52 protein-coding genes, 1 tRNA gene and 1 riboswitch (2 of these 54 running past the window's edge) are annotated in these 56621 nt (G+C 65.5%); of the genes, 29 read left to right on the top strand and 24 right to left on the bottom strand.

The features are described from left to right. The 3 genes from F7R11_RS02450 to gatC all read right to left on the bottom strand — a co-directional run. Positions 1 to 36: the start of a hypothetical protein gene (locus F7R11_RS02450; protein WP_064806004.1), read on the bottom strand. Its footprint begins 456 nt before the window's first position; the window shows 36 of its 492 coding nt (coding positions 1–36); it begins with the start codon at positions 34 to 36; the stop codon falls past the left edge of the window. 142 nt (positions 37 to 178) lie between these two features. Then, the gene (gene gatA / locus F7R11_RS02445) at positions 179 to 1678 is read right to left on the bottom strand and encodes an Asp-tRNA(Asn)/Glu-tRNA(Gln) amidotransferase subunit GatA (RefSeq protein ID WP_064806003.1); all 1500 of its coding nucleotides are present in this window, start codon (positions 1676 to 1678) and stop codon (positions 179 to 181) included. Between the two features lie 79 nt (positions 1679 to 1757). Then, on the bottom strand, positions 1758 to 2057 hold the full coding sequence (gatC, locus tag F7R11_RS02440) for an Asp-tRNA(Asn)/Glu-tRNA(Gln) amidotransferase subunit GatC (protein ID WP_064806002.1): 300 nt from the start codon (positions 2055 to 2057) through the stop codon (positions 1758 to 1760). Positions 2058 to 2574: 517 nt separating this feature from the next. On the opposite strand from gatC, the gene F7R11_RS02435 reads away from it, so the two are divergent. The 5 genes from F7R11_RS02435 (at position 2575) to rodA (ending at position 9009) form a co-directional block, all read left to right on the top strand. Then, positions 2575 to 3618 (top strand): rod shape-determining protein, encoded by a 1044-nt coding sequence (locus F7R11_RS02435; protein ID WP_004628293.1) that lies wholly within the window; start codon positions 2575 to 2577, stop codon positions 3616 to 3618. A 221-nt stretch (positions 3619 to 3839) separates the two neighbouring features. Next, a complete protein-coding gene (mreC, locus tag F7R11_RS02430) occupies positions 3840 to 4889 on the top strand; it encodes a rod shape-determining protein MreC (protein ID WP_064806001.1) in 1050 nt (349 codons plus the stop codon). 13 nt (positions 4890 to 4902) lie between these two features. Further along, positions 4903 to 5415: a rod shape-determining protein MreD gene (gene mreD, locus F7R11_RS02425; protein ID WP_021196956.1), complete on the top strand. Its 513-nt coding sequence runs from the start codon at positions 4903 to 4905 to the stop codon at positions 5413 to 5415. A gap of 22 nt (positions 5416 to 5437) precedes the next feature. Then, the gene (gene mrdA, locus F7R11_RS02420) at positions 5438 to 7834 is read left to right on the top strand and encodes a penicillin-binding protein 2 (protein ID WP_064806000.1); all 2397 of its coding nucleotides are present in this window, start codon (positions 5438 to 5440) and stop codon (positions 7832 to 7834) included. A gap of 23 nt (positions 7835 to 7857) precedes the next feature. Then, positions 7858 to 9009, top strand: a complete 1152-nt coding sequence (gene rodA / locus F7R11_RS02415) for a rod shape-determining protein RodA (RefSeq protein WP_021196958.1) — start codon at positions 7858 to 7860, stop codon at positions 9007 to 9009. Between the two features lie 49 nt (positions 9010 to 9058). Here the strand turns inward: rodA and F7R11_RS02410 are convergent, their stop codons facing one another. Then, positions 9059 to 10747 carry an AMP-binding protein gene (locus tag F7R11_RS02410; protein WP_064805999.1) on the bottom strand — a complete coding sequence of 563 codons (1689 nt, stop codon included), beginning with the start codon at positions 10745 to 10747 and terminating at the stop codon, positions 9059 to 9061. 450 nt (positions 10748 to 11197) lie between these two features. On the opposite strand from F7R11_RS02410, the gene F7R11_RS02405 reads away from it, so the two are divergent. Continuing rightward, positions 11198 to 12136 (top strand): LysR family transcriptional regulator, encoded by a 939-nt coding sequence (locus F7R11_RS02405; RefSeq protein ID WP_021196960.1) that lies wholly within the window; start codon positions 11198 to 11200, stop codon positions 12134 to 12136. Positions 12137 to 12222: 86 nt separating this feature from the next. Here the strand turns inward: F7R11_RS02405 and F7R11_RS02400 are convergent, their stop codons facing one another. The 4 genes from F7R11_RS02400 to F7R11_RS02385 form a co-directional block, all read right to left on the bottom strand. Continuing rightward, on the bottom strand, positions 12223 to 14865 hold the full coding sequence (locus F7R11_RS02400; protein ID WP_021196961.1) for a DNA topoisomerase III: 2643 nt from the start codon (positions 14863 to 14865) through the stop codon (positions 12223 to 12225). 242 nt (positions 14866 to 15107) lie between these two features. Next, positions 15108 to 15497, bottom strand: a complete 390-nt coding sequence (locus F7R11_RS02395; protein WP_049285958.1) for a thioredoxin family protein — start codon at positions 15495 to 15497, stop codon at positions 15108 to 15110. 50 nt (positions 15498 to 15547) lie between these two features. Continuing rightward, positions 15548 to 16756: a DNA-processing protein DprA gene (gene dprA / locus F7R11_RS02390; protein ID WP_064805998.1), complete on the bottom strand. Its 1209-nt coding sequence runs from the start codon at positions 16754 to 16756 to the stop codon at positions 15548 to 15550. 22 nt (positions 16757 to 16778) lie between these two features. Continuing rightward, positions 16779 to 17963: a LysM peptidoglycan-binding domain-containing protein gene (locus F7R11_RS02385; RefSeq protein WP_064805997.1), complete on the bottom strand. Its 1185-nt coding sequence runs from the start codon at positions 17961 to 17963 to the stop codon at positions 16779 to 16781. 263 nt (positions 17964 to 18226) lie between these two features. Here F7R11_RS02385 and def point away from each other — a divergent pair, with 263 nt between their 5' ends. The 15 genes from def (at position 18227) to F7R11_RS02310 (ending at position 33971) form a co-directional block, all read left to right on the top strand. Beyond that, entirely contained in the window at positions 18227 to 18742 is a 516-nt protein-coding gene (gene def / locus F7R11_RS02380; RefSeq protein ID WP_021196965.1) for a peptide deformylase, read from the top strand. A 10-nt stretch (positions 18743 to 18752) separates the two neighbouring features. Then, positions 18753 to 20774, top strand: a complete 2022-nt coding sequence (locus F7R11_RS02375; protein WP_064805996.1) for an ArnT family glycosyltransferase — start codon at positions 18753 to 18755, stop codon at positions 20772 to 20774. Positions 20775 to 20829: 55 nt separating this feature from the next. Further along, the gene (fmt, locus tag F7R11_RS02370; protein ID WP_064805995.1) at positions 20830 to 21816 is read left to right on the top strand and encodes a methionyl-tRNA formyltransferase; all 987 of its coding nucleotides are present in this window, start codon (positions 20830 to 20832) and stop codon (positions 21814 to 21816) included. Between the two features lie 42 nt (positions 21817 to 21858). Beyond that, entirely contained in the window at positions 21859 to 22518 is a 660-nt protein-coding gene (locus F7R11_RS02365; RefSeq protein WP_064805994.1) for a LysE family translocator, read from the top strand. A gap of 133 nt (positions 22519 to 22651) precedes the next feature. Then, positions 22652 to 23512 carry a zinc metalloprotease HtpX gene (gene htpX / locus F7R11_RS02360; RefSeq protein WP_021196969.1) on the top strand — a complete coding sequence of 287 codons (861 nt, stop codon included), beginning with the start codon at positions 22652 to 22654 and terminating at the stop codon, positions 23510 to 23512. 104 nt (positions 23513 to 23616) lie between these two features. After that, positions 23617 to 24960 carry a 16S rRNA (cytosine(967)-C(5))-methyltransferase RsmB gene (gene rsmB / locus F7R11_RS02355; protein WP_064805993.1) on the top strand — a complete coding sequence of 448 codons (1344 nt, stop codon included), beginning with the start codon at positions 23617 to 23619 and terminating at the stop codon, positions 24958 to 24960. Positions 24961 to 24973: 13 nt separating this feature from the next. Next, positions 24974 to 25744, top strand: a complete 771-nt coding sequence (locus tag F7R11_RS02350) for a DUF4390 domain-containing protein (protein ID WP_064805992.1) — start codon at positions 24974 to 24976, stop codon at positions 25742 to 25744. After that, a complete protein-coding gene (locus F7R11_RS02345) occupies positions 25741 to 28188 on the top strand; it encodes a sensor histidine kinase (protein ID WP_064805991.1) in 2448 nt (815 codons plus the stop codon). The genes F7R11_RS02350 and F7R11_RS02345 overlap by 4 nt, the downstream gene beginning before the upstream one ends. A 36-nt stretch (positions 28189 to 28224) precedes the next feature. Beyond that, positions 28225 to 28935 carry a response regulator gene (locus F7R11_RS02340; protein WP_021196973.1) on the top strand — a complete coding sequence of 237 codons (711 nt, stop codon included), beginning with the start codon at positions 28225 to 28227 and terminating at the stop codon, positions 28933 to 28935. Between the two features lie 67 nt (positions 28936 to 29002). Continuing rightward, a tRNA-Phe gene (locus tag F7R11_RS02335) sits at positions 29003 to 29078 on the top strand. A gap of 286 nt (positions 29079 to 29364) precedes the next feature. Next, positions 29365 to 29670, top strand: a complete 306-nt coding sequence (locus F7R11_RS02330) for a hypothetical protein (protein ID WP_048935201.1) — start codon at positions 29365 to 29367, stop codon at positions 29668 to 29670. Positions 29671 to 29852: 182 nt separating this feature from the next. Continuing rightward, positions 29853 to 30773: a MurR/RpiR family transcriptional regulator gene (locus F7R11_RS02325; RefSeq protein ID WP_064805990.1), complete on the top strand. Its 921-nt coding sequence runs from the start codon at positions 29853 to 29855 to the stop codon at positions 30771 to 30773. 16 nt (positions 30774 to 30789) lie between these two features. Then, the gene (locus F7R11_RS02320) at positions 30790 to 32145 is read left to right on the top strand and encodes an aspartate aminotransferase family protein (RefSeq protein ID WP_064805989.1); all 1356 of its coding nucleotides are present in this window, start codon (positions 30790 to 30792) and stop codon (positions 32143 to 32145) included. After that, positions 32142 to 32984: a beta-keto acid cleavage family enzyme gene (locus F7R11_RS02315; RefSeq protein WP_064806509.1), complete on the top strand. Its 843-nt coding sequence runs from the start codon at positions 32142 to 32144 to the stop codon at positions 32982 to 32984. Before F7R11_RS02320 ends, F7R11_RS02315 begins: the two co-directional genes overlap by 4 nt. Positions 32985 to 33065: 81 nt before the next feature. Beyond that, positions 33066 to 33971: a glutamate/aspartate ABC transporter substrate-binding protein gene (locus tag F7R11_RS02310; RefSeq protein WP_064805988.1), complete on the top strand. Its 906-nt coding sequence runs from the start codon at positions 33066 to 33068 to the stop codon at positions 33969 to 33971. 25 nt (positions 33972 to 33996) lie between these two features. Here F7R11_RS02310 and F7R11_RS02305 read toward each other — a convergent pair whose 3' ends face one another. Continuing rightward, entirely contained in the window at positions 33997 to 35334 is a 1338-nt protein-coding gene (locus tag F7R11_RS02305; RefSeq protein WP_064805987.1) for a protoporphyrinogen/coproporphyrinogen oxidase, read from the bottom strand. An 89-nt stretch (positions 35335 to 35423) separates the two neighbouring features. On the opposite strand from F7R11_RS02305, the gene F7R11_RS02300 reads away from it, so the two are divergent. Next, a complete protein-coding gene (locus F7R11_RS02300; RefSeq protein WP_064805986.1) occupies positions 35424 to 35981 on the top strand; it encodes a TetR/AcrR family transcriptional regulator in 558 nt (185 codons plus the stop codon). An 11-nt stretch (positions 35982 to 35992) separates the two neighbouring features. On the opposite strand, the gene F7R11_RS02295 is transcribed toward F7R11_RS02300, so the two are convergent. The 4 genes from F7R11_RS02295 to F7R11_RS02280 all read right to left on the bottom strand — a co-directional run bounded on the left by F7R11_RS02295 (position 35993) and on the right by F7R11_RS02280 (position 41352). Then, entirely contained in the window at positions 35993 to 37225 is a 1233-nt protein-coding gene (locus tag F7R11_RS02295) for a multifunctional CCA addition/repair protein (protein ID WP_418324523.1), read from the bottom strand. Between the two features lie 59 nt (positions 37226 to 37284). Beyond that, positions 37285 to 37974, bottom strand: coding sequence for a glutathione S-transferase family protein (locus F7R11_RS02290; RefSeq protein WP_064805984.1), 690 nt, complete (start codon positions 37972 to 37974; stop codon positions 37285 to 37287). 217 nt (positions 37975 to 38191) lie between these two features. Then, the gene (locus F7R11_RS02285; protein ID WP_064805983.1) at positions 38192 to 39196 is read right to left on the bottom strand and encodes a complex I NDUFA9 subunit family protein; all 1005 of its coding nucleotides are present in this window, start codon (positions 39194 to 39196) and stop codon (positions 38192 to 38194) included. 194 nt (positions 39197 to 39390) lie between these two features. After that, positions 39391 to 41352, bottom strand: a complete 1962-nt coding sequence (locus F7R11_RS02280) for a lytic transglycosylase domain-containing protein (RefSeq protein ID WP_064805982.1) — start codon at positions 41350 to 41352, stop codon at positions 39391 to 39393. A 42-nt stretch (positions 41353 to 41394) separates the two neighbouring features. Between F7R11_RS02280 and F7R11_RS02275 the strand changes: the two genes are divergently transcribed. Together F7R11_RS02275 and F7R11_RS02270 are read left to right on the top strand one after the other, a co-directional pair. Next, complete coding sequence (locus tag F7R11_RS02275; RefSeq protein ID WP_064805981.1) at positions 41395 to 42009, top strand: 5-formyltetrahydrofolate cyclo-ligase; 615 nt, start codon at positions 41395 to 41397, stop codon at positions 42007 to 42009. Positions 42010 to 42028: 19 nt separating this feature from the next. Then, on the top strand, positions 42029 to 42643 hold the full coding sequence (locus F7R11_RS02270) for a pyridoxamine 5'-phosphate oxidase family protein (RefSeq protein ID WP_064805980.1): 615 nt from the start codon (positions 42029 to 42031) through the stop codon (positions 42641 to 42643). A 6-nt stretch (positions 42644 to 42649) separates the two neighbouring features. On the opposite strand, the gene F7R11_RS02265 is transcribed toward F7R11_RS02270, so the two are convergent. The 6 genes from F7R11_RS02265 to F7R11_RS02240 all read right to left on the bottom strand — a co-directional run bounded on the left by F7R11_RS02265 (position 42650) and on the right by F7R11_RS02240 (position 47836). After that, positions 42650 to 43111 (bottom strand): TfoX/Sxy family protein, encoded by a 462-nt coding sequence (locus tag F7R11_RS02265; RefSeq protein ID WP_064805979.1) that lies wholly within the window; start codon positions 43109 to 43111, stop codon positions 42650 to 42652. A gap of 36 nt (positions 43112 to 43147) precedes the next feature. Beyond that, entirely contained in the window at positions 43148 to 43978 is an 831-nt protein-coding gene (metF, locus tag F7R11_RS02260; protein WP_064805978.1) for a methylenetetrahydrofolate reductase [NAD(P)H], read from the bottom strand. 10 nt (positions 43979 to 43988) lie between these two features. Next, on the bottom strand, positions 43989 to 44336 hold the full coding sequence (locus F7R11_RS02255) for a phage holin family protein (protein WP_021196989.1): 348 nt from the start codon (positions 44334 to 44336) through the stop codon (positions 43989 to 43991). Positions 44337 to 44388: 52 nt separating this feature from the next. Beyond that, positions 44389 to 45813, bottom strand: a complete 1425-nt coding sequence (gene ahcY / locus F7R11_RS02250) for an adenosylhomocysteinase (protein WP_064805977.1) — start codon at positions 45811 to 45813, stop codon at positions 44389 to 44391. Between the two features lie 112 nt (positions 45814 to 45925). Then, a riboswitch (S-adenosyl-L-homocysteine riboswitch) is annotated at positions 45926 to 46010 on the bottom strand. 177 nt (positions 46011 to 46187) lie between these two features. Continuing rightward, on the bottom strand, positions 46188 to 46979 hold the full coding sequence (locus tag F7R11_RS02245) for a hypothetical protein (protein ID WP_151180498.1): 792 nt from the start codon (positions 46977 to 46979) through the stop codon (positions 46188 to 46190). A 107-nt stretch (positions 46980 to 47086) separates the two neighbouring features. Next, complete coding sequence (locus F7R11_RS02240) at positions 47087 to 47836, bottom strand: AAA family ATPase (RefSeq protein WP_064806507.1); 750 nt, start codon at positions 47834 to 47836, stop codon at positions 47087 to 47089. 213 nt (positions 47837 to 48049) lie between these two features. Here F7R11_RS02240 and F7R11_RS02235 point away from each other — a divergent pair, with 213 nt between their 5' ends. From F7R11_RS02235 to F7R11_RS02215, 5 genes are all read left to right on the top strand, one after another. Then, a complete protein-coding gene (locus tag F7R11_RS02235; RefSeq protein WP_064805975.1) occupies positions 48050 to 49516 on the top strand; it encodes an alkaline phosphatase in 1467 nt (488 codons plus the stop codon). A 17-nt stretch (positions 49517 to 49533) separates the two neighbouring features. Continuing rightward, positions 49534 to 50928, top strand: coding sequence for an alkaline phosphatase (locus tag F7R11_RS02230; RefSeq protein WP_021196994.1), 1395 nt, complete (start codon positions 49534 to 49536; stop codon positions 50926 to 50928). 81 nt (positions 50929 to 51009) lie between these two features. Beyond that, positions 51010 to 51714: a hypothetical protein gene (locus tag F7R11_RS02225; RefSeq protein ID WP_021196995.1), complete on the top strand. Its 705-nt coding sequence runs from the start codon at positions 51010 to 51012 to the stop codon at positions 51712 to 51714. Positions 51715 to 52106: 392 nt separating this feature from the next. Further along, entirely contained in the window at positions 52107 to 53018 is a 912-nt protein-coding gene (gene thiD / locus F7R11_RS02220) for a bifunctional hydroxymethylpyrimidine kinase/phosphomethylpyrimidine kinase (protein WP_064805974.1), read from the top strand. Between the two features lie 15 nt (positions 53019 to 53033). Next, a complete protein-coding gene (locus F7R11_RS02215) occupies positions 53034 to 53387 on the top strand; it encodes a DUF4369 domain-containing protein (protein WP_064805973.1) in 354 nt (117 codons plus the stop codon). A gap of 66 nt (positions 53388 to 53453) precedes the next feature. On the opposite strand, the gene F7R11_RS02210 is transcribed toward F7R11_RS02215, so the two are convergent. The 5 genes from F7R11_RS02210 to F7R11_RS02190 all read right to left on the bottom strand — a co-directional run. Further along, positions 53454 to 53933: a VOC family protein gene (locus tag F7R11_RS02210; protein WP_064805972.1), complete on the bottom strand. Its 480-nt coding sequence runs from the start codon at positions 53931 to 53933 to the stop codon at positions 53454 to 53456. Positions 53934 to 54057: 124 nt separating this feature from the next. Beyond that, positions 54058 to 55212: a thiamine phosphate synthase gene (locus F7R11_RS02205; RefSeq protein WP_064805971.1), complete on the bottom strand. Its 1155-nt coding sequence runs from the start codon at positions 55210 to 55212 to the stop codon at positions 54058 to 54060. Next, positions 55209 to 56045, bottom strand: coding sequence for a thiazole synthase (locus F7R11_RS02200; protein WP_064805970.1), 837 nt, complete (start codon positions 56043 to 56045; stop codon positions 55209 to 55211). Before F7R11_RS02200 ends, F7R11_RS02205 begins: the two co-directional genes overlap by 4 nt. Before the next feature lie 9 nt (positions 56046 to 56054). Continuing rightward, complete coding sequence (thiS, locus tag F7R11_RS02195) at positions 56055 to 56270, bottom strand: sulfur carrier protein ThiS (RefSeq protein ID WP_021197001.1); 216 nt, start codon at positions 56268 to 56270, stop codon at positions 56055 to 56057. Further along, positions 56267 to 56621: the 3' end of an FAD-dependent oxidoreductase gene (locus F7R11_RS02190; RefSeq protein WP_064805969.1), read on the bottom strand. 782 nt of this gene lie beyond the right edge of the window; the window shows 355 of its 1137 coding nt (coding positions 783–1137); its start codon lies off the right edge, out of view; its stop codon occupies positions 56267 to 56269. Before F7R11_RS02190 ends, thiS begins: the two co-directional genes overlap by 4 nt.

Raw genomic sequence — 56621 nt, 5'->3', positions numbered from 1 at the left:
CGCCAGCCCGAGTGCGTTGCGGATGCGGGGGTTCATTGCGATCGCCTCCGAGCGGATTGCGTTCATTTTGCCTTCGTGGTGTCGGCGACAGCCTGCATTCACGGACGTGCGCCTCGCCGCTGCGCGGGTCATGGGGCCCCCTGCGGTGCAGCGGTGGTCCGGGCGCTTGTGATCGTCGTCAGGCTGCCGGTTGGCGTGCGTGCCAATCGGTCGCCTGCTGGAACGCATGCGCGATCTGCAGCATGCGTGCCTCTTCAAAATAGTTGCCAATGATCTGCAAGCCAACCGGGAGACCGTTTGCGCCAAAACCGGCGGGCACACTCATGCCCGGCAGACCTGCCAGGCTGGTCGACAGCGTGAAGATGTCCTCCAGGTACATCTGCACCGGATCGTCGCTCTTCTCACCCAATTTCCACGCAACGGTCGGCGCCACGGGGCCCATGATCACGTCGCATTGCTGGAAGGCGTTCTGGAAATCCTGCGCGATGATGCGGCGGATCTTCTGCGCCTGCAGGTAGTACGCGTCGTAGTAGCCGTGCGACAGCACATAGGCGCCGACCAGGATGCGGCGCTTGACCTCCCAGCCGAAACCTTCGGCGCGGGACTTGCGGTACATGTCGGCCAGATCGCGATACTCAGCCGCACGGTGGCCGTAGCGCACGCCATCAAAGCGCGACAGGTTGGACGACGCCTCGGCCGGGGCGATCACGTAGTACGTCGGGATCGACAGCTCGGTCTTGGGCAGACTGATGTCGACCAGCGTGGCACCGAGCTTTTCCAGCTCGGCCAGCGCGGCACGCACGGTGGCGCGCACGTCGTCGGCCAGGCCTTCGCCAAAGTATTCCTTGGGCAGGCCGATGCGCAGGCCGGCCAGCGGGCGGGCCGCATTGGCACCACCCGCGGCGCCTTGCAGCGGCTGGCCCAGCAGGCGGGTGAAGTCTTCCACGTCACCGCCACGGCCGGGTTCCAGGCTGGTGGAATCACGCGGGTCAAAGCCGGCCATGGCGGACAGCAGCAGCGCGCAATCTTCGGCCGTACGCGCCATCGGGCCACCCTGGTCCAGCGACGAGGCGAAGGCGATCATGCCGTAGCGCGACACGCGCCCATACGTCGGCTTGATGCCGGTGATGCCCGAGAACGATGCCGGCTGGCGGATCGAGCCGCCGGTGTCTGTGCCGGTTGCCGCCGGCGCCAGATCGGCCGCCACGGCCGCCGCCGAGCCACCCGACGAGCCGCCCGGCACGTAGTCGACGTTCCACGGGTTCTTGACCGCGCCAAAGGCCGAGTTTTCGTTGGACGAGCCCATCGCAAACTCGTCCATGTTGGTCTTGCCCAGCGTCACCATGCCGGCGGCGCCCAGGCGCTCCACCACGGTAGCGTCAAACGGGCTGACGTAGTCGCCCAGCATCTTGGAGCCGGCCGTGGCGCGCCAGCCGCGCGTGACGAACACGTCCTTGTGCGCGATCGGCACGCCAGTCAGCGGCGCCGCATTGCCGGCAGCGATGCGTGCGTCGGCGGCCTGCGCCTGCGCGAGCGTGGCCTCGGCATCGACATGGGTGAAGGCGTTGAGGTGTGCCCCGGCGTCAATGCGCGCGAGGTAATGGCGCGCCAGTTCCACCGCCGAAACCTCCTTGGCGGCGAGTTGGGCAGACAGGGCTTTGATCGTGGATGCGGTCATCGAATACGTTCGGATGGGCTGCCGGCTGCAGCCGGCGTCGTCGAATGGAGTGGGGTCAAGCACAGCGCCGTAGCGCCGTTTACTCGATCACCTTGGGCACGAGGTACAGGCCGGCCTCGGTGGCCGGGGCGCATTGCTGGTAGTCGGCGCGGCGGTTGGCTTCGGTGACGGCATCTTCGCGCAGGCGCTGGGCCGGGGCCTGGATCAGCTCGATCGGGTGGGCCATCGGCTCGATGCCGGTGGTATCCACGGCCTGCATCTGCTCGACCAGGGTGAAGAACTGGTTGAGCTGGGTCAGGGTCTGCGCCGCCTCGCCATCGGAGACTTCAATGCGGGCGAGGTTGGCGATACGTTTGACGTCGGAGAGTTCGAGTGCCATCGGAGTGGATCAGTGAGTGCGGCAATCAGTAAAGGCGGGCGGGCAATGTGCGCAAGTGGCAGCCAAGCGACGGCTACTGCGCGCCAGGCTCGCTCAGGTTACGCCCGAGTTGTGCCGATTTGCCGCAAAATTGGAGGCAAACGCCCGCCGAATACCCGCAGAATGCCCGAATTATAAGGTATGATTGCCGACTAAATTTCTAAGTCAGCAGGCGACTTCGTGCAGCCACGGACCCTCTGATTAAGTGGCCGGGAACCTCCCGGCAACGCCGCCGTCAGCATCTGGCGACACTTAATCAAAGGTTCCTTGGGACCGCCCCCTCCGGGCGGCTCAGCCTCGGCAGGATGGCCAGTGCCACGGCACCCCACCGCCGACCACCACGGAGCCCGCGACATTCCCGGGAGCGCAGTAGCAGGATCGGACCGTATGGTAGCCATGCGACGTCCGCGTATCGGTGTAGCCATTGGCCGAGATTCTGCTGCTGAGCCGCCCATGACTCGAAAACAGGATTCATTCGATGTTCGGCTTTTTGCGCAGCTATTTCTCCAACGATCTCGCGATCGACCTCGGCACCGCCAACACCCTGATCTACGTCCGCGACAAGGGCATCGTCCTCGACGAGCCGTCGGTGGTGGCCATTCGCCAGGAAGGCGGCCCGAACGCCAAGAAGACCATCCAGGCAGTCGGCAAGGAAGCCAAGCAGATGCTGGGCAAGGTGCCGGGCAATATTGAAGCGATCCGCCCGATGAAAGACGGTGTGATCGCCGACTTCACCGTCACCGAGCAGATGCTCAAGCAGTTCATCAAGATGGTGCACGACACCAAGCTGCTGCGTCCGAGCCCGCGCATCATCATCTGCGTGCCGTGCGGTTCGACCCAGGTCGAGCGCCGCGCCATCCGTGAATCGGCGCTGGGCGCCGGTGCTTCCCAGGTCTATCTGATTGAAGAGCCGATGGCCGCTGCGATTGGCGCCGGCCTGCCGGTGTCGGAGCCGTCGGGCTCGATGGTGGTGGACATTGGCGGCGGCACCACCGAGGTGGGCATCATCTCGCTGGGCGGCATGGTCTACAAGGGCAGCGTGCGCGTGGGCGGTGACAAGTTCGACGAGGCCATCGTCAACTACATCCGCCGCAACTACGGCATGCTGATCGGCGAACAGACCGCCGAAGCCATCAAGAAGGAAATCGGCTCGGCCTTCCCGGGCTCCGAAGTGCGCGAGATGGAAGTGAAAGGCCGCAACCTGTCGGAAGGGATTCCGCGCGCCTTCACGGTGTCGTCCAACGAAATCCTGGAAGCGCTGACGGACCCGCTGAACCAGATCGTGTCGTCGGTGAAGATCGCGCTGGAACAAACCCCGCCGGAACTGGGCGCCGACATCGCCGAGCGCGGCATGATGCTCACGGGTGGCGGCGCGCTGCTGCGCGACCTGGACCGCCTGCTGGCCGAAGAAACCGGCCTGCCGGTGCTGGTGGCCGAAGACCCGCTGACCTGCGTGGTGCGCGGCTCGGGCATGGCGCTGGAGCGCATGGACAAGCTCGGCAGCATCTTCTCGTACGAATAACGGGATCATGCACCGCTCGCATCCGGCGCATTTCGCCATGCCTGTCTTCCTGGCCGCACCAGCGGCCGTGGCGGGCCGCTGAGATGCGTCCCGCGCCGGTGCGCCGTGCTCCGCCCACCCCGGGCCCAGGCACCGCACCGACGCCACACCTAATCCGTTACCGGCAGGCCGCTGACGTTATTCGTTACGCGCCTGCCGTGTGCATCTGAAGCGTCCGGGTCATGGATTACTCCCCGCCGCCCCTCTTCAAGCAGGGCCCGTCCGCCACCGCGCGGCTGGTTGCCTTGCTCGCGCTCGCGCTTGCGCTGCTGGTGATCGATGCCCGCATGTCGGTGCTGGGCGTGGTCCGGCAGGTTGTGTCGGTCGTGCTGTATCCCGTCGAGCGCCTGGTGCTGATTCCGCGCGACACGGTGCGTGCCGCGCTGGATTACACACAGTCGTCCACCAAGCTCGCCACCGATAACCGCAACCTGCGTGAATCGGCCGTCGCCCAGGCCCAGCAATCGCTGCGTGCCTCACAGCTCGAAGCCGAGAACCGCAACCTGCGCACGCTGCTCAACCTGAAACAGCACGCCGCCATCCCCACCATTGGGGCGGAAGTCCTCTACGAAGCGCGTGACCCCTACACCCAGCGTATCGTCATTGACCGTGGCTCGAAGGACGGCGTGCGCGCCGGCTACCCGGTCATTGATGATCGCGGCGTGGTCGGCCAGGTGACGCGGGTGTCGCTGTTCGAATCGCAGGTGACGCTGTTGACCGACAAGGATCAGGCGATCCCCGTGGAAGTCGTGCGCAACGGCCTGCGCAGCGTGGCGTTTGGCGGTGCCCGCCCGGGTGCGCTGGACTTGCGCTTCATGGCTGCCTCGGCCGATCTGCAGCAGGGCGACCTGCTGGTGACCTCCGGGCTGGACGGCGTGTATCCGGCGGGCCTGCCAGTGGCGCGCATCGCGCAGATCGAGCGCAAGGCGGACACCGCGTTCTCGCGCGTGATCTGCGAGCCAGTGGCTGGCATCCGCAGCAACCGGCACCTGTTGATTGTGAAGTACGAGTCGGGCTTCCCGCCGCCGATCGATGTGGCGCCCGCACCGGCCGCCAAGGGCAAGAACGCTGCCCGCGACGCCCGCGAAGAGAAGGACCGGGCCGCGCGCGCTGCCGCCGAAGCCAACGTACCTGCGCCCGCACCTGCCGCCGAAGACAACACCCCGCCGCCGCGCCCGACCGACGCTGACGGCAATCCGCTGGACACGGCTGATCCAGCGGCCAAACGCTAAGCGAGGCATCCACATGAACTCGCCCCAATACCTGCTGCGCCCGGTCAACCCCGGTTTCATCGCCTTCAGCTTCGTGCTGGCATTCCTGTTCAACCTGATGCCGTGGGGCCACATGCAGTGGATTCCCGATCTGGTGGCACTGGTGCTGGTGTTCTGGAACATCCACCAGCCGCGCCGCGTGGGCATGGTGGTGGCCTTCCTGCTGGGCCTCTTGATGGACGTGCACGAAGCGCGCCTGCTGGGCGAGCACGCGATGGCCTACACGATGCTGTCTTACTTCGCGATCACCATCCACCGGCGCGTGCTGTGGTTCTCGGTGCTGTCGCAGGCGCTGCATGTGCTGCCGCTGCTGGTGCTGGCGCACGCCGTGCCGATCGTCATCCGCCTGCTGATGGGCGCGCACCTGCCGGACTGGCAGGTCATTCTGCCGCCACTGATCGAAGCGGCGCTCTGGCCGTTCGCGAATGCCATCCTGCTGGCGCCACAGCGCCGGCCGGAGAGCGTCGACGAGACGCGGCCAATCTGATGTACCTAGCTGTTAGTCCGGCATGACCGAAATCCGCAACGTCGAACAGGAGCTGTCGCGCTTCCGCCTGCGGCTGGCGGCGGCCGCCCTGTTCGTGGTGATCTGCTTCGGGCTGCTGCTGGCGCGCTTCTTCTGGCTGCAAGAGGTCAAGCACGAGCAGTACTCGGCCAAGGCGGAAGACAACCGCATCTCGGTCGCGCCCATCGAGCCCAACCGCGGCATCATCATGGACCGAAACGGTGTGGTGCTGGCGCGCAACTATTCGGCGTACACGCTGGAGATCACGCCGTCCAAGCTGCAGGACACGCTGGACAACACCATCGACCAGCTCGCCTTGGTCATCGACATCCAGCCGCGCGACCGCCGCCGCTTCAAGCGCCTGATGGAAGACGCGCGCAGCTTCGAGAGCCTACCGATCCGCAGCCAGCTCACCGATCAGGAAGTCGCGCGCTTCTCGGCACAGCGCTTCCGCTTTCCGGGTGTGGATGTGCATGCGCGCTTGTTCCGCCAGTACCCGCTGGGCGATTCAGCGTCACACGTGATCGGCTACATCGGGCGGATCTCCGAGCGTGACCTGGACCGCATCGACAACATGAGCGATGCCAACAGCCAGCCCGGCGTGGCGTACGACCCGCGCAAGGACTCCAACAACTACAGCGGCACGGAATACATCGGCAAGGTCGGCATCGAGCAAAGCTACGAGACCGAGCTGCACGGCCTGACCGGCTACGAAGAGGTGGAAGTCAGTGCGGGCGGGCGGCCAATCCGGACGCTGTCGACCTCGCAGGCGACGCCGGGCAACAACCTGATCCTGTCGCTCGACATCAACCTGCAGCGCCTGGCCGAGCAACTCTTCGGCAACCGCCGTGGCGCGCTGGTGGCGATCGAGCCGGAGACGGGCGACATCCTCGCCTTCGTCTCCAAGCCGACGTTCGACCCGAACATGTTCGTCGAAGGCATCGACAGCACCTCCTGGAACGAGCTGAACAACTCGCCCGACAAGCCGCTGCTGAACCGTCCGCTGCGCGGCACGTATCCGCCGGGCTCGACCTACAAGCCGTTCATGGCGCTGGGCGCGCTGGAACTCGGCAAGCGCACGCCGCAGTGGGGCATGGCCGACCCGGGCTCGTTCACGCTGGGCAACCACACCTTCCGCGATGACGTACCGGGCGGGCACGGCTGGGTCGACATGTACCGCTCGATCGTGGCGTCGTGCGACACGTACTACTACCGGCTCGCCAACGACATGGGCGTGAATGCCATCCACGACTTCATGAAGCCGTTCGGCTTCGGGCAGGTCACGGGCATCGACATCGAGGGCGAGCGCACCGGCATCCTGCCGTCCACCGACTGGAAGCGCAAAGCCTACAAGCGCCCCGAGCAGCAGAAGTGGTATGACGGTGAAACCATCTCGCTGGGCATCGGCCAGGGCTACAACAACTTCACCATCCTGCAGTTGGCGCACGCGGTGTCGACGCTGGCCAACAACGGCGTGGTGATGAAGCCTCACCTGGTGAAGGCCGTCGAAGATTCGCTGTCCAAATCGCGCACGCTGACCGTGCCGACCGAGAGCTACCGGATTCCGCTCAAGCAGGCCAACATCGACGTGATCAAGCGCGCGATGGTGGGCGTGAACCAGGCAGGTACGGCAGCCAAGGCGTTCATCGGTGCGCAGTATGTGTCGGCAGGCAAGACGGGGACGGCGCAGGTGTACTCGCTGGGCAAGAACGAGAAGTACAGCCACCACGCGCTGCCCGAGAACAAGCGCGACCACGCGCTGTTCGAGGCGTTTGCCCCGGCTGACCACCCGAAGATCGCGCTGGCCCTGATCGTGGAAAACGCCGGCTTTGGTGCCGCGTCGGCCGCGCCGATCGCACGCGCCGTCATGGACTATTACCTGACGGGCAAGTGGCCGACCGAACTGCTCGCCAGCGCGCCGAAGCCTCAACCGCAACCGCCAGTGGACACGCCGAGCGTGTTCTCGACCGGTAAGACGGCCACCATCGCCAGCGCCACGGCCACGCCGCAGGCAGCCGCAGAGGCAGTCGCGCAAGCGGCTTCGGGGGTCGCAGCCGCTTCGGCCGTGGTGGCGCCCACCGCCAGTGGAGTGGCTGCGGCTTCGTCGGTGGCCGCCGGCGCCACGCGTGCCACGCCGCCGATGTCGCCGGACTTGGTGGCCCCCGCCCTGCGCGAGGCCGGCACCAGCGCCGAAGCCATCGCCCCGGCCACGCTGGACGCCCAGGTGCTGCAGGCACTGTCGCATGCGCAGCCCGCGCCTGAATTGCCACCGCGCGGACGCGGCAATGCCGCCGCCCCAGCCTCGGCGCCGGCCACGAGCCCCAAGGGCGGGAAAGAGGTGAAGCCTGGCAACAAGCCGGCACCGAAGCCGACGCCCAAACCCGCGCAGGCCGCGCCCTGACATTCGCGCTTGAGGATCACGCCATGGACAAACTGGACAAGCGCCGCATATTCAACGTCATCAAGTCGCTCTTCACCGGCTTTGACGTACCGCTGGCACTGATCGTGTTTCTGCTGCTGGGCACCGGATTGGTCGCACTGTATTCGGCCGCCATCGACATGCCGGGCCGGGTGGAAGATCAGGTCCGCAACATCCTGCTGTCATTCGTGCTGATGTGGATCATCGCCAACCTGCCGCAGCAGACGTTGATGCGCTTTGCGGTGCCGCTGTACACCGTTGGCGTGGCGCTATTGATTGGCGTGGCGGCATTCGGGTTGATCCGCAAGGGCGCGCGGCGGTGGCTGAACATCGGCGTGGTGGTGCAGCCTTCCGAGATCATGAAGATCGCCATGCCGCTCATGCTGGCGTGGTACTTCCAGAAGCGCGAGGGCGTGGTCCACTGGTACGACTACCTGGCCGCGGCCGTACTGCTGCTGATTCCGGTGGGCCTGATCGCCAAGCAGCCCGACTTGGGCACGGCGCTGCTGGTGCTGGCGGCCGGCATCTACGTGATCTACTTTGCCGGACTGTCGTGGCGGCTGATCGTGCCGGTGCTGGTGATTGCGGTGACGGCGATCACGCTGGTGGTGTCGTTCGAGTCGCGCATCTGCGCGCCGGGTGTGAACTGGCCGATCCTGCACGACTACCAGCAGCACCGCGTGTGCACGCTGCTGGACCCGACCACCGATCCGCTGGGCAAGGGCTTCCACACCATCCAGTCGATCATCGCCATCGGCTCGGGCGGGGTGAGCGGCAAGGGGTGGCTCAAGGGCACGCAAACCCACCTGGAGTTCATTCCCGAGAAGCACACCGACTTCATCTTCGCGGTCTATTCGGAAGAGTTCGGGCTGGTGGGCAACGGCTTCCTGCTGTTCCTGTACCTGCTGCTGATCATTCGCGGGCTGTTTATCGCGGCGAATGCGGGCACACTCTTCGGGCGATTGCTGGCGGGGTCGATCACGCTGATCTTCTTCACCTACGCCTTCGTCAACATGGGCATGGTGAGCGGCATCCTGCCCGTGGTGGGCGTGCCGCTGCCGCTCATCAGTTATGGAGGGACCGCACTCGTCACACTGGGCATGGGCATCGGTATCCTGATGAGCATCGCCCGACAGAAGCGCTTCGTGCAGACCTAGCAAAAACGGCCGCCAGAATAGGCGGCCGTTGTGCTTTCTGGCCAGCGACTCAGGCGGCGAGCGCCTCTTCGCGCAGCAAGCGCCGCAGTACCTTGCCGGTGGATGTGGCGGGTAGCGCATCGTGGAACTTCACGCGGCGCGGCACCTTGTACGGCGCCATGTTGTCGCGCGACCAGGCAATCAGCTCCGCCTCGGTGAGCGTGACCCCATGCATCGGCACCACATGCGCGCAAACAACCTCGCCTTTGTCCGGATCGGGGATGGGGGTGACGGCCACCTGGCGGATGCCCGGGTGGCGCGAAAGCAGTGACTCCACCTCCTCCGGGAACACGCTGTAGCCGGACACCTTGATCATCTCCTTGATACGGCCCTGCCATTGCAGATAGCCGTCAGGCGAGAGCTGACCGATGTCCCCGGTGCGCAGAAAGCCGTTGTGCATCACGGCGCGCGTGGCCTCGTCGCGCTGCCAGTAGCCGCGGAACACCCCGGGGCTGCGGATGGTGATCTCGCCGGCCTGGCCGGGCGGCAACTCGGCGCCGGTGTGCGGATCGACGATGCGTACCTCGGTCTGCGGGACGATCTTGCCGTGCCAGCCCCAGCGTGGCGCGTCGGGCGGCGTGATGGCATCGCAGGTGTGGGTTTCCGACAAGCCGTAGGCGGCCTCGTAGATGCTGCACTGTCGGCCGGCAAAGGCACGCCACTGCTCGGCAATCGCCTCGGTCAGCGTCACGCCAAAGCTCGTGCACGGATTGGCCACCAGCGATTCCATGCGGTACTGCCCAGCATCCGGATGCGCCATCACCGCCAGGTTCATCGGCGTCATGCTGTACCAGCGCGTGACGCGGTAGCGGTCGATGGCCTGCAGCACAGCCAGCGGGTCGAAGCGGTAGAGCAGGATGGTGGTCGCACCGGAATACAGCATCACATTCATGCCCATCAGCATGCCGGCGATGTGCGACAGCGGCGCCACCGCCAGCAGCACATCGGATGCGTGGATGCCGCTCACCTGCGCCGTCACAGCGGTCTTGTACAGCGCATTGCGGTGCGTGAGCATTGCGCCCTTCGGGCGGCCGGTGGTGCCCGAGGTGTAGATCATCAGCGCCACCTCATCCAGATCGACCTGGATGGCGGTCACGGCGTTGCGTTCGGCCACGTCCACTGGCTCGGCCAGCAACTGCATCAGGTCGAGCTGAGATGCGCCGGGCTTGTTCTTGATCGGCGGCGCGGACAAGGCATCGGCCGCGATCAGTTCGGGCGGCACCGCCAGCGCCTTGCGGCACGCGGGCTGCGAGGGCTGCAGATCGGCATAGCGCGTGGTGATGACAGTGGAAACCAAGGTGCCCGGCCGCGCGGCCTCGACAATCGGCATCAGGTCCGCCGCAGCCACCAGGATCTTTGCGCCGGAATCGGCCAGTTGGTCGCGCAACTCATGCTGACGCGACAGCGGGCCGCACGGCACGACGATACCGCCCAGCTTGGCCGTGGCCAGATGCGCCAGGATGGCCTGCGGACAGTTCTGCAGGAACAGCGCCACGCGGTCGCCGCGCGCCACGCCCAGCCGTTGCAACTGCACCGCCAGCCGTGTCGAGAGCTGATCCAGCTCGCGCCAGCAGATTGTGCGGCCGTACCAGAGCAGGGCAATGCGCTCCGGCGTCTGTTGTGCATGGTGGGTGCAATACCGGTGCAGCGGCATTTCGCCCGCCAGATAGTCGACCGGTTCGCGGTTCTGGATCGTCATGTGGTGTCTCCTCGACGGTCGGCATCGCTAGGCAATGCCTTGGCCGTGATGGCTGCCCTCGTACCGGGGCGCTCATGCGGGGCAGGTTTCTTGGCATCCATCGTTCGAGTATGACGAGCCCGCCCTGCGGTTGCCGTATCGATTTGCGCAAGACGGTGTTCCACCCGCAACTGCAGCGAATGTGATCTCACGCAAGACAGATTCCAAAAAAATCTACCATTCGGTATAGAGTCTCGACGCAAATCCGCCGTGACGTCAATCAGGGAGAAGGCGGATACTCAGCCTCGGCAACGATGCCCGCAAAGTGTAAATGGCGCGCCCGCCTTAGGATGAGCGTGTACTTACATTCAATGATTCGACCTGAGCAGTAAATTGCGCAGACAACATCAAAAATTTGCCGCCAAGACAGATTTGTTCTATTTTTGACAACAAATCATGTGAGAGGCTGGAATGGATCGTTTGCAGTCGATGCGGGTGTTTTCCAAGGTGGTGGAGCTTGGCAGCTTCGCCCGGGCGGCCCAGCATCTGTCGATGAGCAATGCTGTGGTCACGCGCTACGTGGCCGATCTGGAGGCGCACCTTGGCACGCGCCTGCTCAATCGCACCACGCGCAGCCTGTCGCTGACGGACGTGGGCGAAACCTACCTGCAGCGCTGTCAGCAGATCCTGCTCGACATCGACGAGGCAGAATCGCTCGCCACCTCGCGCAGCCAGGCGCTGGTGGGCGGCCTACGCATCGTCGCGCCGGTGATGTTCGGGCTACACGTTTTACCGATACTGCTGGCGCGCTTCCAGCAGCTCTACCCCGAGGTGACGTTTGACGTGGCGCTGTCCGATCGCCCGATCGACATCGTTGAAGACGGCCGCGACGTCGGCATCATGGTGTCGGAGCTCGGCCTGGGCTCGCACCTGGTGGCGCGCCGCATGATTTCCGCCGAGATGGTGATGGCGGCCACGCCCGCCTACCTGCGCCAGCACTCCACGCCGCAGCGCGCGGAAGACATTGCCGAGCACCGCGTGATCGCCATGTGGCACCCGCAACTGCGTCACGAGTGGGAGATGAGCACGCCCGACGGCCAGTCGATTTCGGTGCCGGTGCAGCCGTCGCTGGTGACGAGCAATGCCGAGCTGATGCACCGCGCGGTGCTGGCCGACATGGGCATCGCGATCTTGTCGTCGTATATGGCGCGACCGGATCTGGAGTCGGGCAAGCTGGTGCGCGTGCTGCCGCAGTACAAGCTGCCGGCCCGGTCGCTGTCGCTGGTGTACCCGAGTCGCAAGTTCCTGCCGACCAAGGTACGCACCTTCATCGACTACATGCTGGCCCAGGCAATGGAGGTCAAGCACAGCGAGGCGCGGGCCGGCCGAGGTTTGAGCGAAGCCGCCTGATCGGCAAACTGCGCGCAAACCGCATTGCCAAAACAAAACGGGAGGACAGTGTCCTCCCGTTTGCTTTGGTGCCGATGAAACCGTGATCAGGTTTCGCTGGTGCTTTCCTCGTCGGTCTCGGCTTCGGCGGCTTTCTTGCGTGCCGGGGCTTTTTTGGCAGCCGTCTTCGCAGCCGTCTTCGTTGCGGTCTTGGCCGGAGCTTTCTTGGCAGCAGGCGTCTTGGCCGCGGCCGTTGTCTTCTTCGCAGCAGTCTTGGCGCCGGGCTTGCCCTTGCCTTCGCCGCGCGGCTCGAACTCGAAGCCGATCTTGCCGTCCGGCTGCTTGACCAGGAACGCCTTGAAGTTGCGGCCCGTGCGTGCCGACTTGAAGCCAGTCAGCAGATCCGTTTTGCCTTCGGTCAGCAGCTTGGCCAACTGCTCGCGGCTGATCTCCTGCTGCAGGATGATCTTGCCGGTGGTGAAGTCGCAGGTCTTGGGCTGCGCCACGGCGTTCTCGCACACGTACTTCAAACCGTGCTCGTAGACGCTGCCATTGCACTTCGGGCAATGGCCGACGCTCTCCTGGCCGGAGAAGTCGACCGGCTCGCCGTCGTCCTCATCGTTCTGGCCGAAGTCGAATTCCATCTTCCAGTGGCCGTCTTCCTGCGCCAGCTTGAGGATGGCCGCAAACGGCCGGCCCATCTTGCTGCGGAAGCCTTGCAGCGGGCCGATGGTCTTGTTGATCAGCAGCTCTTCCACCTCGTCCAGCTCAAACTGGCGGCCACCCGGGATCTTGCTGATCGAGAAGTCGCAGTGGCTGCAGGCGAAGCGGCGGTAGTTCTCTTTGACCACGTGGCCGCATTGCGGGCACGGCGTGGAGAGCGTCGCGTAGTCGCCGGGGATGGTGTCGCTGTCGTATTCCTTGGCGCGCTTGACGATCTGCTGCGTCATCTGCGCAATCTCGCGCATGAATTCGTCACGCTCCAGCTGCCCGCGTTCGATCAGCGAGAGCTTGTGCTCCCAGCCGCCAGTCAGCTCGGCTTGCGTGAGTTCTTCCACGCCCAGGCCGCGCAGCAGCGTCATCAACTGGAAGGCCTTGGCGGTCGGGATCAGCTCGCGGCCTTCGCGCACGAGGTACTTCTCACCCAGCAGGCCTTCGATGATGGCCGCGCGCGTGGCTGGCGTGCCCAGGCCCTTGCCGGCCATGGCTTCGCGCAGCGCGTCGTCGTCCACCAGCTTGCCGGCGCCCTCCATGGCGGAGAGCAGCGTCGCTTCGTTGTAGCGGGCGGGCGGCTTGGTGGTCAGACCCACCGGCTCGACCTTGTCGGTCTTGACCTTCTCGTCCTTGGCGACCGGCACGAGGTTGGCATCCTCGCCCTGCGCTTCACGGCCGTACACGACCAGCCAGCCCGGATTCACCAGCACCTTGCCTTCGGTCTTGAAGTGATGCCCGGCCACTTCGGTCACGCGCGTGGTGACCTGGTATTCCGCCGCCGGGAAGAACACCGCCAGGAAGCGGCGCACCACCAGGTCGTACAGCTTCTGCTCCGGCTCCGACAGGTTCTTCGGTGCCTGCAGCGTCGGGATGATGGCGAAGTGATCGCTGATCTTGCTGTTATCGAAGATCCGCTTGTTCGGCTTGACCCACTGGTTGGCGAGAATCTTCTTCGCGTGCGTCAGATAGTTGGGCGAGCTCTCGCCCAGCATGTCCAGTGTCTGCTTGACGGTGCCCATGTAGTCTTCGGGCAGCGCGCGCGAATCGGTACGCGGGTAGGTCAGCACCTTGTGCTTTTCATACAGCGCCTGCGCCAGGCCCAGCGTGTTCTTGGCCGAGAAGCCGAAGCGGCCGTTGGCCTCGCGCTGCAGGCTGGTCAGGTCGAACAGCGCCGGCGACATCTGCGTCGACGGTTTCGATTCTTCGGTAACGGTGCCCGTCTTGTCGCGGCATGCGGCGACGATGCTCTTGGCCTCGGCTTCGCTCCACAGGCGCGAATCGCGTCGCTCGGGATCGAACTCGTCCTTCTTGAACTTGGGGTCGAACCAGCGGCCTTCGTACAGGCCAGCGGCGGCGATGAATTCGGCGCGCACTTCCCAGTAGTCGCGCGGCACGAAGCGTTTGATCTTCTCTTCGCGCTCCACCACGATCGACAGCGTGGGCGTCTGCACGCGGCCCACGGTGGTCAGGAAGAAGCCGCCGCCCTTGCTGTTGAAGGCGGTCATAGCGCGCGTGCCGTTGATGCCAACCAGCCAGTCGGCCTCGGAGCGGCAACGGGCGGCATCCGCCAGCGGCATCATGTCTTCGTTGCTGCGCAGCTTGGTAAAGCCGTCGCGGATGGACTGCGGCGTCATCGACTGCAGCCACAGACGCTGTACAGGCAGCTTGGTGTTCGCGTGCTGCGCGATCAGGCGGAAAATCAATTCACCTTCGCGCCCCGCGTCGCAAGCGTTGATCAGCGCGGTCACGTCCTTGCGCTTGATCAGGCGCGTGAGCACCTTCAGTCGGGATTCAGACTTGGCGATCGGGCGCAGGTCAAAGTGCGGCGGGATCACCGGCAGATGGTTGAAGCTCCATTTGCCGCGTTTGACTTCGTATTCGTCGGGGGCGGCAATCTCGACCAGGTGGCCAACCGCCGAGGAGAGGACGTAGTCGTCGCTCTCAAAGTACTCGTCGTGCTTGGTGAAGCCACCCAGCGCGCGCGCGATATCAGCGGCGACCGACGGTTTTTCGGCAATGATGAGGGCCTTGGACATGTGAGCGGATCCTGGCGATCGCAAGCAATCAGGTAAACAAGAGGTCGCTTTCTATTAGCGGCCATTCGCGTGGGTTTTGTAGAGTCTTATGGCAACGCGTGCCGACTTCAAGTGCTGCCGGCGCCTATCAAAGCGCACATTCAGGCAGTCTGCCCCGAATTTGGCCGCCAATCATAAGCGCGGTTCCTTTTCAGGTGCAATAGAGTGACGCAGACTTCGCCTTGCATTGTCAAGGCTCGCAATCAGGCCGATTGCAGCAGCCAGCCACGCAAGTCGGGTGCCGCCGTCACGGTTGGTGCGGCGCGCAAATCACGCGAAAGCATGCCTTCCACCACACCGGCATGCGGCAAGACGGGGCCGAAAAACAACACATCACCGGCGTCATCCATGCGTTGAATCAGCAGGGTGGGGAAGTTTTCGACGTCGAAATCGCCCAGGGCGTCGGCATGGTCTTCCACATCCACCCAGACGAAGCAGCATTCCGGATGTCGCGCGGCCAGCTCGGCAAACGTCGTGCGGTAACTGCGGCAGGTGCCACACCACTCGGCGCACAGACACGCAACCAGCAATTGCCCCATCCGCACGCGCGTGTGCAGCATGGTGGCGTCAGTGTCAGGCGAGAGCAGTGGCATAAATAGCAGCAGTGCGCAGCGAACAGGTCGCAGCTATTGTAGGCACGCTTTCAAGGAAGCCGCAGAAAGCGCCCGCCTGGCTGGCGCTCTACGCGGCCATCCAGTTCCAGCGCCAGAAGCTGTGCCGACAGCGCAGCCGCGGCCTGGCCGGTGCGCTCGCACAAGGTATCCAGATCAACGGGATCAAAACCGAGCGCATCGAGCAACGTGGTTTCAGCCGCACTTGGCGCGGCGCGTGCGACCGGCGCCTGCGCAATGACGGCATCTTCAGCCGGCGCTGTACGCGAGGTACGCTTAACCGGCGCGGTGGAGCGCCCCCAGCCCAGCTCATCGAGGATGTCGGCGGCGGTTTCCACCAGCTTGGCCCCTTGCTTGATCAGCAGATGGCAGCCCTTGGCCAACGGTGAATGGATCGATCCCGGAATCGCAAACACATCGCGCCCCTGCTCGGCAGCCAGCCGTGCAGTGATGAGCGAGCCGGACTGCGCCGCCGCCTCCACCACCAGCAGCCCACGCGCGAGACCGGCGATCAGGCGATTGCGGCGCGGAAAGTTCTCAGCCCGCGCGCCCATGCCCAGCGGGTATTCGGAGATGATGACCCCCGCCTCGGCAATGCGGTGCGCCAGCGCTCGGTTGCGCGCTGGGTAAACAATATCGAGGCCCGTACCCACCACGGCGATGGTGCTGCCGGGGCCGCCCAGGGCACCCTCATGCGCCGCCGCATCGATGCCCAGCGCCAGGCCAGAGACGATTGTCACGCTCGCCGCAGACAGCGCCTGCGCAAACGCCCGCGCATTGTCGATGCCAGCCGCCGTGGCACTACGTGCGCCCACCACACCCACCGCCGCCGCACGCAGCAGCGACACATCGCCCTTGGCGTACAGCACGGTCGGCGGGTCCGTCAACTCCAGCAGGCGGGGCGGATAGCCACGATCGGCCAACGTGAAGACGGCATTACCAGGCTCGTTTGCCCACGCGACGGTGCGTTCGATCAGCGCGGCCAGCGCTGCGTCCGGCGCGGCCAATAGCGCGCGTGCCTGCCGCTCGGGCAACACCCGGGCAAGCGCGGAATACGGTTGAACGAAGATGTCCTGCGGCAGACCGAAGGCCGCCAGCAACTGACGCGCGGCAACAGGGCCGACACCGGGGGTTTCTGTCAGACGCAGCCACGCGGCCAGCTCTACGGAATCGCGTGTGCAGGAGAGGGAATCTATGGAGTCGGTCGCGGCACCCGCCGCGACCTGTGAGGCATCGGTCAAATCAGGACTGCGGTCAGCGTGATCAGGGTTGCGTCATCGGATTATCGACAGCATCGCCCACTTCAACGGTGTTCGACGAGTCCGTCACCAGCGCGTAGGCCACGTGCGGGAACACGCGGAACACAAAGGCCAAGCCGTAACGTTCTTCGGGCAGTTGCACGGCTTCACCGCCGGCGGTCCGATCCTTGACGACGGTGCCGGCACGCGACAATGCCAGCACATGGCCAGCCTCCAGCCCTTGCTGGCTGCCGATGTTCAGCACCACCACCTGATCCGAGCCGCCAAAGCGCACACCGCCCGTCACCTTGGCAACCACGCCATGCACATTGCCTTCCGGCGCATGCGGTACGTAGCGCACCGGCACGCGCGGCGGCAGCGGCATCAGTTGCGTGCCGACGCCCATTTCTTCCTTGGACGTCAGCGCTTCCATCTTGGTCACGGCCTGCGGGCCAGTGGCCGCGCGCACCACGCGCAGCGTACCGAGGAAGTCGGCCTCGTAGCCGAGCACATTGCCGGTGACCGGGTCCTTGAGCGGCTTGACTGGGCGATAGGCTTGCCACTCGGTGCCAGGCTGACCGGCCGCGCCGTCCGGCAAGCCACGAGCGTACGCATTCTCGCCCTTGCCCAGATAGACGCGGCCTTCCGGCAGTTCAAAGATGCGCGCCGGTGTGGCCAGCGTTTCCTCATCCACGACGATCGGCTGTGTGAGGAACGGCTCGATGACCGAGGCGGGAATGCTGGAGATAGCGTCGCCATCCTGGCCCGCCACGCGGGTGTGCGGCGACAGGCGCACCGTGCTGCCGTCAGCCGAGGCCGGCGAGCTCGACAGCCAGGCGCGGCCATTGGCGTGATTCAGATAGAGCACCTGCCCCGGATAAATCAAGTGCGGGTTGCGAATCTGCTCACGGTTCATGCCCCACAGCTCGGGCCAGCGGTAAGGCCGCTTGAGGAACTTGCCGGAGATCGCCCATAGTGTGTCGCCACGGCGCACGGTGTACTGCGCAGGTGCGTTTGCAGCGAGTTCGGATTCCGGAATACCGGCTTGCGTGGCCGCTGTGGCCTGCGCCTGTTGCGCCGGCGAGACAGCGCGCTCGGCAGCATGTGCAGCGCCGACGCAAAACAGTGTTGCCGCAGCAACCACAGACAGGGCGCAAACGTAAGACTGGCGCGCTTTCGTGGCAGATTGCGTGGCGGGCTTGATCAGCATCGGTGTGTTACGATGGCGCATTATTCTATGAAGAATCGGCGAGTGGTCCGCGTGCTTGGTCAGTGCCTGCGCGATGCCTGGCCGCCGCCGCTGCACGCTTCGGTGCGTTGCAGCTAGAGGGGTATGACATCGAACATTCGTCAGGCTTTTTCCTAAGCCATGTGGCGGATAGCGCCCCCGATTCTGCATGACATTCCAAGCGATCGCAATTGAAGGCAACCCCTCGTTAGCGTGGCCTTCCGCAACCGTTGTTGCCAAGCATCATGGCCCTACTGAATATCCTGCAATACCCTGATCCGCGGCTGCACAAGGTCGCCAAACCAGTCGCTGAAGTGAACGATCGCATCCGCAAACTGGTAGCCGACATGGCCGAGACCATGTACGAGGCGCCGGGTGTCGGCCTGGCTGCCACACAGGTCGACGTGCATGAGCGCGTGATCACCATCGACGTGTCTGAGTCGCGCGACGAACTGCGCGTGTTCATCAACCCCGAGATCATCTGGGCGAGTGACGAGCACAAGGTCTGGGATGAGGGCTGCCTGTCGGTGCCGGACATCTATGACAAGGTGGACCGCCCCGACCGCGTGCGCGTGCGTGCACTGAACGAGCGCGGCGAAACCTTCGAGTTGGAGGCCGATGGCCTGCTGGCCGTGTGCATACAGCACGAAATGGATCACCTGATGGGCAAGGTGTTTGTCGAATACCTGTCGCCGCTCAAGCAAACGCGCATCCGCTCCAAGCTCAAGAAACATCAGCGCGATCTGGAGCACCAGCGCTGATCCCGCGTTCATGCCGCCCGACGCGAACGCGCGTGCCCACCCCCTCCCGCTGATGTCGACCGTACCCGCCGACGCAGGCCCGGACACGCGCACACGCAGCCTCACCGCCGTGCTGGTGCGGCACTGGCGCGTGATCGTCGTGCTGATGGTGTGCGCGTACTTTGTGGCGGGCACGTTCTGGCGCGCGCCCTGGAAAGCCGACGAGCCGTACTCGTTCGGCGTGGTGCTTAACATCATCGAGCGCGGCGACTGGGTGATCCCCAACGTCGCCTTTGAGCCCTTCGTCGAGAAACCCCCGCTGATGTACTGGACCGGCGCACTGGCCGCGCTGGCCGTGCCCGACCTGCCGCCGCACGAAGCGGTGCGACTGGCCGTGCTGTTCTGGATGGCACTGACCTGCCTGGCGGTCTGGCGCACAGCGCGCCTGCTACGCGGCGAGGCCCGTGACTGGCGCATGCGCGTCGGGGCACAACTGGCGCGTGGGCGCCCCGGTCCGACACTGGCCGAACGCCGCATCGCGGGGCAGGATGCCGGCGGCGCAGCGTTCCGTGACTACGCGCTGGGCGCGCTGTTGCTGTTTGCCGGCTGTATCGGGCTGGTTGAGCATGTTCACAAATTCATTGCCGACGTGCCGCAACTGGCCGGCACCGCCATCGCGCTGTATGGCCTGGTGCGCTATGTGAAGGCGAGCGAAGCGGGCGGCGTACATGGCGTTGATGTGCTGCGCCCGGCCCTGTGGTTCGGCACGGGTGCCGGCGTGGCGTTCCTCGGCAAAGGCGTCCTGGTGCCAGGCCTGTTCGGGCTGACCCTGCTGGCGGCAATGGCGCTGCTGCCGGACTTCCGCAATCGCCAGGCATGGCGCTTCTATGGGTTGTCGCTGCTGGCCGCGCTGCCTTGGCTGGTGATCTGGCCGGCCATCTTCTGGCACGAATCGCCAGACCTGTTCATCGAGTGGTTCTGGGTCAACAACCTGGGCCGCTTCTTCGGGTTCTCGCACCTGGGCGGTGAAAAAGGATCGCTCGTCACCACCATTCGCTCGATTCTGCTGACCGGCACGCCGGCGGTGTGGCCTGCACTGGCGGTGCTGGGAATTTCGCTCTACAAGCTGGTGCGCCAACGCGGACGTGGTGCACGGGCGGCCTGGCTGCTGCCGTATCAGGGGCACCTGGTGGTGGCGCTGTTCGTGCTCGTGACGATTGCCGTGGTGCTGCGCTCCGCCGTGCTGCGCGACGTGTATCTGATGCCGCTGCAACCGGCACTGGTTCTGCTGGGTGCGCCGATGCTGTTGCTGATTCCACCCGCTTGGCGCACGCGCGCCTGGGTGGTATCGGTCACGCTGTTCGGCGTGCTGGGAATGGTGGTCTGGGCCGTATGGGCAACGCTCGTGACGAACGGTGGACAGTCGCTACCGGGCTGGTTGGCCAAGGTGCTGGGCCGCGTATTGCCGCTGCCTTACGACATGCTGCTCCACCCGGTGGCCGTGCTGGCGGCGGCCGGCATGACCGTGCTGTGGATTGTCTGCGTGTGGCTGCGCCCGGCGCGCTCGGGCGTGGTGGCGTGGGCAGCAGGTCTTGGCATGGTGTGGGGCCTGCTCGGCACACTGCTGATGCCTTGGGTGGACGATGCGCGCAGCTACCGCCCCTTGTTCCAGGCGATCAAACCCGTACTCGAATCCGCGCAGATCTGCGTGGCCACGCGCGGCATGGGCGAGAGCGAACGCGCGTTGATGCACTACGAAACCGGCGTGCGCCCGGTCAAATGGTTGCTTGGCCACAGCGGTGCGGGCGACGACCTTCGCCCCAACCCGACTGCACGCACGTGCGACCTCATGCTGGTGCTCGAAAAAAGGCCGGAGCACAACCGACGCCGTCCACAAGGCGATAACTGGGAAATGGTGTGGCGCGGCAGCCGCCCCGGCGACACCAACGAAACCTTCTCGCTGTTCCAGCGGCGCAGCAATGGCGTATCCGAAACGCTGCCCGCACCCGAACCCATCGTCCCGCTGACCGACACGCCGCATCGCGGTCGTTAAGTCCAATGCGCTACGCTTGGCGTGTAGCGCACTTTCCTTTTCCGCTCCCTGCTCCATGACGTCCACCCTTCGCGTAGCGTTTGCCGGCACACCAGAATTTGCGCAGATCGCCCTGGCGGCGATCCACCAGGCCGGCTTCCCGATCGTTGCCGTGCTGAGCCAGCCGGACCGTCCGGCCGGGCGCGGCATGCAGTTGCAGGCGAGCCCCGTCAAGCAGTACGCGGTGTCGCATGGGTTCGAGCCGATCCTGCAGCCGCCGTCGCTGCGCCGCACGGGCAAGTATCCGCGGGAAGCTGCCGACGCCATTGATGCACTGGCCGCGCAGCGTCCTGACGTGATGGTGGTGGCCGCCTACGGCCTGATCCTGCCGCAGGAAGTGCTGGACCTGCCACGCTTTGGCTGCATCAATATCCACGCCTCGCTGCTGCCGCGCTGGCGTGGTGCCGCGCCCATCCACCGCGCCATTGAGGCTGGTGACGCCGAATCGGGCATCACGCTCATGCAAATGGATGCGGGCCTCGACACCGGCGACATGATCAGCATGGAGCGCGCGCCCATCGGCCTGGCCGACACCACGGGCACGCTGCACGACACGCTGGCCGCGCTCGGTGGGCGCATGGTGGCGGAGGCGCTGACCAGGCTGGCGCAGGACGGCCGGAAGCTGCCCGCTACACCGCAACCGGCAGAAGGCGTGACCTACGCCGAGAAGATCGCCAAGGACGAAGCCGCGCTCGATTGGTCGCGCCAGTCTGCCGCGCTGCTGCGCCAGGTGCACGCGTTCAACCCATTCCCTGGCGCGTCGGCCACGCTCGATGGCGTGACGATCAAATTCTGGCAAGCCGAGGCGCTGGCTGACCGGCCGGCCGATGCCGACCCCGGCACGGTGCTCGCCGCCAACGCCGATGGCGTGACCATTGCCTGTGGCGCCGGCGCGCTGCGCGTGACACAGTTGCAAAAGCCGGGCGGCAAGCGCCTGCCCGCGCGCGAATTCCTGCAGGGCCTGGCGATCCAGCCGGGCCAGCGCTTCGCCTCACGCGCTTAAGCCTTCGCATCACCCCTGTCTACGTAGAGAGAGGACCTCGCCATGACCACGCTGGGCATCATCAACCTGCCGCTCTTCGTGCTGGCGGTGTTCCTGCTGAATGTGACGCCGGGGCCGGACACGGCCTACATCGTCGGGCGCAGTGTGTCGCAGGGGCGTGTGGCGGGGCTGCTGTCGGCCCTGGGCGTGTCCGCCGGGTGCTGCGTGCACGTGCTGGCGGTGGCCTTCGGGCTGACGGCGCTACTGGCGGCCTCCACCGCGGCCTTCACGGTCATCAAGGTGGTGGGTGCGGCCTACCTGATCTACCTGGGCGGGCGCATGCTGCTGGCGCCGCCCGAACGCGACGACGCCCCCACCGAGATCTCCGCGCAGGCAGCGGCAGCCAAGCGCCCGCGCCCGCTCAAGGCGCTGTTCATGCAGGGCTTTCTCACCAATGTGCTGAACCCGAAGGTGGTGCTGTTCTTCCTGTCGTTTTTCCCGCAGTTCGTCGATCCGCATGCCAGCCACAAGGCGGCGGCGTTCCTGGCGCTGGGCGTGGTGTTCATCGCCATGTCGACGGTGTGGAACAGCATGGTGGCGTGGGTGGCCGCCAGCGTCACACGGCGCGTGGCGGGCAAACCGGGTATCAAGCGCTGGCTCGATCGCGTGGTCGGCACGGCCTTCATCGGGCTCGGTGCGCGGCTGGCGTTCACCACCCGTTGATGCGTCAAGCGTCATCTGCGGCAAAATATCGCGCAAATCCTTGAATTTTCAGCGATTATCGCGATCTAAGAGACTCGAAAAACCGTCCTGCGCCCCTGCCAGGACACCCTAGACCCACAGGAGCCACGCCCCCATGTTCAACTGGATCAAGACCTTCATGCTGATGGCAGCGATCACCGCGCTGTTCATCGTCATCGGCGGCATGATCGGCGGACGCAGTGGGATGATGCTGGCGCTGCTGTTCGCGCTGGGCATGAATTTCTTCTCGTACTGGTTCTCCGACAAGATGGTCCTGCGCATGTACAACGCGCAGGAAGTCACCGAGACCAGCGCGCCGCAGTTCTACCGCATGGTGCGCGAGCTGGCCACGCGTGCGCAGTTGCCGATGCCGCGCGTGTACCTGATCGACGAAGCCCAGCCCAACGCCTTCGCCACCGGCCGCGACCCGGAGCATGCCGCGGTGGCCGCCACCACCGGCATCCTCAACATCCTCTCCGAGCGCGAACTGCGCGGTGTGATGGCGCACGAACTGGCGCACGTGCAGCACCGCGACATCCTGATCTCGACCATCTCGGCCACCATGGCTGGTGCGATCTCGGCGCTGGCCAACTTTGCGGTGTTCTTCGGTGGGCGCGACAGCGAAGGCCGTCCGGCCAACCCGATCGCCGGGATTGCCGTGGCGATTCTCGCCCCGCTGGCAGCGGCGATGATCCAGATGGCGATTTCCCGCGCGCGCGAATTTGAAGCCGACCGTGGCGGCGCCACCATCAGCGGCGACCCGCAAGCATTGGCGTCGGCGCTGGACAAGATCCACCGCTATGCCGCCGGCATCCCGTTTGCCGCTGCCGAGGCCCACCCGGCTACCGCACAGATGATGATCATGAACCCGCTGCATGGCGGCGGTCTGGCCAACCTGTTCAGCACGCACCCGGCCACGGAAGAGCGCATCGCGCGCCTGATGCAGATGGCGCAGACCGGGCAGTATCCGACGTAAAAGAGGCGGCCCGATCAGGCGCATCCTTTATACTTTCACCGTCCGCACGAGCCCGCCCATCGCGGGCTCGTTGCTTTTCTCCCGTCTGATTTTCTGCTGCTCCAATGCGCCTGCCGCCCGATTCTCTCGCCCATGCCTTATCGCTTGCCGCCGTTGTACTGGGCAAGCTGCGGCAGGGCACGGCATTGCCCCAGGCCATTGAAGCCGCCTGCCAGGGCCAGCCGGCTCCGGTGCGCGGCGCCGTGCAGGATCTCGCCTACCGTGCGACACGCTGGCTCGGCAGCACGGACTGGCTGATCCGCACGCTGATCCCGCGCACGCCCGCCGAAAGCGCTGCAAACCTGCTGTGCGTCGCGCTGGCGCAATTGCTGGATGCGCCGCCGCCGTACACGCCGTTCACTGTGGTTGACCAGACCGTGCGGGCCGCCTCGGCCGACCCGAAGCTCGCGCACGGCAAGGGCATGATCAATGGCGTGCTACGGCGTTTCCTGCGCGAACAAGGTGAACTCGTCGCCGCCATGCAGGCTGACCCGGTGGCCACCACCAACTATCCGCAATGGTGGATCGACGCCGTGCGCAGCGCCTATCCCGACACTTGGCAAGGCATCCTGGCCGCCGGCAACCGCCGCCCGCCGATGGTGTTGCGCGTGAACCCGCGTCGTGTTGCCGTGGATGACTACCTTGCTCGACTGGCCGAGGCCGGCATCGACGCCGAACGCATCGGCGAGCAGGCCGTGCGCCTCGCGCGCGCCGTACCGGTCGCCGAACTCCCCGGCTTTGCCGAAGGGGACGTCTCCGTGCAGGACGCCGGCGCGCAACTGGCTGCAACCCTGCTCGACGTGGCACCGGGCCAGCGTGTGCTGGACGCCTGTGCCGCGCCCGGTGGCAAGACCGGCCATCTGCTGGAACTGGCTGACGACCTGGACGTGACAGCGCTCGAATCCGACGCCGCACGCGCGGTGCGCATCAACGAGAATCTCGCACGCCTATCCCAAACCGCCACCGTTTGCGTGGGCGACGCCGCCCAGCCCGGCACTTGGTGGGACGGCCGCCCGTTCGACCGCATCCTCGCCGACGTACCGTGCTCGGCCGCTGGTATCGTGCGGCGCCACCCGGACATCCGCTGGCTGCGCCGCCCGGCCGATCTCAAGGCACTGGCCGCCTTGCAGCGCGACATCGTGCGCGCCCTCTGGGCATGCCTCGCGCCCGGTGGCAAGTTGGTTTATGTCACGTGTTCGATTTTCCCGACGGAAGGTGAAGCGCAGGCCCGATGGTTTGAAAGCCATCTCGAAGATGCGATACGATTGCACGCGCCCGGCCAGTTGCTGCCCGCGTTGTTGCCCGTCGCGCCCGACGCGGCACCGACCGGCGGTTTCATCCCGGGTGTCTCGCCACTGCCGCTCGACCACGACGGCTTCTTTTACGCGGTGTTCCAGAAACGGCCCTGATGCGACGACCGTTGTGACTGTCTTCCTCCGCCCATCGCTCCAGCTGCTGCCCGCCCGATTCCGGCAGATGCTGCACCGGCTTGTCGTATTGGGCATGCTGTGCCTGTTGTGGCCGACAGCGCCGTCCGCACAAACCATCGAAGTCAACCGCGCCCAGCTGGAATACGCCGACGGCGGCTGGAACCTCACCGCCGATTTCGACTTCGATCTGCCCAGCAACCTCGAAGATGCGGTCAACAAAGGCATCGCGCTGTATTTTCTTGTCGAGTTCGAGCTGATCCGCCCGCGCTGGTACTGGTTCGATGACCATGCCGTCAGTGCCACGCGCGTGGTGCGCCTGTCCTACCATCCGCTGACGCGCCAGTACCGGGTATCGACCGGTGGCCTGCAAGTGCCGTTCTCGCGCCTGAAAGACGCGGTCGACTTCATGCAGCACGTGCGCGGCTGGCGTGTATTCGAACGTGGCGCCGTCAAGACCGGTGAGACCGTACAGGCCCAAGTCCGCATGCGCCTGGACGTGACGCAGTTGCCCAAGCCGTTCCAGATCAACGCCGTCAATACGCGCGACTGGAACCTCGCTTCCGAATGGAAGCAGTTCGGCTTCCTGGTGCCGAGCGAACCTGCATCGCCCCCGTCGGCACCACAGCCTGCACCGTCGGTCTCAGCACCCGCGGCCAGCGCACCCGCCTCGTCAACGCCTGCGCCGGGCCTGTCGCCCAATCCGGGCTGGGGCATGAGCGCCGGACCCGGCAACGCAGGTTCGTTGCTGGCGCCCGCCAAATGATCTTCGACCGCAGTTACAAGCGCCTGCTGTATCAGGTGGTGGCGGGCACCATCGTCTTTCTGGCGATCGTACTGGTGGGGCTGCTGGCAGCAGCTTCGGCCAACACCGAATTCTTCGACCGGTATTTCACGCTGCTCTACAAGGTCAACCTCGTCATTGGCGTGCTGCTGGTGGTGATCATCGGCGGGTTGATGCTGGCGTTGGCGCTGCGCGCGCGGCGCGGCAAGTTCGGCACGCGGCTGATGACCAAGCTCGCCGTGTTCTTCGGCGTGGTGGGCGTGCTGCCGGGCGTGCTGATCTACTTGGTGTCGCTGCAGTTCGTCTCGCGCAGCATCGAGTCATGGTTCGACGTGAAGGTCGAATCGGCGCTGGAGGCGGGGCTGAACCTCGGCCGCACGACCATGGATGCGTCGCTGGCCGACCTACAGAACAAGGGCCGCCTGATTGCCGAACAGGTGGGCGACGGCTCGGCCTCGGCCACAGCCATCACACTCAACCGCCTGCGCGAACAGTTTGGCGTGCAGGAAGCGACCATCTTCACCGCCAACGGCCGCGTGGTCGCCACCGCATCGAGCACCTACGACACGCTCGTGCCGAGCCTGCCCGACCAAGCCATCCTCGAACAGGCGCGCGCACCCGGCGGCTACGCCAGCCTCGAAGGCGGCAGCGACAGCGAAGGCGACACCGGCCCCACGCCCTCCACGCGCAGCAACAACCGTCACAACGATCTCTATCAATTGCGCGTGGTGGTGGCACTGGGCACGACCTCGCGCGAGGAGCCCACGCTCGGATCCAGTTCGCCGGCGCGCAAGTGGGCCGGCACCGGCCTGCTGGCCGACCGCCGCTCGGAAGACGGCAACGGGGGCGTCTCACGCGGCTTTGGCCTGACGGGCGAAACCGGCCGCGAAGAGCGCTTCCTGCAGCTCATACAGCCGGTGCCGCAGGCGCTCGCCCGTAATGCGGATGCGGTTCAGCGTGCGTATCAGGAATACCAGGAGAAAGCGCTCGGCCGCACCGGCCTGCGCAAGATGTACATCGGCACGCTCACGCTCACGCTGTTCCTCGCCGTGTTCATTGCAGTGATGCTGGCGCTGCTGCTGGGCGCGCAACTCGCACGACCACTGCTGATGCTGCTGCAGGGCACGCGCGAGGTGGCCGAGGGCGATCTCTCTCCCAAACGTGAACTGCACACGCGCGACGAGCTCGGCGTATTGACGCAGCAGTTCAGCCAGATGACGCGCCAGCTTGCCGACGCGCGCCGCGCCGTTGAGCAGAACCGTGCAGCACTCGAGCAATCGAAAGCCTATCTTGAAAGCGTGCTGACCAACCTGACCGCAGGCGTCTTCGTGTTCGACCATCGCTTTGTCCTGCTGACTGCCAACCCGGGTGCCGAGCGCATCTTCAAGCAGCCATTCGGCGCGTGGGTCGGGCAGGGGCTGGCCAGCATCGTGCCGCTGTCGGCCTTTGACCAAGTGGTCGAGCAGGCTTTCGCCGAGCAAGACGCCAGTGCCGCAGCCGGCGGCGCCGCGGCACACTGGCAGAAGCAAGTGGAGATTCCGCTCGAAGACGAAGACGAGCCACTCACGCTGCTGGTGCGCGGCACGCGCCTGCCGGGGCCGTCAGTGGGTGCGCACGGCACGGAGCGCGGTTACGTGGTGGTGTTCGACGACATCTCCGACGTGATCTCGGCGCAGCGTTCGGTGGCATGGGGTGAAGTCGCGCGCCGTCTCGCGCACGAAATCAAGAACCCGCTCACGCCCATCCAGCTGTCGGCCGAGCGCCTGGAGATGAAGCTCTCGCCCAAGCTGTCCGACGCCGATGCGGAGGTGCTGCGCCGTGGCGCCACCACCATCGTCAACCAGGTCGCGGCGATGAAGCGCATGGTGGACGACTTCCGCGACTACGCGCGCACACCGCCCGCTGTACTACAGGAACTGGACCTCAACGCGCTCGCCTCTGAGGTGCTGCACCTGTACGGCATCGATCACCCTAGCCAGCACGATCACCCCGTCATCGAGGTCAAGTTGGGCGAGGGATTGCCGTTGATCAAGGGCGACCCGACCCAGCTGCGCCAGGTCATCCACAACCTGCTGCAGAACGCGCAGGACGCCGTGGCCGAGAACGAAAGCGCCGGAAGACCTGCCGCACATGTCATGTTGCAAACTGACACGGTAGAATACGACGACGCCTCGGGCGCGCGGCGGCAGGCCGTGCGGCTTGCGATCGCGGACAACGGCGGCGGATTTTCATCCCGCATCCTAAACCGCGCCTTCGAGCCGTACGTCACGACCAAAGCCAAGGGCACAGGATTGGGCTTGGCCATGGTGAAGAAGATCATGGACGAGCACGGGGCGCGCATCGAATTGCGCAACGGCCAATCGGGTCAAACGGGCACCGACACCGTCGGCGCCCAGGTTTCCATACTGTTCGTAAAACTTGCCTGACGCGGACGGCAATCCCGCCGCACATAGAGGAAAAGCATGGCCACCATCCTCGTTGTCGACGACGAAATGGGTATCCGGGAGTTGCTCTCCGAAATTCTCGGAGACGAAGGGCACGTTGTCGAAGTCGCCGAGAACGCGCAGCGCGCGCGCGAACACCGCGCGAACGGAACCCCCGACCTCGTCCTGCTCGATATCTGGATGCCGGATACCGACGGCGTCACGCTGCTCAAGGAATGGGCATCGCAGGGCCTGCTGACCATGCCCGTCATCATGATGTCGGGCCATGCGACCATCGACACCGCCGTGGAAGCAACCAAGATCGGCGCGCTGAATTTCCTGGAGAAGCCCATTGCGCTGCAAAAGCTGCTGAGCGCAGTGGAGCAGGGGCTGTCCCGCAGCAAGGAGAAGCCGCGCGCAGCGGCACCGCTTGCAGCACCGGCTGCAGGCGCGGGCGCGGCACCGAATGCGGCCATTGCGGGGGCACCTGCCACGATCGACCGCACCGACATCAACGGCGCACCGGTCCGCACGGTCGAGGGCGGCGGCATGCAATTCTCGTTCGACATGCCGCTGCGCGAAGCACGCGACCTGTTCGAGCGCGCCTACTTCGAATACCACCTGCAGCGCGAGGGCGGCAGCATGACCCGTGTGGCCGAGAAAACCGGCTTGGAGCGCACGCACCTGTACCGCAAGCTCAAGCAATTGGGCGTCGAGCTCTCGCGCAACAAGGGCGAGCCGACGGTCTGATCCAATCTCTTTTTCAACAGGGCTTGACGACAGGGGGCAAACCCTGCCATACTCGCTTTTCTGTTCTGGCCCGGTAGCTCAGTTGGTAGAGCAGCGGATTGAAAATCCGCGTGTCGGTGGTTCGATTCCGCCCCAGGCCACCAAAATTCTTCGTTCCGCAAGGTGTATCAATTCTGCGGAGCAACAAAAAAGACCTCGTCGCGAGGTCTTTTTTCATTTCCGGCCTCGTCTTCCTGACGCCCTCCAGTTGCCGGAGCGCCGCGCCAGTCGCCGATCTGTGGCGGAACGTCGCAGACACAAAAATTGCCACAGAACCTCTTGACGCGCCGCAGCTTAGGGTATACCTAGCGCCGCAAACTGCGCCAAACTGTCGCAGGTCTCGGTATAGTGACTCAACGCTATCAAACGGCAAGCACAAGGAGATTCTCCATGGCACTCGTTGGCACCGGTCACCACCACTTCCATTTCCACGCTTTCGACGGCATCAGCCGCAAGACGCGGTTGACGTGGTTGCGCAATGCCGCAGCGCTGACGTGCCTGATGGCGCTGATCGCGACCATGTGGGTGGGCGGCAATCTGTCGGCCCTGATGCACACGCCGATCGTGAACGGCGTGACCCCGCTGGCGGCGGTCATGACCCTGGCCTGTTCGTTCATGGCGGTGAGCCTGCTGGGTCTCATTGCTGCAGGGTTCTTCCAGTTCCGCATGGAGCAGCTGGACGCTCCGACCGCCTGAGCATCCCGCGCATCACACCCTAGACGGAGGCTTCGGCCTCCGTTTTTGTTTGCCCGCCACGGCCGCACCTTCCTGGATGCGGCCGTTTTGCTTTCTGGGCCACGCTGGAGTGATTTCGGCATTGACTCATTTGTTTCAACTTAGTAGTTTACGAAACAATTGAATCAAATATCGCGATCTCGATGACTTTCGAAAGGCTCATGCAGACGTTGCGCGAACGCGCAGCAGATCTGTCGCCGCAGTTGCAGCGTGCCGCCATGCTGCTGGAAACCCACCAGCACGACATCGCGCTGCTTTCCATGCGCGATCTGGCGCGGCGCTGCGACCTGCCGCCGGCTACGTTCTCGCGCCTTGCACGGGCGCTGGGTTTTGAAGACTTTGCCGCGCTACGCGACATCTGCGTGAATCAACTGCGCCAGCAGGCAGACGGCTTTGCCGGCCGGGCCAGCACGCTGCAGGGTACCGATGCGGCAGGTGCGTCCGATGCCGAACGCATCGGCACCGCCATCGGCGCGCACGTGCAATCGGCGTTCTCTCCAGCCAATCTGGCCGCGCTGGAAACCGCCGCCGACGCATTGTGTGCCGCACGCCGCGTCTATCTGCTCGGCGCGCGCAGCTGCCTCGCGCTCACGCACGCATTTGGTTACGCCGCGCAGCTGTTCGACGACAAGGTCACGCTGTGCAGCGGCGCAGGCAACACGCTGGCCGATCCGCTGCGTTTTTGCGGGGAGGGCGATGTCGTCATCGCTGTCACGTTCGACCCGTACACGCGCGAAGTGATCGAGGCGATGCAGTACGCGCATGCCCGCGGCGCACGCCTCGTCTATGTGACCGACAGCGCGATCGCGCCCGGTGCCGAGCTGGCGTGGCAGCAGCTCGTTGCGCCCGTGGCGATCCCGTCGTTCTTCCATTCGCTGGCCGCGCCGCTGGCACTGCTCGATGCGCTGCTGATGACATGGTTCCGCCGCGCCGGCACCACCGCGCTCGCCCACTTGGCCGACAGCGACGCCCAACTCAAACAGCAACAAGCCTACGTGCGCAGTGCCCGCCGCAGTGAAGCGGCTGTCGCGCATCCCGCGCCCGTCGTCCCCACCCAACGCTGACACACCCCGACCGACCATGACACCGTCCACCACCGCCGTCTTCCATCGCGACCCGCGCAAGACGCTGCCCACCGCCGTCGGCGGCGAGGGCATGACCCTCATCGACTCCGACGGCAAGCGTTACCTGGATGCCTGCGGCGGTGCGGCCGTCTCGTGCCTCGGCCACGGGCATCCGCGCGTGGTCGAGGCCATCTGCAAGCAGGTGCGCGCGCTGGCCTACGCACATACGTCGTTCTTCACGACAGATGTGGCCGAGGAGTTGGCCGCACGCCTGACCGCCGCAGCGCCGGGCGATCTCGATCACGTGTACTTCGTCTCCGGTGGCTCGGAAGCCATCGAGGCCGCACTGAAACTCGCGCGCCAATACTTCGTCGAGATCGGCCAGCCGCAGCGCCAGCTCTTCATCGCGCGTCGCCAGAGCTATCACGGCAACACGCTCGGCGCGCTGGCGATTGGCGGCAACGCCTGGCGTCGGGAGCCCTTCCTGCCGCTGCTGGTGCCCGCGCATCACGTCTCGCCGTGCTTCGCCTACCGCGAGCGCCTCGACGGCGAGACCGATGGGCAATACGTGCAGCGCCTGGCCGATGAACTGGACGCGAAGATCGTCGAGCTGGGTTCTGAAAACGTCGCCGCGTTTGTCGCCGAGACGGTGGTCGGCGCCACGGCCGGCGCGGTGCCGCCGGTGGCTGATTACTTCCGCCGCATCCGCTCGGTGTGCGACCGTCACGGCGTGCTGCTGTTGCTGGACGAGGTGATGTCCGGCATGGGCCGCACGGGTTACCTGTTTGCTTGTGAAGAAGACGGCGTGGTGCCGGACCTGATCGCCATTGCCAAAGGCCTGGGCGGCGGGTATCAGCCGATCGGCGCGACGTTGGTGAGCCGCCGCATCTATGACGCCATCACGCGGGGCAGCGGTTTCTTCCAGCATGGTCACACCTACATCGGCCACGCCACCGCGTGTGCAGCTGCACTGGAAGTGCAGAAGGTGATTGCCGAAGAGAACCTGCTTGCCAACGTGCGGGGGCGCGGCGAACAACTGCGCACCGCATTGCGCGCCCGCTTTGCCGACCATGCACACGTGGGCGATGTGCGTGGCCGCGGGCTGTTCGTTGGCGTGGAGCTTGTTGCCGACCGTGCCACCAAGGCACCGCTGCCACCTGCGCACAAAACGCACGCACGCGTGAAGGCTGAAGCCATGCAGCGTGGCCTGATGGTCTATCCGATGGGCGGCACGATCGACGGCCAGCGCGGCGACCATATCCTGCTCGCGCCGCCGTTCATCGCCACCGCGCAGGACATCGACGCCATCGTCGAACGCCTGGGCGACGCCGTGGATGCCGCCACCGCCCACGCACCGGAGGCCGTGTGGTGAACCAAGCCAACCAGCCCATCGCCATCGCCGTTGCGCCCAATGGCGCACGCAAGACGCACATCGATCACCCCGCGTTGCCGATCACGCCCGACGAACTGGCCGCCTGCGCACGCCAGTGCGTCGAGGCCGGCGCCGCAATGCTGCATCTGCATGTGCGCCGCCCCGATGGCACGCACAGCCTGGAGCCCGACCATTACCGCCCGGCCATCGCCGCCGTACGGCAGGCGGTGGGTGATGCACTGGTCCTCCAGATCACCACGGAAGCGGTCGGCATCTACACGCCGGAACAACAAATGGCCTCGGTGCGGGCCTTGCAGCCGGAGGCCATCTCCGCCGCGCTGCGCGAACTGGTTCCGGATACGGCGCACGAGGCAGAAGCCACGCGCTTCTTTGGCGAGCTTGCCGCGGCGCGCACGGCCATCCAGTACATCCTGTATTCCGCCGATGACGTGGTGCGCTACCGCGACCTGCGTGCGCGCGGTGTGTTGCCTGATACACCGCATTGGGTGCTGTTCGTGCTCGGCCGCTACTCGGCGGGGCAGCGCTCGGATCCGTCGGATCTGCTGCCGTTCCTGCAAGCCTGGGCTGACGGCGGCGAGGTCACCGCCAACGTGCCGTGGGCGATGTGTGCATTCGGCCCGCGCGAAGCCGAATGCGCGCTCACCGCAGCCCTGCTCGGTGGTCACGCCCGCCTGGGCTTCGAGAACAACATGATGCTGCCCGACGGCAGCACCGCGCCCGACAACGCGGCACTCATCACCAACCTGCGAGGCCACCTCGACGCACTGCATCGCCCACTGGCCAGTGCGGCGGAGCTGCGCGCCTGGTTCGGCCGCTAGGCCTCTTTCGCATTCATCACCACGAAGCCACCGACCAGACGGCCACACACAAGGCCGCGTCACACAACCATTGGAGGAAGCATGCGTTTGACCACCCGGTGTATCCGGTCCATCCCGCTGGCGCTGGCCGCCCTGTCCGCCGTTGGCGCACAGGCGCAGGCACTCGACGGCACGCTCAAGAAGATCCAGGACAGCAACACCATCCTGATCGGCGTGCGCGAATCGTCGATTCCGTTTTCGTACCGCGACAGCCAGAACAAGATCATCGGTTTCTCGGCGGACCTGTGCACACGCGTAATCGACGCGGTCAAGCAGAAGACCGGCAAGCCCAACCTGCAGGTGCAGCAGATTCCGGTCACCTCGCAGAACCGCACGTCACTCGTGCAGAACGGCTCGGTGGATCTGGAGTGCGGCGTGACCACGCATCTGAAGTCGCGCGAGCAACAGACGGCGTTCTCGACCACCTTCTTCATCGCAGGTACGCGCCTGCTGACGGGCGTGAACTCGGGCGTGAAGGATTTCCCGGACCTGGCAGGCAAGTCGGTCATCACCAATGCGGGCACCACGTCGGAGCGCATCCTGCGCAAGATGAACGACGAGAAGAAGATGAACATGAACGTCATCAGCGGCAAGGACTATGGCGAATCCTTCCTCACGCTGCAGAGCGGCCGCGTGGCGGCGTTCATGATGGACGACGTGCTGCTGGCCGGCGCACGCACACTCGCCCAGAAGCCCACCGACTGGGTCGTGACCGGCACGCCGCAATCGTTCGAGGCGTACGGCTTCATGCTGCGCAAGGATGATCCGCCGTTCAAGAAGCTGGTGGACGACACGCTCACCAGCGTCATGAAGAGCGGCGAGATCCATACGCTCTACGCCAAGTGGTTCGAGAGTCCGGTGCCGCCCAAGAGCCTGAACTTCAACTTCAAGATGAGCGATCCGTTGAAGGCGCTGTACGCCAACCCGAACGACACGCCGTTCGAGTAAGCGGACAGGCCGACATCAGTTCCGCTCAGGCAACGGCCCGCGCAAGTGCAGCGTGATCCGGCCGCTGCATGCGGGCCGCCAGCAAATGCTGTGCGGCCCAGTGGCCGGTTTCGGCAGCGCCATCCGTCCAGGGGCTGCCGAGGTAGTCCCCCGCCAGAACCACACGACGATCGCGCCCGAGTGTGTTGCGGTAAGCCGCGATCGCGCGTGCGCGGCCCACGGGTGAGCGTGGCTCGGCTGCCTCCCAGCGCTGCAGGTGTGTCGACACCGCAGCCCGGTCGATGCCAGGCAGGTGCGCGGCCATCGCCTCCACGACAAAGCGCACCAGCGCTGTATCGCTCAAGTGCCCGACCTTTGCCGCCGCCTGCTCGCCCAGCATCGCGCAGACGATCGGACCATCGCCGGGCGTCTTCCCCTGCTGAAACGTGAGTGCGGCCAGCGGACTGCCCTCCACCGGCGCAAACAGCGCGCCATACACCGGCTGGAACACCTTGGGTGCCGACCAGGACGGCGGGAGCCCCAGCGCCACATGCACGCTCGGTGCGTAGCGCGCCTCCAGCACGGCAGATTCTCCAAGCCTAGTCTGCGGCAACCATGCGCGTGCGATATGCGCCGGCACGGCAAGCACCGCGCCATCGGCATCGAGCCATTCCCCGTTCACGCACAGGCGTACGCCTTCCAACGTTTCGCTGACTTGCTCCACATTCGCGCCGTAACGCACGTCGAGCGCTGAAGCCATCGCACGCGGCAGGGCTTGCCAGCCACCATCGACCGTCAGCGTGTCAGCACCGTTGAAGGCCGTGAGCGCACCCAGCAGCGCGCGTGACGTGCCGGCCAGCCGATGGAAGTACAGGCCGTGGACCATCGGCTCGAAGAAATAGCGCGCGGCAGCCTCGCCGAACACGCGGGTGCTCCAGGCTTGCGCATCCTCGTCGTCCAGTGCGGCGAGGCTGGCGTAATGGCTCGGGTCGACGCCGCGTACCTCGCGTGCGGTGGCCAGGCCACCGCGCAGCATTTGCCAGGTTTCACCCCAGGTGAGCTGGCCGCTGGTGCCGAGCGTCCATGGGCGCTTGCTGTGCACCGCATGGAACACCGGCCCGCGTTGCATGGCCGCCACCGCCGAAGTCTTGCGCAGGCGCGAGGCCAGCCCAGCCTCCTGCAGCAATGGCAGCACGTAGCGGTAGCGCGATGACACGAACTGCGCGCCGCACTCGATGGTCTGGCCGTGGAAGGGCACGCTGCGGATGCGCCCGCCGGGCGAGCGTGCCGCTTCCAGCACGGTGACGGAGCAGCCGGCCCGCTGCAGATGGCGCGCGGCATTGAGCCCGGCAATGCCCGCACCCACAACGATGAAATGTCGCATGGCAAGGAAGAAGGAGATGACGGCGCCTACAATACCGGCCGGCTGCGCACCCTACACAGCCTGTCAGTTTTTGCCCCAAGGACGCCACCATGCCCAAGACCACCCGCGCGCACTGGATCGAAGCCGGTTTCGAGTTGCTCGACATCGAAGGGGCTGTCGGCATTTCTGCGGAGCGCCTCGCCCGTCGCCTGAACGTGACACGCGGCGCGTTCTACCACCACTTCACCAGCCGCGACGACTACGTGCGCAGCCTGCTTGCCGAGTGGGAGCGCACCTATACCGGCAGCATCCTCTCGCTCATCCAGCCTGGCGACACGGCAGAGACCCTGCTCATGCGCTACCTCGACGTCGCCGCATCGATGCACCCGCAGCGCGAAGTCGCCATCCGCGCCTGGGCGATGCGCGAGCCGCTGGTGGCCGACACCATGCAGCGTGTGGATGCCCTGCGGCTGGCCTTCGCCACCTCGCTGTGCAGCCTGGAGGGTGGCGCACCGGATGACGCGGCGTTCTGGGGCCGCATCGCGCACCTGTGCTTTATCGGCGCGCAGCAGACCACGGCACGCCCCGATCCCGAGGCGTTCCGTGCGTTCTTCCTGAAGTTGTTTGCGATGTCGCAGCGGCTGGCCGCGCAGGCCGAGCCGAGCTGAGCTGCGTTGCGCTAGATACCGGCCTGCGTGACCGCCTCGATGCGCGCCACGTGCACGGCCTGCTTGATGTGCGCCGGGTTGTCGGCGTAGCGCTTGGCAACGGCGCCGGCATCAATGGACGATGCGGCCTGCAACGCTTGCAACAGGCGTTCCGTTTGCGGATAGGCGCGATCCTCAAACCCGAGTCGGCCACGGGCATCCGCCTCGCACGCCTGCAGCGCCAGACGGAAACGCTCGGGCTTGCGCAGCGCGTCGCAGCGCTCCAGCAGGCGTACCAGCGCCGTCGCATCAAACCCATCGCTGCGGTGGATGTTGCCGTGCTCGCGTGCGACGACCAATGCCAGCTCGCGGCAATCCGTCGGCACACGCAGGCGTTGGCAGACCTCCTCGATCATCGGCACGCTGCGGTCTTCGTGGCCGATGTGGCGCGGCAGGATGTCGTCGGGCGTGGTGCCCTTGCCGAGGTCATGTACCAGCGCAGCAAAGCGCACGGGCAGCGGCGCGCCCATGGCGGCGGCGGTCTCGATCACCATCATGGTGTGCACGCCGGTGTCGACTTCGGGGTGATAGTCGGCACGCTGCGGCACGCCCCACAGCCGATCGAGCTCGGGCAGCAAGCGCACCAGCGCGCCACAGTCACGCAGCACGGCAAACATGCGCTGCGGGTGCGCCTCCATCAGCCCGCGGGCGATTTCCTGCCACACGCGCTCGGGCACCAGTGCATCCACCTCACCGGCCTGCACCATGCGCTGCATCAGCGCGTTGGTCTCGGGCGCAACGTGAAATTCGGCAAAACGCGCCGCAAAGCGCGCCAGGCGCAAGATGCGCACCGGGTCTTCCACAAACGCATCCGACACATGCCGGAACGTGCGCGCGGACAGATCCGCCTGCCCACCGTACGGGTCGATGACCGGGCCAACCAGCGCACCATCTTCCGCCACACGCTGCGCCATCGCGTTGATGGTCAGGTCGCGGCGGATCAGGTCGTCTTCGAGTTTGACGTCGGGCGCGTAGTAGACCGAGAAGCCCTTATAGCCAGCCGCCGTCTTGCGCTCGGTACGGGCGAGGGCGTACTCGGCCTGCGTGCGCGGGTGCAGGAAGACCGGGAAATCCTTGCCGACAGCACGAAAGCCGCGTGCCTCCAGGTCTTCCGGCGTGGCGCCAACGACCACGTAGTCGCGATCCTGCACGGGCAGCCCGAGCAGCGCATCACGAATCGCGCCGCCCACGGCATATACCTCCAGCCCGTGCGTGGCCGGATCAACAATGGCTTCGGCGCGCCCCGCTTGTGTTGCGCGTTCCGTCATTGATTGGCGGCGACCAGCGTTTCCTCATCCAGCGCGGTGCGGTACGGCTCGTCGTCGGCGATGAAGTCGTTCTCAGCGCGTGCGCCGTCAATCCACTCCTGCATGGCGGGCAGGTTGAGAATGTGGTCTGCATAGGCCTTGGCGGCTTCGGGCAGGCGCACGCCGTACGTGGCAAAGCGGCTGACCACCGGCGCGTAGAACGCGTCTGCCACCGTGAAGTGGCCGAACAGGAACGGGCCTTCGGCGGCGTACTTCTGGCGCAGCTCGGTCCACATCTGCGCGATGCGATCGATGTCGCGCTGCACGGCCACGTTCCAGCCCATGCCGGGCAGCACGGCCGTCACGTTCATCGGCATGTTGTTGCGCAGGTTGCCAAAGCCGGAGTGCATCTCGGCGCAGATCGAGCGGGCGTGCGCACGGGCCTTCGGGTCCGCCGGCCACAGTTGCGCGCGTGGGAAGCGCTCGGCCAGCGTCTCGCAGATGGCGAGCGAATCCCACACGTTCATGTCACCGTCCACCAGCACGGGCACACGGCCAGCGGGCGAATGGCGTGCCACGTCGGCGGCAAAGGTCTCGCTCGCCAGGCGCACACGGATCTCTTCAAACGGGATGCCGGCCTGCTTGGCCAGCAGCCACGGGCGTAGCGACCACGACGAATAGTTCTTGTTGCCGATGACCAGTTTCATGATTCCCGTCCTTGGAGAGTGCACTGCAATTATTGTGGGAGTTCGCGTATGTCACGCCGACGCACCAGAACGCTCTTGTGTTTGGCGATGGAGAAAGGGGCTGCAGCGTGGGGCGAACGAGTCATTCTAGCCCTGCGCTGCAGCGCGACAAAATGAAACGGATTGGCCACGGTTGTGAAGTGGCCTCACAAGCGAGGCGCGCTGCGGTGCAGGCCCGCTACCGATGCGCCCGGGCGCGCGCTGCGCTCAGCCTTGGGTTCAGGCCGAATCCGGCCAGCGCAGGCAGCATCACGGCCTCCATCCCGAGCGGGTGGATGCCGAGTTCCGGGGCAACGGGCTCCATGCTGACGTTGTCCACGCGCATGGAATCCAGGTTATCGCGCGAGATGGGCGCCCCCGGCAGGTGCTCGAACAGCGCCGCCTGCATGCGGCCCAGGCCCTCCGGCAGCGGCACGATCCAGCGGCGGTGGCCGCTGGCGCGTCCTGCAAAGCGCATCAGTTCAGCCAGCGTGTAGATGCGCGGGCCGACCAGCGGATACGCATGCCGGATGGTGGCCGGGTTGTCGAGCGCGTTGACGAAGGCGGCCGCCACGTCGTCCACATAGACCGGCTGGAAGCGCGCATCAGCACAGGCCAGCGGCACGAACGGCGCCATGCACTGCATGCGGGCGAACAGGTTGAGAAAGTGATCCTGCGGGCCAAACACCACGGAGGGGCGAAACACCGTCCAGTCCAGCTCACTGTTCATCACCACGCGTTCGCCATCGCCCTTGCTGCGCTGATACATCGACGGGCCGGCCGGATCAGCGCCCAGCGCGCTCATGTGCAGCAGCCGGTCTACGCCGTGCCGGCGGCAAGCGGCGACGATGCGACGCGGCAAGTCAACGTGCACGCGCTGGAACGCAGGACCGTAGGGCATCGCACGCTCGTCCTGCAACACGCCGACGAGGTTGATGACGGCGCAGTGCTTGCCGCCGCGTTCAGTGAGCGCCAGGAATAGCGCGTCGAGAGCGTCGTCGGCGTAGATGTCGGCATCCATCACATCCACGCGCGGCAGCAATGTCAGGTTGTGCGCCCGAGCGGATTCGGCATCGCGCGTGGGCACGATCACGCGGCCTTCGGGCAGGCCGGGCGCGGCAAAGGTCTCGGTCACCAGCCGCGAGAGCAACTGCGTGCCGATGAAACCGGTGCCACCGAAAACGAGCAGATTGGAGGTGTGCATGATGCATCTCCAAGACGGGAGGAGAGGGACAGAGGGGGCTCCACCACAATACATCCCGAAGGCGACCGCCCCCAAGGCGTACCGGTGCGATGTGCTCCGCGCCGCACCGTTGTGATCGCAAGCACGCCCGTCCCCAAAGCAGAACGCCCGCATTGCTGCGGGCGTTTTTTTGATGCAGATGATGATTGCGTCGCTTACGGCAGGTCGTCCGGTGTCACCGCCTCCGGCCCGACTTTGCCCAGGCGGTCCTTCAAGGACTGCGGGCGGCCGGTCATCAGCGCGCTGTAGTACGTGGCGTTGGACAGCACGTTCTTCACATACGTGCGCGTCTCGTTGAAGGGAATCGTCTCGGCGAAGATCGCGCCTTCCACCGGGCGCGTGAGCGTCGAGCGCCAGCGCTTCGGGCGGCCAGGGCCGGCGTTGTAGCCGGCAGTTGCCAGCGTCATCGAGCTATCCAGATCCGTCAGGATCATCGACAGGTAGCTCGTGCCCAGCAGCACGTTGGTATCGATGTCGCTCATCTGCGAGGGGCGGAAGCCCGGCAGGCCGATCTTCTTGGCCACGCGCTTGGCGGTTTCCGGCATCACCTGCATCAGACCCGAGGCGCCCACCGACGAGCGCGCATCCATGATGAAGCGCGACTCCTGGCGGATCAGGCCATAGGCCCAGGCGATGTCCAGACCAACGGCATCGGCGTTGCGCTGCACCACGTTGAGGAACGGCGTGGGGAAGCGCAGCGAGAAATCATGCTCGGCGCGGGTCTTGTCCGCCGAGTTGACGGTGCGATCGAGCAGGCCGAGCTTGCGGCCGTATTCCGCCGCGGCGATCAGCTCGCGGTCGCTCATGTTGCGCAGCTCCCAGTTCCACTCGCGGTTGCCCTCAAAGCGCAGGTTCAGGTCATACAGGCGCTTGGCGCGACCGAAGCCCGGGTGGTTGCGGCCCATCGGGTCGATCTCGGCATCGGTGACGGTGGTCTTTGGCGGCACCGTGATGCGCTGGCCGAGTTCTTCCTGCGCCAACTGGCCGTAGAAGTTGAACTGCCCGGCGATCGACTGGAACTGCTTGTTGGCGTCGTCGTTACGGTTGTCTGCCTTGAGCGCACGGCCGTACCAGTACGTCCAGGCCGGATCACGATCGCGCAGGGTGGGGCGCATCTTGTCGATGGCCTGGCGCACCATCTTCCAATCGCCCGCGCGCAGGGCGGTGCGTACGCGCCATTCCTGCGAATCGTCCGACAGCCACGCATCGCCGCCCAGCGTCAGTTGGCGACGGTAGGCATCGAGCGCATCCGGCGTTTGCTTCTTGGCCGCGTACTGGCCGATCACGCCCCAGCCCGCGCCTTGCTCTTCACGCGAGAGGCCGCCGCTCTGCGCCATCAGATACGCCGTGGCCTGCGACGGGTCATTGCGCGCCATGCGGGTGACGTTGGCCAGTGTGTCGTTGTCCACGCGATCGCCCTCGGGCAGCACCGCCGCAATGCGCGACGCCTGCGTCACCAGGTTCTGCTCCAGCGACAGGCGCGCCGCAAAGGCCACGTCCGCCCGCGTGAACTGGTTGGCCTGCGCCAGATAACCGATCAGGTCGACGCAGCCTTCGCCATAGCCCTTCGGGTCAGCCAGCGTGTTGCGCGCATCGGCAGCCACGTTCTGGCCTTTCATGGCGCGCGACAGCAGGGCATAGCACTCGACCTGCGTGTCGTCCTTGAGCACAAACTTCGGGTACTCGACATCGAAGGTGGCCCAGTCGCGCTTCTTGCCGAGCACGAGCAGCCAGTCGTTGCGCAAACGGTCGGCAATGGCGTCGCCCTGGTAGCGCTGCAGGAACGGGCGGATCTCGTCTTCCGGCGCATCCGTGCGTGCATAACCGCTGGCGTCAAACAGCTGCGGCTTGATGCGGAAATACTGCACGTACGACTGAATCGGGTAATCGGACAGGCTGTCGGCCAGCTCCCAGCTGCGCGACACGTCGTTGCGGCGTGCGGCGTTGCGCAACTCGACGAAGGCGTCGTCCGGATTGGCCGGAATGCCTTGCGGTGCCTGCCGCTTGGCCGGTGCAGCCACCCCAACGGGACTCAGCGGACCCACCGCGCCGATGCCGATCACCCCTGCAAAAGCCAGCGCCACTGCGCGATATACTGCCTTGCCCTTCAATGCCATCTCCTACCCCATCCAATCACTGTTAGGTCCGTCGATTATCCCATGCCAGCCTTAGGGAACCCGCACGATCCGGCACGTCCGACAATCGCGACCACGCCCATCGAATCGCGCCGCACGCTGCGCGCCATACTGCTCGATGCGCGCGCCGCGCTGCCGGGCCGCGTTGCCCACGATGCCGCGCTGGCGCATCACCTGGCTGACCTGCTGAGCACGCTGCCCATCAAACGCCTGGCCGCCTACTGGCCAACGCAGGGCGAATTCGATGCGTTGACCGTGCTGGGCCACTGGCTGACGGCGGATGCCACGCGCCACGCGCTGCTGCCCGTGGTGACTGACAAGTTTTCGCCCCTGCAGTTTCGGCGCTGGACGCCCGATTGTGAAATGGCGACGGGCGCGTACAACATCCCCATCCCCCGCTCGGGTGAGATGGAAACGCCCGATGCCTTGCTGATTCCTTGTGTGGGCTTTGATGCGCAACGCTATCGCATCGGCTACGGTGGCGGCTTCTACGACCGCACACTCGCCGCGCTGCTCGCCGCTGGCCACCGTCCATACACCATTGGCGTGGCGTTCGAGGTGAACCGGGTGGAATCCATCGCACCGCAATCGCACGACATCGCGCTCGACTGCATCGTCACCGAGCGTGGCGTCTTTTAACTCTCCCGCAGGAACGCCTATGTCCCATACGTTGAAGACCGTTGCCGACCTCGAAACCGTCTACGGCACCCCGAACCCGCGCTCCGTCCTGAAAGAGATCGACCACCTGAACGCGGACTACCGCGCGTTCGTGGAGGCCTCGCCGTTCATCGTGCTGTCGTCGGTGGGCGAGCAGGGCACGGATGCCTCGCCCAAGGGTGACGCGCCGGGCTTTGTGCGCATCCTCGACGAACGCACACTGGTGATTCCCGATCGGCCCGGCAACAACCGTATCGACAACCTGCGCAACATCGTGGAAGACGGGCGCGTGTCGGTGCTCTTTATCGTGCCGGGTGCGGGGGAAACACTGCGCGTGAACGGCACGGCCACCATCTCGACCGATCCTGAGTTGCTCGCCGCATCTGCCGTGCAGGGCAAGCTGCCGCGCAGCGTGATCATCGTGAATGTGCAGTCGGTGTACTTCCACTGCTCGAAGGCGGTGGTGCGCTCCAAGCTGTGGGAACGCGGCGCGCAGGAGACAAAACCCGCGCTGCCCACCGCAGGCAAGATCCTGCAGCACATCAGCGGCGGCACATTCGATGGGGAAGCCTACGACCGCGAACTGCCCGAGCGGTTGAAGACGACGCTGTATTGAGCGCGTTCAGCGCTTGGCTGTCTTCTTAGCGGCGGTGGTCTTGGCAGTGACCTTCTTGACGGCGGCCTTCTTGGTCGCCGTTGTCTGTGTGGCGGCGCGTTTCGGCTTGGCCGCTTTCGCATTCGCCTCGCGCAGCGCAGCTTCGATCGCCAGGCGTACCCAATCGCGCAGCGGCTGGCCACCATCCAGCGCATCGGCCGGCGTGCTCAGGTACCCCTTCATGCTGATGGTGCGACCCTCACGGTCGTAGCTGAACGGCACCGACTTTTCCGCAAGAAAGCGCACCCGCGTGGCGTCATCCACGCGCAGGTAGCAGGTGCTGTCGATCACCAGCGCGAAGACAATGTCGTCGTAATACAGGGCCGCACCGCCGAACATCCGGCGGGCGCGGATCTCGCCGATCTGCGCGGCGAGCGGTCGGAGTTCGTCAAGCAACCAGGCGACCAGCGGATCAGGTGCGGCTGCCATGACGATCTCCTTGTCTTCTCTTTTTCTGTCGCTTGCTTACAGACCGAGGCGCTGCCAGATGGCGCGCGTGGAACCGGCTGCATTGAGCGTGTAGAAGTGCAAGCCGGGCGCACCGCCTTGCAGCAGACGATCACACAGCGCCGTCACCACATCCAGGCCAAAGGCGCGGATCGATTCGCGGTCATCGCCAAAGCTCTCCAGACGCTTGGCCACCCAGCGCGGAATCTCAGCGCCGCACATCTCGGAAAAGCGCATCAGCTGCGACGAATTCGTGATCGGCATGATGCCGGGCACGATGGGCACGTCCACGCCCAGCTTGTGCGCGTCGGCAACAAACTGGAAGTACGCATCCGCATTGAAGAAGTACTGCGTGATGGCGGAGTTGGCGCCAGCCTTCACCTTGCGGGCGAAGTTGTCCAGATCGTGCTTGGGCGAACGCGCCTGCGGGTGGTACTCCGGATACGCCGCGACCTCGATGTGGAAGGCGTCGCCGGTTTCCTGGCGGATGAACTCGACCAGCTCGTTGGCATAGCGGAATTCACCGATCTCACCCATGCCCGAGGGCATGTCGCCACGCAGCGCGACGATGCGGCGGATGCCGTTCTCGCGATACGTGTTGAGGATGGCGCGAATGCTCTCGCGCGACGAGCCCACACACGACAGGTGCGGCGCAGCCTCGATGCCTTCGCGCTGGATTTCCACCACGGCATCGAGCGTGCCCTGCTGCGTGGTGCCGCCTGCGCCGAAGGTCACGGAAATGAAGCGCGGCTTGAGCGGCGAGAGCTGTGCACGCGTGTTGCGCAGCTTCTCGGCACCTTCCGCCGTCTTGGGCGGGAAGAATTCGAAACTGAATTGACGATCGTTCATGGAAGACCCATTAACGGCGCTCGCCCAGCAGCAAGCTGGACAGCAGCCACGAGATCACGCTGTACAGCACGGAGCCCAGCAGCGCCGAGCCAAAGCTGGCCACCTGGAAGCCCGACAGCACGTTGCCGACAAACATGAACAGCAGCGCGTTGATGATGAAGATGAACAGCCCGAGCGTGAGAATCGTCACCGGCAGGGTGAGGATGACCAGGATCGGACGGATCAGCGTATTGACGAGACCCAGCACAAGCGCCGCGATCAGTGCGGAGGTGAAGCCGGCGACGTGGATGCCTTTGAGCAGATAGGCGACAAGCAGCAACGCCAGCGCGTTGATGACCCAGACGGCGAGCAGTCTCATGGGGAGTCCTCGGGTTGAATGCCGGCGGCGGGGTGCCGCCGGCGGGTACAGCTTAGTAGCGGTAGTGGTCAGCCTTGTACGGGCCTTGCTTGCTCACGCCAATGTACGCGGCTTGCTGATCCGTCAACTCGGTCAGCTGCGCGTTCAGCTTCTTCAACTGCAGGCGCGCGACCTTCTCGTCCAGGTGCTTGGGCAGCGTGTACACGCCCACCGGGTACTTGTTCGAGCCCTTCACCGCTTCGGTCCACAGCTCGATCTGGGCGATGGTCTGGTTGGCGAACGAGCTGCTCATCACGTACGACGGGTGGCCCGTGGCGCAACCCAGGTTCACCAGGCGACCCTTGGCCAGGATGATGATCTTCTTACCGTCCGGGAAGATCACGTGATCGACCTGCGGCTTGATCTCTTCCCACTGGTACTTCTCGATCGAGGCGATGTCGATCTCGTTGTCGAAGTGGCCGATGTTGCAGACGATGGCCTGGTCCTTCATCTTGGCCATGTGGTCGTGCGTGATGACGTGGTAGTTGCCCGTGCAGGTGACGAAGATGTCGCCGTGCTCGGCAGCGTAGTCCATGGTGACCACGCGGTAGCCTTCCATGGCGGCCTGCAGTGCGCAGATCGGGTCGATCTCGGTCACCCACACTTGCGCCGACAGGGCACGCAGTGCCTGTGCCGAGCCCTTGCCCACGTCACCGTAGCCGGCCACGATGGCCACCTTGCCGGCGATCATCACGTCGGTCGCGCGCTTGATGCCGTCGACCAGCGATTCACGGCAGCCGTACAGGTTGTCGAACTTGCTCTTGGTGACCGAGTCGTTCACGTTGATGGCCGGGAAGCGCAGTTCGCCGCGCTGCGCCATCTGGTACAGGCGGTGCACGCCCGTGGTGGTTTCTTCGGTCACGCCCTTGATGGCTTCCAGGTTGCGGCTGTAGAAGGTCGCGTCCTTGGTCAGCTTGTCCTTGATGGCCGCGAACAGGTACGTCTCTTCTTCGCTGGTCGGCTTGGAGATGACGGAAGCATCCTTCTCAGCCTTGGCGCCCAGGTGCAGCAGCACCGTCGCGTCGCCGCCGTCGTCCAGGATCATGTTGGGCGTGCCGCCGTCGGCCCATTCGAAGATGCGGTGCGTGAAGTCCCAGTATTCCTTGAGCGATTCGCCCTTGTACGCAAACACCGGCGTGCCCGACACGGCAATCGCGGCGGCAGCGTGATCCTGCGTCGAAAAGATGTTGCACGAGGCCCAGCGCACGTCGGCGCCGAGTGCCTTGAGCGTCTCGATCAGCACGGCGGTCTGGATGGTCATGTGCAGCGAGCCGGCAATGCGCGCGCCCTTGAGCGGCTGGCTGGCGGCAAACTCGTCGCGAATCGCCATCAAGCCGGGCATCTCGGTCTCGGCAATGGCGATTTCTTTGCGGCCCCAGTCGGCCAGCTTGATGTCGGCGACGAGGTAGTCGTTCTTCAGATCGGTCACAGCGTTCATTGGATCACTCCGTCAAGATTTGGGTGACCGCACGCTGGAGAGATAACTGCTGAGACGGGGCGCCAATGTGCTGGACCCCGGATAGATGCGTTCTCGCCATCGTGTAGCCACGATACTGCGAGCGCCGTTTGAACTTCCGAGCCTGGCGGCGGGGGTCTGGAAGACTCGGCCCGTCCGTTGCAACGCTCCTCGGAATGGGCTGGATTGTAGCGGATTCGTTCCCGCTGCGGCAGGCCAACACGCGCTTGCCGTGTGATGCATGAGGCCACCGGCAAATGAAAACGAGGCCGGTCAAGGCTTTCGCCCGGAGCCGGCCTCGCTTTCAGCGTCGCGATTTCGCCACCTTGGCCGTCAACGACGGCCCCGTGAGGCGATCAGCCTTTCCTGTACTCGGGTGGGCCGGCAAAGCGATGATCGTCGCCCGATTTGTCATCGCCCGGGAATGCATTCGGGCCTTCCGCTGGCGACGGCTTGTTCTTCTTGTTAGGGTCGTACAGCTCAAACACGGCGGTACCAATCACACCAACATTGCTGGCCGCCCCGTTCTTGCTGTTGGCCGCGTAGGCGTCGTCCACCTCAGCAAACCGGAACGCTGCCACTTCCTTCCGGCTCTTGCGGAATCCTTCCACCTGCAGGGTTTCACCCGGCTTCAGAACATAGCCATTGTTTCGGATGCTGCCTGCCCGGCCGTTCATCACGTCCAGGCCATCCACCGTGGCGACGATTTCGTAGATGGTCTGCTTCGAGTAATTCTGATACTGCAACACATAGCGCTCACCCTTCTTCCCTTTCAGGTGAGCGTTCGTGCCATCCAGGTAAATCGACCAGGGCTCGTTCCCGTCACGAAGCACGGTCAATCCGATCCGGCCTTTGGCGAGCATGATTTCGCGGACGGCCCGGCCCTCTCCGCTGGCCTCCGAGTACGACAGCGTGTGCTGAGTCACCGGCTCGCTGCTCACACGCCGGAGATCCACCGTTTGCAGGCGCGATTCAATCCCTTCACCCCACTGCGTGCCGAGTTGCGCGGAATCCGCGCGCTTGTCCAACGCTACGGGTTGTTGCGCGCATCCGGCGACAACCATCACGCCCAAGGCCGCCATGAGGCTGGCCAACATCCATCGCATTCTGTTCAGTTTCATCGCTTCGCGTTCAATTGCGGTGCTCAATCGCCGCCGGCGCATTGGGTGGCCGGGCCTCGGCTGCATTATCCACGGCCAAAATCGGCGCCACGTTACTGAATCAACACAAACGCCAATCATTGAAGATGCGCGCTTCAGTGATCCAACAGCATGTTCAACATCCGCTGCGGATGCGCCAGAAAATCCCGCGTCACCTGAAAGTGCTCGGTTTCCTCATAGGCAATACGCCGGAGGCCGTCACCATCGCACTGATAGATATAGGCGTCGGGATACGCCATCAGAATGGGCGAATGCGTGGCGATAATGAACTGGCTTTCCTGCCGCACCAGCGCGTGCATACGCGCCAGCACCGCCAACTGCCGCTGCGGCGAAAGCGCGGCCTCAGGTTCGTCGAGCAGATACAGGCCATTGCCGCCAAAGCGATGCATCAGTAGCGCCATGAACGACTCGCCGTGCGATTGCGCGTGCAGGGATTTGCCGCCGTAGGATGCAATCACGCTCCCACCTGGGCCGGGTTCCTCATCCATGCGCTGGATGTTGGTGGCCACGTTGAAGAAGCTCTCGGCGCGCAGGAAGAACTCGGTGCGCGGCTTGCGGAAGCCCTTGGCGATGCGCAGGTGGTTGTGCAGCTCCGAGTGCGAGGCGTGCGTGCTGAAGTTGAAGTTGCGCGAGCCGCCCTCGGCGTTGAACCCCATCGCCACGGCCATCGCTTCCATCAGGGTCGATTTGCCCGAGCCGTTCTCGCCCACCAGGAAGGTCATCTTCGGGTGCAGCGTCAGCGTGTCGAGCGCACGCACGGCGGGCAGGTTGAACGGATAGGCGTCGAAGGTGGTGATGGTGTCGCGCCGTAGCGTGACGTGGCTGACGAATTGGCGAGTGAGCATGGGCATACGCAGGTGCAAGCGATAGCAAGCATCGTAGCGTGGAGTGATGGGTCCACCGCTCAGGCAAGCGCAAGGCCATAGCCCGCTCCATCTGGCGGTGTCAATGCGTTGTCATATTTGAACCTTGCGATCGGGTTAGGAAGCGGCGCACTCGCATCACAGACCTGCAACACGCGGGCACCAGAGTGCGGGGCATCGTTCAGGGAGCCAACGATGCACAACCATAAATTCACGAAATACGCCGCCGCCATGGCGGCCGCCATTGCCATGACGGCATGCGGCAGTGATGGCACATCCACCACCGGCAGCGCCGAGCCTGATGGCAAGCCGACCACCCCGTCCACCGGACCGACCAAGAACGTCGTGTTCTTCCTGGGCGACGGCATGGGCCTGACCACCATGACCGCCGCGCGCATCTACAAGGTGGGCGAAGACGGCGAGCTGACCATGGACACGCTGCCGGAAACCGGCTTCGTGCGCACCTTCTCGAACAACGCGCAGGTGACCGACTCGGCGCCGTCGATGTCGGCCTACATGACCGGCGTGAAGATGAACAACGAGGTCATCTCCATGTCGCCGGACACGATGGCCTATGACGCGGGCGGCAAGGACTACCTGTCGGGTGCCGACAGCACCTGCCCGAGCGGCAACGGCAAGCCCGTCACCACGCTGCTCGAACTGATGAAGGCCGCAGGCTACGGCACGGGCGTGGTCACCACCACGCGCATCACGCACGCCACGCCGGCCGCCACGTACGCGCACATCTGCCACCGCGACGGTGAGAACACCATCGCCGCACAACTCACGCCGGGCGGCGCAGGCTACAACGCTGCGCTGGGCGACGGCGTGGACGTGATCTTCGGCGGCGGCCGCAAGCACTTCCTGTCGGACAAAACCAAGGGCGGCGTGCGCACCGACGGCCGCGACCTCACGGTCGACCTGCAGAAAGCCGGCTACAGCTATGCCGGCACGCGTGCACAGTTCGACGCGCTGTCGGCCAGCAGCAAGAAGGTCGTGGGCCTGTTCACCAGCAGCCACATGTCGTACGACCTGGACCGCAACCCGGCTGATGAGCCGAGCCTGGGCGAGATGACCAACAAGGCCATCGACGTGCTCGCCGCCAAGAAGAAGGGCTTCTTCCTGATGGTGGAAGGCGGCCGTATCGACCACGCACTGCACGAAACCACCGCCCGCAAGGCACTGCAGGACACGGTGGCGTTCGACTCGGCCATTCGCGGCGCGATCGACAAGCTCAACACGATCGACCCGGGCCTGAAGAACACGCTGATCGTCGTGACGGCTGACCACGACCACACGCTGGTACTCAACGGCTATGCCAAGCGCACCGGCCCGACCAGCGACAGCAACCCCGGCGTGCTGGGCCTGCTCAAGAGCTACGTGAACGGCAACAACGCCACCGACACGGCGGGCAACCCGTTCACCATCATCGGCTTCGGCACGGGTGAGAACCGTCCGGCCACGCGCGGCGCGCTGACCGACGCCGCTGTGTACGACAAGACCTATCACCAGGAAGCCGTGATCCCAGTCGCGCCGGGCGGCGAAACGCACGGCGGCACCGATGTCTTCATCGGCGCACGCGGCCTGGGCGCCGAGCGCTTTACCGGCACGATGGACAACACCGAGGTCTTCGGCCTCATCAAGCAGGCCGTGGGTCTGTAAGAGGGAGCGGGCAAATCATGAACAAGCAATCGAACCGCATCATTCGCGCGAGCCTGTTGGCGCTGGCCGCCGGCGCCTGTGCCCAAGCGCACGCCGCTGGTGAAGCCAAGAACGTGATCTTCTTCCTGGGCGACGGCATGGGCCCGACCACCGTCACCGCCACGCGCATCTACAAGGTGGGCGAGAGCGGCAAGCTCACGATGGAAACGCTCAAGCGCACGGCGCGCATCAAGACGTACTCCAACGATGCGCAGACCACTGACAGCGCCCCGTCGATGTCGGCTTACATGACCGGCGTGAAGATGAACAACGAAGTCATCTCCATGTCGCAGGACACCAAGGCCAGCGACCCCGCCGGCAAGGGCTATGTGACCGGCTCTGACAGCACCTGCCCCGCAGGCAACGGCACGCCCGCCACCACGCTGCTGGAACTGGCCAAGGCCGCCGGCAAGTCGGTGGGCGCGGTCACCACCACGCGCGTCACGCACGCCACGCCGGCTGCCACGTACTCGCATATCTGCCACCGCGATGGCGAGAATCAGATCGCCGCGCAAGGCACACCGACCAACGCGCTGTACAACGCCGCGCTGAAGGACGGGCTGGACGTGCTGCTGGGCGGTGGCCGTCGCCACTACCTGCCGCAGGGCACCACCGGCAGCAAGCGCACGGACACCACCGACCTGATCGGCCAGTTCACGGCAGCCAACTACAAGTACGTGAGCACCGGCACGCAGTTGGCGGCGGTCGACCCGGCCAGCACCACCAAGCTGCTCGGCCTGTTCAACCTCGACCACATGAACTACGAGCTGGACCGCAAGAAGAACAATGTGGACGAGCCCAGCCTGGCGGACATGACCGAGAAGGCCATCCGCGTGCTGCAGAAGAACGGCAAGGGCTACTTCCTGATGGTGGAAGGCGGCCGTATCGACCACGCACTGCATGGCACCAACGCCAAGCGCGCGCTGGAAGATGCCGGTGCGTTTGACGAAGCGATCAAGCGCGCCCTGTCGATTGCCGATCTGCAAAACACGCTGATCGTCGTCACGGCCGACCACGACCACACGATGACGATCAACGGTTACCCCCGTAAGGGCAACCCGATCCTGGGTGTGTCGAACGACATCAAGACCGGTCAGCCGCAACTGGCCGCCGATGGCCTGCCGTACACCACGCTGGTGTTCGGCAATGGCGGCACGCCGCGCAAGGCCACGCGTGACAACGTGGCCGGGGTCGACACCACGGCGGATGACTACTTGCAGGAAGTGGGCGTGCAGCTCGGCACGCCTGGTTCGGAAACGCACGGCGGCGGGGATGTGATGCTGTTCTCCTCTGGTCCGGGCAGCGCACCGCTGAAGGGCACGCTGGACAACACGAAAGTGTTCGGCGTGGTCAAGACGGCCATGGGCCTCTGATCCTGGCGTTTCCATTGACGCGCATGCCGAGGCAATCGGCATGCGCTTTTTTCGTTTTGGCTTTCTCGACTTCGCATTCGTATGACCCGATCTGCCCGCCTTCTGTTTTCGTTCGCACTCACTGTACTCAGCGCGCTCGCCGCTACCGCACAGGCCGCCGGCCCGGCTGCATCCGTGCCACTGACCGCGCTACGTGTTGAACACCAACTGTCATCGCTCGGCACCGACGGCATCCAGCGCGACATGCGCTTTGCCGAGCGCGTCTACCGCCAGGGCGACCGCGTGTGGATCGCGCGTGAACTGCCGCCGGCCTCTGCCCACGCCGAGCACGACGCCACCAACACCCACGCCGGCCACAAGCACGCCGACACCGACACCGCCCCGCGCTGGATCGAACGCGACGCCAAAGGCGCACTGACCGTGCGCGTGGTCAGCGAGTCGCAGCAGAAGAACTACAACGTGCTGCCCGCCGAGTATTCCAACATCGGCTTCGACGGTTCGTGGGCCACGGCCTACCACCTGCTCGACCCGGCCGCGCTCAAGGGCATGCGTGCCGAAGGCCCGGTGCGCAACGGCGTGCAGACCTACCGCTCGACCCAGGGCGAGCGCACCGTCACGGTGGAATGGGATGTGGCCGGCCAGTATCCGCGCCGCGTCGAATCGCGCAACGCCAGCGGCTCGCAGCGCAAGCTCACGCGCGTGACGGCGCTGCCCGCCCCGGCCGCTGCACCGTGGGTACGTGCCCAGCGCTTTGCCGCCGCCGATTACACCGACCTGATGGATTGAACGCCCCCGCGCCGGACAGCAAGTCCCGACGCGGACGCTCCAGGCGCCGGTGCTGACTCCCCGGAAACCAGCGCTGGCTTGTTGAGAACTGATGCCGGCTCCCTGGCAACCGGCACTGGCGCCTTCAGAGTTGATGCTGACTCCCTGGAAACCGGCGCTGGCTCCTTAGGAACGGATGCCGACTCTCTAGAAACTACTGGCGGCTCTCCGAGACCCGCAGCTGACTCTCCAAGAGCCGGCACTGACGCCCCGAGACGCGACTCCGGCTTCCGGAGCGTCATCGCCACCAGCTGGGGCCTCGGTCATGGTGCGCAGCACCACGCACGCCGATCCGGCTGCGATGGCGCTATAGTGCGAGCAACCCCCAACGCCGCTTGCAGACGTCCCCCGCCATGACAATCACCGACCCGACCCTCGCTGCGTTTGCCGCTCCCGCCTCGCACGTGCCGCGCGTGCTCACCATCGCCGGTTCGGACAGCGGCGGCGGGGCAGGTATCCAGGCCGACCTGAAGACGTTTGCGGCGCTTGGCTGCTACGGCATGTCGGCCATCACGGCCATCACCGCGCAGAACACGCTGGGCGTGACGGCGGTGGAATCGCTCACACCGGACATCGTGGCCGCGCAGATCGATGCCGTGGCAGGCGACATCGGTGTGGACGCCGCCAAGACCGGCATGCTGGGCACACCGCAGGTGGTGGAAGCCATCCTCTCGGCGCTGGACCGCCACCCGATCGCCAATCTCGTCGTCGATCCGGTCATGGTCAGCACCAGCGGCGCGCAGCTCGGCACCGATGCCACCGTGCAGGCCATGGCGAAATGGCTGTTCCCGCGCGCGCTGGTGGTGACACCCAACCTGCCGGAAGCCAGCGCGCTGCTCGGTCGAGAAATCCGCACCGCAGACGACATGCTGCCCGCCGCGCGCGATCTGCTGGCCCTGGGCCCGCGTGCGGTGCTGCTCAAGGGCGGGCACCTGGCCGATGTGGCGACCGCCGGTGAAGACGGCGTGCTGCAAGACGTGCTCGTCACCGCCGATGGCACCGAGCGCGTCTACGCGCACACCTACATCGACACGCCGCACACGCACGGCACGGGTTGCACGTTGTCTGCCGCCATTGCCGCGCACCTCGCGCGTGGCGACGCGCTGGAAGCCGCCATCGAGGCTGCGCTCGACTACCTGCTGCACGCCATCGGCGCGGGGCGTCACCTGGCACTGGGGCGCGGGGCCGGCCCGCTCAACCACGGCTTTGCGCCGCGTCCGCTGGCTGCACCGCGCGCGCTCGAAGTCGACATCGACGAAGACTGATCCCAAGGAGCTGCCATGACACGTGTGCCGATCAAGCGGATCCGCATGCTTCCCGTGGCCGCGTTGTACGGGCTGCTGGCCGCCTGCAACGCGAGCTTTGTCAGTGACTTCGGCAGCAACTTTTCGATTGGCGGCACGCTGAGCGGGTTGCCGGGCGGCCAGTCGATCGTGCTGCTCAACAACGGCCGCGACAGCCTGACCGTCGCGGCAAATGGCAGGTTCGTGTTTGGTGGGCTGGTGCCGTTCAACGGCAGCTATCTGGTGACGATCAGCACGCAGCCGGCGTCGGCCAACTGCACAGTGACCAACGCCAGCGGCACGGCCACCAATGATGTGAACAACGTGCAGGTGACCTGCGTGCCGCGTTAGGCGACCCACGCCGACCAAGAAAAAGCGCGGATCACGGTCCGCGCTTTTTCGTTGGAGCACGTTGGCTCAAGCCGATGCGCCGGCCTGTTCCTTCGTCCACTTTTCCATGCGCCGATTCATCTCTTCGGGCGCCACGTCTTCCACGTGGGTGGACACGGTCCACACGTGACCAAACGGGTCTTTGAGCGTGCCGGAGCGGTCGCCGTAGAACTGGTCCACCACGGGGCGGACTTCCGTGCCGCCAGCCTTGAGCGCGTTGGCAAACACGGCATCGACGTTGGGCACGTAGATCATCAGCCCGACGGATGTGGCCTGCAGCGTGTCGGGGCTGGCACAAACCATGTTGGGGGCTTCGTCCGACAACATGATGGGGGAGTCGCCAATGCGGATTTCAGCGTGCGCGATGGTGCCGTTGGGGCCATCCATGCGAAGCAGTTCGGTGGCACCGAAGGCCTGCTTGTAGAAATCGAGCGCGCGTGCGGCGCCTTTGATGCTCAGGTACGGGGTGACGCTGTGATAACCCTCGGGAATGGGCTTGACCGCCATGTCTGTCTCCTGCAGCGTGTGTTGAGAAGCCGCCATGGCAGCAGCCACAGCGGCGCACGAACAGGATAGGTCAGCGCAAAGGCGCTTGCGTGTCGAAACCCGTAGCGCGTGCAGCCCGCGACGCTCAGGCGCGCACGTGCGCCGCGAACGTCGCTTGCAGCGTGTCGACGGCGGCCGCCACATCGGCTGCCTGGGTAATGGCACGCACCACCGCCACCGAGCCCACGCCGGATTCCAAAACGCGCGGCATCGCTGCCAGATCGATACCGCCGATGGCCACCAGCGGGGGCGCCGGCACGCGTGTGCGCATAGCCGCCGCATAGGCGAACAAGCGGCCCAGACCCTGCGGCACGGTCGGCATGGTCTTGGTGGGCGTGGCAAACACGGCGCCCAGCGCGAGGTAGCTCGGGTTCAGCGGGGCGACGCGCAGCATTTCGGCAAAGCCGTGCGTGCTGATGCCGAGTCGCAAACCCGCCGAGCGGATCGCGACCAAGTCTGCGTCATCAATATCTTCCTGACCGAGGTGAATGCCGTAGATGCCGCTGTTGGGCACGCTCGCATGCACGTCGAGCGCCACTTGCCAGTGGTCGTTGATGAACAGGCGCGTGTCGCTACCGCGTGCGGCGGCTTCTGCGCGGCGCACCTGGTCAGCTACGGCTTGTGCGTCATCCGACTTGAAGCGCAGCTGCACGGTCGGCACTTTGAGCGCGACGAGGCGCGCCACCCAGTCCGCATCGGGCACCACGGCGTAGATGCCGAGTTGCGTCGGGCACGGCGCGAAGGCGAGGTCTGCTGCGGTCGGGCACGGCAGCGCGGGTTCGAGCACGCGGGGCAGGGCGTTGAAGCGCGTGGGCCAGGCGAGCGCATCGGCGTTGGCTTCAGCGATCCACGCGCGGGCCACGCACAGCGCATCGCGCGGCTCGAAGGCCAGCGCGAGTGCCGCACCGAAGATGGCGACGAAGCGTGCGTCGAGCGCATCGCCTTGCGCCACCGACGTGAAGCGGTACGTGCCGAGGCGGTCGTGTACGGTGTCGATGCGTTGATCACCTTCCGTAGCGGTCAATACGACGGCGGCACCGGCGGTGCTGGCACGGTCAGCGTGTGCGGCGTCGGAGGTCAGCAGAACAGTGGTGGCGCTGGTGGCTTCATCAACGCGGTCGGTCACACTCCAGGCGTGCGGTGCGCGGCCGAAGGCTTCGGTATGGCGATCGATGATCTGCGCAGCGAGGGCGGCCGCCTCCGGCCACGCGGCGGAGGAACGCAGGGCAGACATGCTCATGCGCTTTTCTCTTCGGCGTGCCAGAAAGGCAGACCGACAACGGGTGTGCTGGCTTGTGCAACATCACGCTCAGGCATCGGGCCCGACAGACGTGCCAACCGACCGGCCTGCGTGGCCATCGCAAACGCCTGTGCCATCGCCACCGGATCACCGGCTTGGGCGACGGCGGTGTTGAGCAGCACGGCGTCGTAGCCCCATTCCATCACCTGCGTGGCGTGCGACGGCACACCCAGGCCCGCATCGACGATCAGCGGCACGTTGGGCAGGCGCTCGCGCAGCAGGCGCAGGCCGTACGGGTTGGTCGGGCCACGGCCCGTGCCGATGGGGGCCGCCCACGGCATCAGCGCCTGGCAGCCGACATCGAGCAGGCGGCGGCACAGCACGAGGTCTTCAGTGCAATACGGCAGCACCTTGAAGCCGTCGCGGATCAGGCGTTCGGCGGCGGCGGGCAGCGCGAGCGTGTCGGGCTGCAGCGTGTAGTCGTCGCCGATGACTTCGAGCTTGATCCAGTCGGTCTCGAACACTTCGCGCGACATCTGCGCCAGCGTATAAGCCTCGTCGGCGGAATAGCAGCCGGCGGTGTTCGGCAGCACGGGCACGCCGAGTTCACGCAGCATCTTCCAGAAGCCGGCGCCGCCCTCAGGCGAGCCAGCGCTCTGGCGGCGCAGCGCCACCGTCAGCATGGCCGGGTTGGACACGCGCACCGCGTCTTCCAGCGATTGCGGCGACGGGTAACGCGCCGTGCCGAGCAGCAGGCGCGAGGCGAAGGTCTCGTCGTACAGGCGCAGCGGATCAGCTTGGCCGGCGAGCGCGGAAAGATTCGTAGTGGTCATCAAGAACTCCTAGCCGCCCACAACAGGCTGCACGAGTGCAATGCGATCGCCCGTGTTGAGCGCGTGCTGCGCATGGCGCGCCTTGGGCACGAAATCGCCATTCACAGAGGCGGCAAACGGCGGCGCAATCTGCAGTTGCGGCGCGGCGGCACCGATGGCGTCGGCCAGCGTGCTACCAACAGGTAGTGCGAGCGACAGGTCGTTGAGGGTGACGTTCAGCGTCATGACAAAACAGGTTCAGGCGATGCGGCGGCGAATAGCTCGGGCCATTCGCGGTCTTGCGCATCGATGGCACGGCCATCCAGCAGATCACGCGCGACGGCCACCGCAGCTTGGGTGACGGCGGGCGCGATCATGTAGCCGTGCCGGTACAGGCCGTTGACCGACAACGTGCCAGCGCCATCCCAACGGATGGCCGGGCGGTGGTCGGGCAGGGTCGGGCGGCACTGCGTGTTCAGCTCCAGCACGCGCGCCTCGCCAAAGGCGGGGTGCACGGCATACGCAGCGGACAGCAACTCGAGCGTGGAACGCACGCTGGCCGGCGACATGTCGTCGGATTCGATTTCCGTCGCGCCG

The organism is Ralstonia insidiosa (genome assembly GCF_008801405.1).
In the GTDB taxonomy this organism is placed as follows: Bacteria; Pseudomonadota; Gammaproteobacteria; order Burkholderiales; family Burkholderiaceae; genus Ralstonia; species Ralstonia insidiosa.
The sequence above is the reverse complement of the archived record's forward strand: the minus strand, read 5'-3'. Positions and strand labels throughout refer to the sequence as shown.

Excerpts from the sequence above, each read along its gene's own strand:
- gatA (WP_064806003.1), bottom strand. The coding sequence starts at position 1,678 with ATGACCGCATCCACGATCAAAGCCCTGTCTGCCCAACTCGCCGCCAAG.
- gatC (WP_064806002.1), bottom strand. The coding sequence starts at position 2,057 with ATGGCACTCGAACTCTCCGACGTCAAACGTATCGCCAACCTCGCCCGC.
- F7R11_RS02435 (WP_004628293.1), top strand. The coding sequence starts at position 2,575 with ATGTTCGGCTTTTTGCGCAGCTATTTCTCCAACGATCTCGCGATCGAC.
- mreC (WP_064806001.1), top strand. The coding sequence starts at position 3,840 with ATGGATTACTCCCCGCCGCCCCTCTTCAAGCAGGGCCCGTCCGCCACC.
- mreD (WP_021196956.1), top strand. The coding sequence starts at position 4,903 with ATGAACTCGCCCCAATACCTGCTGCGCCCGGTCAACCCCGGTTTCATC.
- mrdA (WP_064806000.1), top strand. The coding sequence starts at position 5,438 with ATGACCGAAATCCGCAACGTCGAACAGGAGCTGTCGCGCTTCCGCCTG.
- rodA (WP_021196958.1), top strand. The coding sequence starts at position 7,858 with ATGGACAAACTGGACAAGCGCCGCATATTCAACGTCATCAAGTCGCTC.
- F7R11_RS02410 (WP_064805999.1), bottom strand. The coding sequence starts at position 10,747 with ATGACGATCCAGAACCGCGAACCGGTCGACTATCTGGCGGGCGAAATG.
- F7R11_RS02405 (WP_021196960.1), top strand. The coding sequence starts at position 11,198 with ATGGATCGTTTGCAGTCGATGCGGGTGTTTTCCAAGGTGGTGGAGCTT.
- F7R11_RS02400 (WP_021196961.1), bottom strand. The coding sequence starts at position 14,865 with ATGTCCAAGGCCCTCATCATTGCCGAAAAACCGTCGGTCGCCGCTGAT.
- F7R11_RS02395 (WP_049285958.1), bottom strand. The coding sequence starts at position 15,497 with ATGCCACTGCTCTCGCCTGACACTGACGCCACCATGCTGCACACGCGC.
- F7R11_RS02385 (WP_064805997.1), bottom strand. The coding sequence starts at position 17,963 with ATGCTGATCAAGCCCGCCACGCAATCTGCCACGAAAGCGCGCCAGTCT.
- def (WP_021196965.1), top strand. The coding sequence starts at position 18,227 with ATGGCCCTACTGAATATCCTGCAATACCCTGATCCGCGGCTGCACAAG.
- F7R11_RS02375 (WP_064805996.1), top strand. The coding sequence starts at position 18,753 with ATGCCGCCCGACGCGAACGCGCGTGCCCACCCCCTCCCGCTGATGTCG.
- fmt (WP_064805995.1), top strand. The coding sequence starts at position 20,830 with ATGACGTCCACCCTTCGCGTAGCGTTTGCCGGCACACCAGAATTTGCG.
- F7R11_RS02365 (WP_064805994.1), top strand. The coding sequence starts at position 21,859 with ATGACCACGCTGGGCATCATCAACCTGCCGCTCTTCGTGCTGGCGGTG.
- htpX (WP_021196969.1), top strand. The coding sequence starts at position 22,652 with ATGTTCAACTGGATCAAGACCTTCATGCTGATGGCAGCGATCACCGCG.
- rsmB (WP_064805993.1), top strand. The coding sequence starts at position 23,617 with ATGCGCCTGCCGCCCGATTCTCTCGCCCATGCCTTATCGCTTGCCGCC.
- F7R11_RS02345 (WP_064805991.1), top strand. The coding sequence starts at position 25,741 with ATGATCTTCGACCGCAGTTACAAGCGCCTGCTGTATCAGGTGGTGGCG.
- F7R11_RS02340 (WP_021196973.1), top strand. The coding sequence starts at position 28,225 with ATGGCCACCATCCTCGTTGTCGACGACGAAATGGGTATCCGGGAGTTG.
- F7R11_RS02330 (WP_048935201.1), top strand. The coding sequence starts at position 29,365 with ATGGCACTCGTTGGCACCGGTCACCACCACTTCCATTTCCACGCTTTC.
- F7R11_RS02325 (WP_064805990.1), top strand. The coding sequence starts at position 29,853 with ATGACTTTCGAAAGGCTCATGCAGACGTTGCGCGAACGCGCAGCAGAT.
- F7R11_RS02320 (WP_064805989.1), top strand. The coding sequence starts at position 30,790 with ATGACACCGTCCACCACCGCCGTCTTCCATCGCGACCCGCGCAAGACG.
- F7R11_RS02310 (WP_064805988.1), top strand. The coding sequence starts at position 33,066 with ATGCGTTTGACCACCCGGTGTATCCGGTCCATCCCGCTGGCGCTGGCC.
- F7R11_RS02305 (WP_064805987.1), bottom strand. The coding sequence starts at position 35,334 with ATGCGACATTTCATCGTTGTGGGTGCGGGCATTGCCGGGCTCAATGCC.
- F7R11_RS02300 (WP_064805986.1), top strand. The coding sequence starts at position 35,424 with ATGCCCAAGACCACCCGCGCGCACTGGATCGAAGCCGGTTTCGAGTTG.
- F7R11_RS02290 (WP_064805984.1), bottom strand. The coding sequence starts at position 37,974 with ATGAAACTGGTCATCGGCAACAAGAACTATTCGTCGTGGTCGCTACGC.
- F7R11_RS02285 (WP_064805983.1), bottom strand. The coding sequence starts at position 39,196 with ATGCACACCTCCAATCTGCTCGTTTTCGGTGGCACCGGTTTCATCGGC.
- F7R11_RS02280 (WP_064805982.1), bottom strand. The coding sequence starts at position 41,352 with ATGGCATTGAAGGGCAAGGCAGTATATCGCGCAGTGGCGCTGGCTTTT.
- F7R11_RS02275 (WP_064805981.1), top strand. The coding sequence starts at position 41,395 with ATGCCAGCCTTAGGGAACCCGCACGATCCGGCACGTCCGACAATCGCG.
- F7R11_RS02270 (WP_064805980.1), top strand. The coding sequence starts at position 42,029 with ATGTCCCATACGTTGAAGACCGTTGCCGACCTCGAAACCGTCTACGGC.
- F7R11_RS02265 (WP_064805979.1), bottom strand. The coding sequence starts at position 43,111 with ATGGCAGCCGCACCTGATCCGCTGGTCGCCTGGTTGCTTGACGAACTC.
- metF (WP_064805978.1), bottom strand. The coding sequence starts at position 43,978 with ATGAACGATCGTCAATTCAGTTTCGAATTCTTCCCGCCCAAGACGGCG.
- F7R11_RS02255 (WP_021196989.1), bottom strand. The coding sequence starts at position 44,336 with ATGAGACTGCTCGCCGTCTGGGTCATCAACGCGCTGGCGTTGCTGCTT.
- ahcY (WP_064805977.1), bottom strand. The coding sequence starts at position 45,813 with ATGAACGCTGTGACCGATCTGAAGAACGACTACCTCGTCGCCGACATC.
- F7R11_RS02240 (WP_064806507.1), bottom strand. The coding sequence starts at position 47,836 with ATGCTCACTCGCCAATTCGTCAGCCACGTCACGCTACGGCGCGACACC.
- F7R11_RS02235 (WP_064805975.1), top strand. The coding sequence starts at position 48,050 with ATGCACAACCATAAATTCACGAAATACGCCGCCGCCATGGCGGCCGCC.
- F7R11_RS02230 (WP_021196994.1), top strand. The coding sequence starts at position 49,534 with ATGAACAAGCAATCGAACCGCATCATTCGCGCGAGCCTGTTGGCGCTG.
- F7R11_RS02225 (WP_021196995.1), top strand. The coding sequence starts at position 51,010 with ATGACCCGATCTGCCCGCCTTCTGTTTTCGTTCGCACTCACTGTACTC.
- thiD (WP_064805974.1), top strand. The coding sequence starts at position 52,107 with ATGACAATCACCGACCCGACCCTCGCTGCGTTTGCCGCTCCCGCCTCG.
- F7R11_RS02215 (WP_064805973.1), top strand. The coding sequence starts at position 53,034 with ATGACACGTGTGCCGATCAAGCGGATCCGCATGCTTCCCGTGGCCGCG.
- F7R11_RS02210 (WP_064805972.1), bottom strand. The coding sequence starts at position 53,933 with ATGGCGGTCAAGCCCATTCCCGAGGGTTATCACAGCGTCACCCCGTAC.
- F7R11_RS02205 (WP_064805971.1), bottom strand. The coding sequence starts at position 55,212 with ATGAGCATGTCTGCCCTGCGTTCCTCCGCCGCGTGGCCGGAGGCGGCC.
- F7R11_RS02200 (WP_064805970.1), bottom strand. The coding sequence starts at position 56,045 with ATGACCACTACGAATCTTTCCGCGCTCGCCGGCCAAGCTGATCCGCTG.
- thiS (WP_021197001.1), bottom strand. The coding sequence starts at position 56,270 with ATGACGCTGAACGTCACCCTCAACGACCTGTCGCTCGCACTACCTGTT.